At 60.9% G+C, this 54,616-nt stretch carries 65 protein-coding genes and 4 pseudogenes (1 of these 69 cut by a window edge); 26 read left to right on the top strand and 43 right to left on the bottom strand.

Annotated elements, in window-relative coordinates:
• The 20 genes and pseudogenes from BSQ44_RS25625 to BSQ44_RS25535 all read right to left on the bottom strand — a co-directional run.
• Positions 1-3,230: the 5' portion of a strawberry notch-like NTP hydrolase domain-containing protein gene (locus BSQ44_RS25625; RefSeq protein WP_072608338.1), read on the bottom strand. Its footprint begins 1,255 nt before the window's first position; 3,230 of the gene's 4,485 nt are visible here — the first part of the coding sequence; it begins with the start codon at positions 3,228-3,230; its stop codon lies beyond the left edge, outside the window.
• 279 nt (positions 3,231-3,509) lie between these two features.
• Positions 3,510-3,791 (bottom strand): hypothetical protein, encoded by a 282-nt coding sequence (locus BSQ44_RS25620; RefSeq protein ID WP_072608337.1) that lies wholly within the window; start codon positions 3,789-3,791, stop codon positions 3,510-3,512.
• On the bottom strand, positions 3,788-4,000 hold the full coding sequence (locus BSQ44_RS25615) for a hypothetical protein (protein ID WP_072608336.1): 213 nt from the start codon (positions 3,998-4,000) through the stop codon (positions 3,788-3,790). The genes BSQ44_RS25620 and BSQ44_RS25615 overlap by 4 nt, the downstream gene beginning before the upstream one ends.
• A complete protein-coding gene (locus BSQ44_RS25610; protein WP_072608335.1) occupies positions 4,000-4,200 on the bottom strand; it encodes a hypothetical protein in 201 nt (66 codons plus the stop codon). The genes BSQ44_RS25615 and BSQ44_RS25610 overlap by 1 nt, the downstream gene beginning before the upstream one ends.
• Positions 4,200-4,814, bottom strand: a complete 615-nt coding sequence (locus tag BSQ44_RS25605; RefSeq protein ID WP_072608334.1) for a hypothetical protein — start codon at positions 4,812-4,814, stop codon at positions 4,200-4,202. Before BSQ44_RS25605 ends, BSQ44_RS25610 begins: the two co-directional genes overlap by 1 nt.
• Complete coding sequence (locus tag BSQ44_RS27105; protein ID WP_157894702.1) at positions 4,811-4,984, bottom strand: hypothetical protein; 174 nt, start codon at positions 4,982-4,984, stop codon at positions 4,811-4,813. The genes BSQ44_RS25605 and BSQ44_RS27105 overlap by 4 nt, the downstream gene beginning before the upstream one ends.
• A gap of 207 nt (positions 4,985-5,191) precedes the next feature.
• Entirely contained in the window at positions 5,192-5,623 is a 432-nt protein-coding gene (locus tag BSQ44_RS25600) for a hypothetical protein (RefSeq protein WP_072608333.1), read from the bottom strand.
• A 124-nt stretch (positions 5,624-5,747) separates the two neighbouring features.
• Positions 5,748-6,056: a DUF4326 domain-containing protein gene (locus BSQ44_RS25595; protein ID WP_072608332.1), complete on the bottom strand. Its 309-nt coding sequence runs from the start codon at positions 6,054-6,056 to the stop codon at positions 5,748-5,750.
• Between the two features lie 29 nt (positions 6,057-6,085).
• On the bottom strand, positions 6,086-6,580 hold the full coding sequence (locus BSQ44_RS25590; RefSeq protein ID WP_072608331.1) for a DUF5983 family protein: 495 nt from the start codon (positions 6,578-6,580) through the stop codon (positions 6,086-6,088).
• 198 nt (positions 6,581-6,778) lie between these two features.
• On the bottom strand, positions 6,779-7,237 hold the full coding sequence (locus BSQ44_RS25585) for a hypothetical protein (RefSeq protein ID WP_072608330.1): 459 nt from the start codon (positions 7,235-7,237) through the stop codon (positions 6,779-6,781).
• The gene (locus BSQ44_RS25580; protein ID WP_072608329.1) at positions 7,209-7,742 is read right to left on the bottom strand and encodes a DUF4262 domain-containing protein; all 534 of its coding nucleotides are present in this window, start codon (positions 7,740-7,742) and stop codon (positions 7,209-7,211) included. The genes BSQ44_RS25585 and BSQ44_RS25580 overlap by 29 nt, the downstream gene beginning before the upstream one ends.
• 76 nt (positions 7,743-7,818) lie before the next feature.
• Positions 7,819-8,256: a hypothetical protein gene (locus BSQ44_RS25575; protein ID WP_072608328.1), complete on the bottom strand. Its 438-nt coding sequence runs from the start codon at positions 8,254-8,256 to the stop codon at positions 7,819-7,821.
• Positions 8,240-8,869 (bottom strand): DUF1419 domain-containing protein, encoded by a 630-nt coding sequence (locus BSQ44_RS25570; RefSeq protein WP_072608327.1) that lies wholly within the window; start codon positions 8,867-8,869, stop codon positions 8,240-8,242. Before BSQ44_RS25570 ends, BSQ44_RS25575 begins: the two co-directional genes overlap by 17 nt.
• Positions 8,870-8,977: 108 nt before the next feature.
• Positions 8,978-9,859 carry a hypothetical protein gene (locus BSQ44_RS25565; protein WP_235633473.1) on the bottom strand — a complete coding sequence of 294 codons (882 nt, stop codon included), beginning with the start codon at positions 9,857-9,859 and terminating at the stop codon, positions 8,978-8,980.
• Between the two features lie 301 nt (positions 9,860-10,160).
• Positions 10,161-10,490, bottom strand: a pseudogene (locus BSQ44_RS25560) (antitoxin of toxin-antitoxin stability system); the annotation flags it as partial.
• Between the two features lie 41 nt (positions 10,491-10,531).
• Entirely contained in the window at positions 10,532-10,957 is a 426-nt protein-coding gene (locus BSQ44_RS25555) for a hypothetical protein (RefSeq protein WP_157894701.1), read from the bottom strand.
• 88 nt (positions 10,958-11,045) lie between these two features.
• Positions 11,046-11,438 carry a hypothetical protein gene (locus BSQ44_RS25550; RefSeq protein WP_072608325.1) on the bottom strand — a complete coding sequence of 131 codons (393 nt, stop codon included), beginning with the start codon at positions 11,436-11,438 and terminating at the stop codon, positions 11,046-11,048.
• Between the two features lie 72 nt (positions 11,439-11,510).
• Entirely contained in the window at positions 11,511-11,693 is a 183-nt protein-coding gene (locus tag BSQ44_RS25545; protein ID WP_157894700.1) for a hypothetical protein, read from the bottom strand.
• Positions 11,690-12,316 (bottom strand): hypothetical protein, encoded by a 627-nt coding sequence (locus BSQ44_RS25540; RefSeq protein WP_157894699.1) that lies wholly within the window; start codon positions 12,314-12,316, stop codon positions 11,690-11,692. The genes BSQ44_RS25545 and BSQ44_RS25540 overlap by 4 nt, the downstream gene beginning before the upstream one ends.
• 38 nt (positions 12,317-12,354) lie before the next feature.
• Positions 12,355-14,469, bottom strand: a complete 2,115-nt coding sequence (locus BSQ44_RS25535) for a ParB/RepB/Spo0J family partition protein (protein ID WP_072608423.1) — start codon at positions 14,467-14,469, stop codon at positions 12,355-12,357.
• A 181-nt stretch (positions 14,470-14,650) separates the two neighbouring features.
• Here BSQ44_RS25535 and BSQ44_RS25530 point away from each other — a divergent pair, with 181 nt between their 5' ends.
• Positions 14,651-15,271, top strand: coding sequence for a DUF433 domain-containing protein (locus BSQ44_RS25530; RefSeq protein WP_072608323.1), 621 nt, complete (start codon positions 14,651-14,653; stop codon positions 15,269-15,271).
• Positions 15,268-15,654 carry a DUF5615 family PIN-like protein gene (locus BSQ44_RS25525; RefSeq protein ID WP_072608322.1) on the top strand — a complete coding sequence of 129 codons (387 nt, stop codon included), beginning with the start codon at positions 15,268-15,270 and terminating at the stop codon, positions 15,652-15,654. Before BSQ44_RS25530 ends, BSQ44_RS25525 begins: the two co-directional genes overlap by 4 nt.
• Positions 15,655-15,658: 4 nt before the next feature.
• Here the strand turns inward: BSQ44_RS25525 and BSQ44_RS25520 are convergent, their stop codons facing one another.
• From BSQ44_RS25520 to BSQ44_RS25490, 7 genes are all read right to left on the bottom strand, one after another.
• On the bottom strand, positions 15,659-15,862 hold the full coding sequence (locus BSQ44_RS25520; RefSeq protein ID WP_072608321.1) for a hypothetical protein: 204 nt from the start codon (positions 15,860-15,862) through the stop codon (positions 15,659-15,661).
• Positions 15,859-16,263, bottom strand: a complete 405-nt coding sequence (locus BSQ44_RS25515) for a hypothetical protein (protein ID WP_072608422.1) — start codon at positions 16,261-16,263, stop codon at positions 15,859-15,861. The genes BSQ44_RS25520 and BSQ44_RS25515 overlap by 4 nt, the downstream gene beginning before the upstream one ends.
• 128 nt (positions 16,264-16,391) lie before the next feature.
• Positions 16,392-16,733, bottom strand: a complete 342-nt coding sequence (locus BSQ44_RS25510; protein WP_072608320.1) for a hypothetical protein — start codon at positions 16,731-16,733, stop codon at positions 16,392-16,394.
• Positions 16,730-17,293: a hypothetical protein gene (locus BSQ44_RS25505; protein ID WP_072608319.1), complete on the bottom strand. Its 564-nt coding sequence runs from the start codon at positions 17,291-17,293 to the stop codon at positions 16,730-16,732. Before BSQ44_RS25505 ends, BSQ44_RS25510 begins: the two co-directional genes overlap by 4 nt.
• Positions 17,290-18,066 (bottom strand): hypothetical protein, encoded by a 777-nt coding sequence (locus BSQ44_RS25500; RefSeq protein ID WP_072608318.1) that lies wholly within the window; start codon positions 18,064-18,066, stop codon positions 17,290-17,292. Before BSQ44_RS25500 ends, BSQ44_RS25505 begins: the two co-directional genes overlap by 4 nt.
• A complete protein-coding gene (locus tag BSQ44_RS25495) occupies positions 18,066-18,467 on the bottom strand; it encodes a DUF2958 domain-containing protein (protein WP_072608317.1) in 402 nt (133 codons plus the stop codon). Before BSQ44_RS25495 ends, BSQ44_RS25500 begins: the two co-directional genes overlap by 1 nt.
• A gap of 151 nt (positions 18,468-18,618) precedes the next feature.
• Positions 18,619-19,815, bottom strand: coding sequence for a DUF932 domain-containing protein (locus BSQ44_RS25490; protein WP_072608316.1), 1,197 nt, complete (start codon positions 19,813-19,815; stop codon positions 18,619-18,621).
• Between the two features lie 367 nt (positions 19,816-20,182).
• Here BSQ44_RS25490 and BSQ44_RS25485 point away from each other — a divergent pair, with 367 nt between their 5' ends.
• The 8 genes from BSQ44_RS25485 to BSQ44_RS25445 all read left to right on the top strand — a co-directional run bounded on the left by BSQ44_RS25485 (position 20,183) and on the right by BSQ44_RS25445 (position 25,823).
• Positions 20,183-21,394 carry a DUF1173 domain-containing protein gene (locus tag BSQ44_RS25485; protein WP_072608421.1) on the top strand — a complete coding sequence of 404 codons (1,212 nt, stop codon included), beginning with the start codon at positions 20,183-20,185 and terminating at the stop codon, positions 21,392-21,394.
• A gap of 126 nt (positions 21,395-21,520) precedes the next feature.
• Positions 21,521-21,988 carry a hypothetical protein gene (locus tag BSQ44_RS25480; protein WP_072608315.1) on the top strand — a complete coding sequence of 156 codons (468 nt, stop codon included), beginning with the start codon at positions 21,521-21,523 and terminating at the stop codon, positions 21,986-21,988.
• Positions 21,989-22,055: 67 nt separating this feature from the next.
• A complete protein-coding gene (locus tag BSQ44_RS25475) occupies positions 22,056-22,577 on the top strand; it encodes a copper chaperone PCu(A)C (RefSeq protein WP_235633472.1) in 522 nt (173 codons plus the stop codon).
• A complete protein-coding gene (locus BSQ44_RS25470) occupies positions 22,577-23,188 on the top strand; it encodes an SCO family protein (protein WP_072608313.1) in 612 nt (203 codons plus the stop codon). The genes BSQ44_RS25475 and BSQ44_RS25470 overlap by 1 nt, the downstream gene beginning before the upstream one ends.
• Positions 23,189-23,329: 141 nt before the next feature.
• Positions 23,330-23,692 (top strand): copper homeostasis periplasmic binding protein CopC, encoded by a 363-nt coding sequence (gene copC, locus BSQ44_RS25465; protein WP_072608312.1) that lies wholly within the window; start codon positions 23,330-23,332, stop codon positions 23,690-23,692.
• Complete coding sequence (locus BSQ44_RS25460; RefSeq protein WP_072608311.1) at positions 23,692-24,060, top strand: hypothetical protein; 369 nt, start codon at positions 23,692-23,694, stop codon at positions 24,058-24,060. Before copC ends, BSQ44_RS25460 begins: the two co-directional genes overlap by 1 nt.
• A gap of 51 nt (positions 24,061-24,111) precedes the next feature.
• Positions 24,112-25,301 (top strand): IS3 family transposase gene (locus tag BSQ44_RS25450; RefSeq protein WP_114580115.1). Its coding sequence is split into 2 segments (ribosomal slippage): positions 24,112-24,364 and positions 24,364-25,301, totalling 1,191 coding nucleotides; the frame shifts between segments, so codons are not numbered across the junction.
• Positions 25,302-25,421: 120 nt separating this feature from the next.
• Positions 25,422-25,823 (top strand): CopD family protein, encoded by a 402-nt coding sequence (locus tag BSQ44_RS25445; protein WP_157894698.1) that lies wholly within the window; start codon positions 25,422-25,424, stop codon positions 25,821-25,823.
• 400 nt (positions 25,824-26,223) lie between these two features.
• On the opposite strand, the gene BSQ44_RS25440 is transcribed toward BSQ44_RS25445, so the two are convergent.
• The 13 genes and pseudogenes from BSQ44_RS25440 to BSQ44_RS25375 form a co-directional block, all read right to left on the bottom strand.
• Positions 26,224-26,958 (bottom strand): heparan-alpha-glucosaminide N-acetyltransferase, encoded by a 735-nt coding sequence (locus tag BSQ44_RS25440; RefSeq protein ID WP_072608308.1) that lies wholly within the window; start codon positions 26,956-26,958, stop codon positions 26,224-26,226.
• 95 nt (positions 26,959-27,053) lie between these two features.
• The gene (locus BSQ44_RS25435; RefSeq protein WP_072608307.1) at positions 27,054-27,713 is read right to left on the bottom strand and encodes a DsbA family protein; all 660 of its coding nucleotides are present in this window, start codon (positions 27,711-27,713) and stop codon (positions 27,054-27,056) included.
• On the bottom strand, positions 27,710-28,159 hold the full coding sequence (locus BSQ44_RS25430) for a disulfide bond formation protein B (protein WP_072608306.1): 450 nt from the start codon (positions 28,157-28,159) through the stop codon (positions 27,710-27,712). The genes BSQ44_RS25435 and BSQ44_RS25430 overlap by 4 nt, the downstream gene beginning before the upstream one ends.
• Before the next feature lie 3 nt (positions 28,160-28,162).
• On the bottom strand, positions 28,163-28,783 hold the full coding sequence (locus BSQ44_RS25425) for an SCO family protein (protein ID WP_072608305.1): 621 nt from the start codon (positions 28,781-28,783) through the stop codon (positions 28,163-28,165).
• Positions 28,780-29,286, bottom strand: a complete 507-nt coding sequence (locus BSQ44_RS25420) for a copper chaperone PCu(A)C (RefSeq protein ID WP_223479546.1) — start codon at positions 29,284-29,286, stop codon at positions 28,780-28,782. The genes BSQ44_RS25425 and BSQ44_RS25420 overlap by 4 nt, the downstream gene beginning before the upstream one ends.
• 89 nt (positions 29,287-29,375) lie before the next feature.
• The gene (locus tag BSQ44_RS25415; protein ID WP_072608304.1) at positions 29,376-32,153 is read right to left on the bottom strand and encodes a heavy metal translocating P-type ATPase; all 2,778 of its coding nucleotides are present in this window, start codon (positions 32,151-32,153) and stop codon (positions 29,376-29,378) included.
• An 81-nt stretch (positions 32,154-32,234) separates the two neighbouring features.
• Positions 32,235-33,929, bottom strand: a complete 1,695-nt coding sequence (locus BSQ44_RS25410) for a peptidylprolyl isomerase (RefSeq protein ID WP_235633471.1) — start codon at positions 33,927-33,929, stop codon at positions 32,235-32,237.
• A gap of 490 nt (positions 33,930-34,419) precedes the next feature.
• On the bottom strand, positions 34,420-35,547 hold the full coding sequence (gene hflK / locus BSQ44_RS25405) for an FtsH protease activity modulator HflK (RefSeq protein WP_072608303.1): 1,128 nt from the start codon (positions 35,545-35,547) through the stop codon (positions 34,420-34,422).
• On the bottom strand, positions 35,544-36,494 hold the full coding sequence (hflC, locus tag BSQ44_RS25400) for a protease modulator HflC (protein ID WP_072608302.1): 951 nt from the start codon (positions 36,492-36,494) through the stop codon (positions 35,544-35,546). The genes hflK (BSQ44_RS25405) and hflC overlap by 4 nt, the downstream gene beginning before the upstream one ends.
• Positions 36,495-36,517: 23 nt before the next feature.
• Positions 36,518-38,065 (bottom strand): FtsH protease activity modulator HflK, encoded by a 1,548-nt coding sequence (hflK, locus tag BSQ44_RS25395; protein ID WP_072608301.1) that lies wholly within the window; start codon positions 38,063-38,065, stop codon positions 36,518-36,520.
• A gap of 340 nt (positions 38,066-38,405) precedes the next feature.
• Positions 38,406-39,514, bottom strand: a pseudogene (locus BSQ44_RS25390) (IS3 family transposase).
• A 97-nt stretch (positions 39,515-39,611) separates the two neighbouring features.
• The gene (locus tag BSQ44_RS25380; protein WP_072608298.1) at positions 39,612-41,048 is read right to left on the bottom strand and encodes an ATP-binding protein; all 1,437 of its coding nucleotides are present in this window, start codon (positions 41,046-41,048) and stop codon (positions 39,612-39,614) included.
• Entirely contained in the window at positions 41,045-41,767 is a 723-nt protein-coding gene (locus BSQ44_RS25375; protein WP_072608419.1) for a response regulator, read from the bottom strand. Before BSQ44_RS25375 ends, BSQ44_RS25380 begins: the two co-directional genes overlap by 4 nt.
• A 226-nt stretch (positions 41,768-41,993) precedes the next feature.
• Between BSQ44_RS25375 and BSQ44_RS27650 the strand changes: the two genes are divergently transcribed.
• The 3 genes from BSQ44_RS27650 (at position 41,994) to BSQ44_RS25365 (ending at position 43,541) form a co-directional block, all read left to right on the top strand.
• Positions 41,994-42,296: a hypothetical protein gene (locus BSQ44_RS27650; RefSeq protein ID WP_235633470.1), complete on the top strand. Its 303-nt coding sequence runs from the start codon at positions 41,994-41,996 to the stop codon at positions 42,294-42,296.
• Positions 42,297-42,301: 5 nt separating this feature from the next.
• On the top strand, positions 42,302-42,973 hold the full coding sequence (locus BSQ44_RS25370) for an endonuclease/exonuclease/phosphatase family protein (protein ID WP_235633480.1): 672 nt from the start codon (positions 42,302-42,304) through the stop codon (positions 42,971-42,973).
• A 70-nt stretch (positions 42,974-43,043) separates the two neighbouring features.
• Entirely contained in the window at positions 43,044-43,541 is a 498-nt protein-coding gene (locus BSQ44_RS25365; protein WP_072608297.1) for a hypothetical protein, read from the top strand.
• Positions 43,542-43,552: 11 nt separating this feature from the next.
• On the opposite strand, the gene BSQ44_RS25360 is transcribed toward BSQ44_RS25365, so the two are convergent.
• Positions 43,553-44,899, bottom strand: coding sequence for an Nramp family divalent metal transporter (locus tag BSQ44_RS25360; RefSeq protein WP_072608296.1), 1,347 nt, complete (start codon positions 44,897-44,899; stop codon positions 43,553-43,555).
• A 152-nt stretch (positions 44,900-45,051) separates the two neighbouring features.
• Complete coding sequence (locus BSQ44_RS25355) at positions 45,052-45,465, bottom strand: MerR family transcriptional regulator (RefSeq protein WP_072608295.1); 414 nt, start codon at positions 45,463-45,465, stop codon at positions 45,052-45,054.
• Positions 45,466-45,627: 162 nt separating this feature from the next.
• Between BSQ44_RS25355 and BSQ44_RS25350 the strand changes: the two genes are divergently transcribed.
• The 8 genes and pseudogenes from BSQ44_RS25350 to BSQ44_RS25320 all read left to right on the top strand — a co-directional run bounded on the left by BSQ44_RS25350 (position 45,628) and on the right by BSQ44_RS25320 (position 51,808).
• Positions 45,628-46,125 (top strand): copper chaperone PCu(A)C, encoded by a 498-nt coding sequence (locus BSQ44_RS25350; RefSeq protein WP_235633469.1) that lies wholly within the window; start codon positions 45,628-45,630, stop codon positions 46,123-46,125.
• A 147-nt stretch (positions 46,126-46,272) separates the two neighbouring features.
• Positions 46,273-46,929, top strand: coding sequence for a transglutaminase-like cysteine peptidase (locus BSQ44_RS25345; protein ID WP_072608294.1), 657 nt, complete (start codon positions 46,273-46,275; stop codon positions 46,927-46,929).
• A 620-nt stretch (positions 46,930-47,549) separates the two neighbouring features.
• Positions 47,550-48,200 carry a cytochrome c oxidase assembly protein gene (locus tag BSQ44_RS25340; protein ID WP_072608293.1) on the top strand — a complete coding sequence of 217 codons (651 nt, stop codon included), beginning with the start codon at positions 47,550-47,552 and terminating at the stop codon, positions 48,198-48,200.
• A 49-nt stretch (positions 48,201-48,249) separates the two neighbouring features.
• Positions 48,250-48,717, top strand: coding sequence for a copper chaperone PCu(A)C (locus BSQ44_RS25335; RefSeq protein WP_072608292.1), 468 nt, complete (start codon positions 48,250-48,252; stop codon positions 48,715-48,717).
• Positions 48,718-48,934: 217 nt separating this feature from the next.
• Positions 48,935-49,941, top strand: a pseudogene (locus BSQ44_RS25330) (L,D-transpeptidase family protein).
• Between the two features lie 455 nt (positions 49,942-50,396).
• Positions 50,397-51,113: a L,D-transpeptidase gene (locus BSQ44_RS25325; protein ID WP_235633468.1), complete on the top strand. Its 717-nt coding sequence runs from the start codon at positions 50,397-50,399 to the stop codon at positions 51,111-51,113.
• Positions 51,114-51,179: 66 nt separating this feature from the next.
• Positions 51,180-51,383 carry a hypothetical protein gene (locus tag BSQ44_RS27100; protein ID WP_157894697.1) on the top strand — a complete coding sequence of 68 codons (204 nt, stop codon included), beginning with the start codon at positions 51,180-51,182 and terminating at the stop codon, positions 51,381-51,383.
• 2 nt (positions 51,384-51,385) lie between these two features.
• Positions 51,386-51,808, top strand: a complete 423-nt coding sequence (locus tag BSQ44_RS25320; RefSeq protein ID WP_157894696.1) for a thioredoxin domain-containing protein — start codon at positions 51,386-51,388, stop codon at positions 51,806-51,808.
• Between the two features lie 8 nt (positions 51,809-51,816).
• On the opposite strand, the gene BSQ44_RS27645 is transcribed toward BSQ44_RS25320, so the two are convergent.
• Positions 51,817-52,269, bottom strand: coding sequence for a hypothetical protein (locus tag BSQ44_RS27645; protein WP_235633467.1), 453 nt, complete (start codon positions 52,267-52,269; stop codon positions 51,817-51,819).
• An 89-nt stretch (positions 52,270-52,358) separates the two neighbouring features.
• Here BSQ44_RS27645 and BSQ44_RS27640 point away from each other — a divergent pair, with 89 nt between their 5' ends.
• The 5 genes and pseudogenes from BSQ44_RS27640 to BSQ44_RS25305 all read left to right on the top strand — a co-directional run bounded on the left by BSQ44_RS27640 (position 52,359) and on the right by BSQ44_RS25305 (position 54,179).
• Positions 52,359-52,691, top strand: coding sequence for a peptidylprolyl isomerase (locus tag BSQ44_RS27640; RefSeq protein WP_235633466.1), 333 nt, complete (start codon positions 52,359-52,361; stop codon positions 52,689-52,691).
• Positions 52,675-53,139, top strand: a complete 465-nt coding sequence (locus BSQ44_RS27965; RefSeq protein WP_418202151.1) for a L,D-transpeptidase — start codon at positions 52,675-52,677, stop codon at positions 53,137-53,139. Before BSQ44_RS27640 ends, BSQ44_RS27965 begins: the two co-directional genes overlap by 17 nt.
• Entirely contained in the window at positions 53,084-53,287 is a 204-nt protein-coding gene (locus BSQ44_RS27960; RefSeq protein ID WP_418202150.1) for a L,D-transpeptidase, read from the top strand. Before BSQ44_RS27965 ends, BSQ44_RS27960 begins: the two co-directional genes overlap by 56 nt.
• Positions 53,287-53,370, top strand: a pseudogene (locus BSQ44_RS27955) (hypothetical protein); the annotation flags it as partial. The gene BSQ44_RS27960 and the pseudogene BSQ44_RS27955, both read left to right, overlap by 1 nt.
• Before the next feature lie 41 nt (positions 53,371-53,411).
• Complete coding sequence (locus BSQ44_RS25305; RefSeq protein WP_235633465.1) at positions 53,412-54,179, top strand: NAD(P)-binding domain-containing protein; 768 nt, start codon at positions 53,412-53,414, stop codon at positions 54,177-54,179.
• Positions 54,180-54,616: the final 437 nt, after the last annotated feature.

The following is a 54,616-nucleotide window of genomic DNA, read 5'->3' as shown; positions in this document are numbered from 1 at the left end:
GTCGCGATCATGCGGAACCATGGCGGTTGTTTCTGATTGGTGCGATGGGAGCGGCCGAGACCCTGGATGGCGACATAGGCGCGGAAACCTGCCTCCAGCAGATTGTGCCGCCGGCGGCGCTGATTCCTGGCACCAAGATCGGCATGGTAGGAGCGCCCCGTACCGCCGGCATCGCTGAAGACAAGAATGCCCTTCTCGTCGTCCTGGAAGGCGCGCGCCTCGTCGAGATTGGAGCTTCCAGGCCGGTTCTCGACAGCGAAGCGGGCGATCGACCCGCTGTCGGCTCGCCGGACGATACGGCGTGACCGTCCGGTGATCTCGGCAACGCGGTCGGTGCCAAATGTCTGGACGATCTGGTCCAGGGCCGTGGGGACGGCTGGCAGGCTGCCGAGCCTTTCCACCAGGTCGTCGCGCCGCCGCTCCGCATCGCGGCAGATGACCGGATTGCCGGCGTCATCGTAGACAGGCCGCGAGAAGACGTCGCCTTTCTCGTCGGAATATTCCTCGAAAAGCTGCACCGGAAACGAGTGCATCAAATAGTCGATGACATATTCGCGCGGCGTCACGTCGACCTGGATGTCGGCCCATTCCTCGGTCGGGATCTGGGCGAGCCGGCGTTCGGTCAGCGCCGCCCCGGTGGACACGATCTGGATGACGGAGGCCAGGCCTTCGTCCAGATCGCGATTGGTCGCTGCGATCAGGGCCGGCGTCTTCATGGAGGTCAGCAGGTGATTGAAGAAGCGCTGCTTGGAGCTTTCGAAGGCCGAGCGCGCTGCCGCCTTGGCCTGCTTGTTGCGCGTCCCGTCCTTGCTGGTGATCCCGGCCGCTTCGAGCGCGGCGTCGAGATGGGTATGGATCACCTGGAAGGCCTCGGCGTAGGAATCGTAGATGCGGATCTGGTCCGGCGTCAGCTCGTGTTCGAGAATGTCGTATTCGACGCCTTCGAACGAAAGGGATCGCGCCGCGTAGAGGCCCATCGCCTTGAGGTCGCGGGCGAGCACCTCCATGGCGGCGACGCCGCCATCCTCGACTGCGGAGATAAACTCCGATCGCGTCACGAAGGGGAGATCGGTGCTTCCCCACAGGCCGAGCCGCTCGGCATAGCCGAGGGATTCCACATCTGCTGCGCCGGTGGCGGAATCATAGACGATGCGGGCATCGGGAAGGGCGCGCTGGAGCCGAAGACCCGCCCTGCCCTGCTGCGAGGGCGCCTTTGCGCCATGATCGGATTTGCCGCCGACTGCATTAGCCAGCGCGTGGCCCTCGTCGAAGACGATCACGCCATCGAAGATGTGCGGTTCGTCGGTCGGATAAAGGTCCGGTTCATCGGCGCCGGTGAGCCAGTCGACGATCTGCTGGACGCGCGACCGTTTGCCCTCGCGCTCGTCGGTCCGCAAGGTCGCGAAGGTGGTGAAGAGGATGCCTTCCTTCAGCTTGATCGGCTTGCCCTGCCGGAACCGGGAGAGCGGCGTGATCAGCAGCTTCTCCTGGCCGAGCGCGCTCCAGTCACGCTGGGCGTCCTCGATCAGCTTGTCGGATTTGGAGATCCAGACATGGCGGCGGCGTCCCTTCAGCCAGTTGTCGAGCAGAATGCCGGCGATCTGGCGGCCCTTGCCGACGCCGGTGCCGTCGCCGAGGAACCAGCCGCGCCGGAACCGGACCGCGCCTTCGGCATCGGGGGCGACAGTCTTGAGATTGTCGAAGGTCGCGTCGGTACTCCAGTGGCCGGCGAGATGGCCGGAGTGTGCTTCGCCGGCATAGATGACGCTTTCGAGCTGGGCGTCGGACAGGTCGCCATTGGCGACGATGCGCTTGGGCAGATGCGGGCGATAGCTGGGCTTCGGCGGCGCGACCGAGGCCATGGCGACAGACTCGACCAGCTTGTCGGGATGGGGTTTTGCGCCGGGGATGTGGATCGACTGAACCCGGTATGGCTCGTAGATACCGTCGGCCGCGGCGATGGGATCGACTGCGGGCGCATCGCGCAATTCGTAGAAGAGTTCGACGATGTCATCTTCGGAGGGGGCAGGAGCTGCGCGGGGCGCGAGGGGGCGCGGCTTGCTGGCGTGCTCAGTTCGCCGGCTGGACGGAGTGGTGACCGCTGCCGGTCGCCGCGCGTCGGCCGCCTTGCGGGCGGCCATCTTCGCCGCAACGCCGCGCAGGACACCGTTCGCCAGCGCACCGATCGACGTCGGTGACGTCGACGGGGAGCGCGGTGGGAGATCGCCGATCCAGCTGAGCAGGGTCGGCAGGTCCGGCGCGGTGCCCCTCGAGGCGGCCAGCGTCTTCGGATCGCCGGCGGCGATCTTGTCGATGACGGTGAGCCGTGTCTCGACAGTCGTGCCGTGCCGTGCATAGACACTGCCGTCGATCGCCGCGCTGAACAGAACCGTGCCCTGTTCCTGCAGGCGCTCGAAGGCGGTGCGCCATCTGGGATTGTCGGAAGACAGGCCCGAGCCGGTGATGGCGACCAGGCGGCCGCCGGGCGCAAGACGCGCGAAGGCAGAGGTGAGATGGCGCCATGCGGCGTCGGCCACGACGCCCTCGACATGGATGCCCGCCGAGAACGGTGGGTTCATCAGCACGACGGTCGGACGGACCCTCCGATCGAGATAGTCATCGATATGGGCGGCATCGTGCCGCGTCACCGTCGCGCGGGCGAACAGGTCCGCGAGAAGCGCGCGGCGAACCGGCGCATATTCGTTGAGGGAAAGACTTGCGCGGGCGAGTTCGGCCCATATTGCCAAAAGCCCGGTGCCGGCGGAGGGTTCGAACACGACATCGTCGGCTATGATGCCGGCGGCGCGGGACGCGACGAAGGCAAGCGGCATCGGGGTCGACAGCTGCTGGAGCGCCTGGCTTTCCTCGGAACGGCGCGTGTGGGTCGGCACATGCCCGGCGACCTTCGTCAGCATGGCGAGCGCCGCCTGCCGGGTTTGTGCCTGTGCGGTGATGGCGGCGCCGAACTTGCGAAGGAACAGGACCTGAGCCACCTCTGTCGCCTCATAGGCGTCCTTCCAGCTCCAGTGGCCCTGGGCGTCGGTGCCGCCGAGGGCTTCGGTCATCGTGCTGCGCAGGGTGGCGGCTCCGATCGGCTGGCCACGCTCCAGATAGTAAACGAGACGGCCTGCGGCCGCGAGAATCGCGGCGGCGCGCTGCGCCGGGTCATGGTTGGGCGTAGCGAGAGGGCCGGCCGCGGCGGCGGCCGATGTGGTCGTGACGATGTTCATGGGAGATCCTTGTCGTGAGGGGGAAGCTCCGGCGGCGCTCTCTCCGCGCCCCGGGCCACCCGCCTCCCGGCCCCCCTCTCCCTCTCGCACCGCCGAACCGCCGATTGCGGTTCCAGCGCGGGCGACGCTGGCGACATATCGGCCTGACGACCTTGCGGCCGTCAGCGAACCGACGCCATGACGGTCAGCATCTTTCTGCCAATCCCGGCTCCGAAGACCGCTTCCCAGGACATCGGCGGGGCTTCGGAGACTTCATTGATCGTTCACCAGGCGATTTCCCTAATCGTCGCCCGTCCGCGCCCCGTTGTCTTGCTCGATCAGCTCCCCGGCATCGTCCGGCAGCCAGCCCATGCACTCGGGAAAGCTACCGTCGTTCCCCAGCGCCTTGGCTTCTGCCACGATCTTGTCTGGCGGTACGGTCTCTTCGGAAAGCGTGCCTATTCGCCCCAGCCAGTCGCCCTCATCGATCTGATAGCCCATCTCGCCGAGGGACTTGTGGTCGAGGGGTTCATCTTCGGGGTGCATGATTGTCACACTGATTACCGTCTTCATGATCTTCATGATCCAATTACCCCCTGAAGCTCGCAGCGCGTCACACAATATTCAGCGCTGGCATTGGGAGTGTCGTCTTGCTCCCACACCAGATCGAGGTCCGTGCGGGACCGCTCATGGGCCAGCATGATCGCAGTTGCTCGGTTCTCCGTTTCGATCAGCATCGTGCAGCTTTCGGTGATGTTGCGAGTGACAATCACGTCAAAGACTTTCGCCATTACGCGTCCTCCATTCTGGCGATGACTGCTCGTGCCCGAGGGCCATCGGGAATGCGCTGCCAGTAGACCACGTCATGCACGTCGTTCACGCAGCGGGTGATCTCGACATAGACCTTGTGCCCGCCGATCCCGTCCGGCCGGGTGCGGTACACCTTGCTGCTGTCCGTAACGCGCTTGAAACCTTCCATTTTGCGCAACATCAGGCTTCCTCCACGCGAATATGGAAGGACGTGTCGTCATCCAGTGACAGCTCGATCAGATGACCGGCGCCGGTGCCGGAAGTCCTGATGCTCTGGATCCAGGCGGCGGTCTTGTGGACTTCGCTGATGACATGCGCCGGGCAGTCGTCGGGGTGGGGGAATGCCTCATCGCACTTGAGCATATGTGTCTCAATCAACTCCGACAGCATGGCCGCTATCGTCGCGGCCGAGGTTTTCGGCGAGCCTGGCACCAGCTGGTCGCCATCGGGGCTGAACCGGCGGGCGGCCTCATCCAGGCGGCCGGCGGCTTCTATTGCCTGGACAACGGTGGCGGCGTCGAAGCTTTCGAGATGGTCGCCGTCGTCGAGGTGGAGGCCGATCAGCCAGCGATCGGGGTGGGCGGCGTCGATGACATAGCTGTCTCCCAGACGATGATCGGTTCCCGTGCTGTCGGTGACCAGGATGTGGTATCCGTCGACGGCAGCGCGTCGCCATGCGGTGCAACCGCCACCGGTATGATGAAGGTCGAAGCCCGCCGCCTTGAACAGCCTGCCTTCGTCGGTGCTTTCGGCGGCGGTTGTGAGCTTATCGAACCATTCGAATGACTGGCTCATAGTCGTGTCCTTTCGCCCGGAATGCGATTGAAATGCTCGGCTGCCTGATCGAAGGTGGCGTAGCGGCTGCCGTGGATCGCACCATCGATTTCGCAGCGGACGGCGAAACAGCCATTGTCCCAGCGCAGCATGGAACCGGCGATGGCCCAGCCCGCGGTGACTGCGACCAAGCGGACGGTTGTCCGGCCCCAGCCCAGTTTCGTGTCCAGGACCGTTTCGGCCGGTCTCCGTTCGTCGGCGGATATGTCTCCATACTCGGCCAGTAGCACCTCCCCGGCGGGATGGCGCGGTCGAGGACATGCACGTCGGGAACGTTGTTCTTCATAGCGGTTTCTCCTTTGATGGTGAGTGTGACCCGGCAGAGCGCGCCGGCATCGTCATGACGACGCCAGCACGTTGTCGGCGGCGGGTTGATCCGGATCGCGTTGCTCGTGGATAATGGCGCGCGCCTTCTCGACCGCCGCCGTCGCTTTCGGCAGCCAACGGTCGAATTCCGCGGCGGGCAGACCGGTCGGCTGGGCGATATGGGCGAGCTGTGCGAGAAGCTCGTGAAAGTGGCTGATCATGCGGTGTGCCGTTTCGTCGAAATGCGACGGCACGTCGACTTCCTCGCCTTCATAGGCGGCGTCCCGGCCTTTCCAGATGCCGGTGACATAGGTGGGGCCGGCGCATTCGTAGTCAGGCAATTCGCCAGACCAGTCTTCATCCTCGATGGCGAGACGGCAGGCCTGCTCGGGCGTCGCGGCTTCGTAGGTGCCCTGTCGGTAGTACGGCATGCGGTAGGTCGTCTCGATGGTGAAGGTGGGCATGGGTTTTCTCCTGTTTTGAACCGACAAAGCCCGGCGCAAGCGCCGGCCGGGAGTGGACATCAGTGCTGTTGTCTATGGGAGCGGCCATGTGCGGACGGCTCACTCCTCGTCCAACGATCGTCGGCTACGCGCTCCACTTGATCCCGCGCCACCAGGCGATGCGGTCTGCGCGGGTCGCATTGGCCAGCCGGTGGAGCAGGTGGCCGTGACAGGGTTTTGGTGCGCAGAAGCAGACAAGGTCGCGGCCGCGCAACTCGTCCAGCGCGCGCAACAGGTCATGCTGATCGGCGAGCCAGCGCTCGTATCTGGCGATGACCGTCGCCCGGTCGCCGTCGCGGCCGATGATGAAGCGATTGCCCCATTTCGATCCGCGGCCGATATATTCGGCACCGGTCGGAATCACGTCGACATGCTTGTTGAGAACTTTGCACATCGGCTCGGTTCCTGTGCTTTCCGACACGATCACCAGTCGTAGATCGGAAGGTCTTGGATCAGCGGAGCGGTGCTGTCGAATTTGATCCACAGGCAAACGCGCGAGAGTGCGTAGTCGAGCAGGGTTGCGAGCGGACCACGGTGCTCCGTCCTGGCGTAAACGATCCAGCCGTGCTCGAACGGGATGACAATGCCCTTGCCGGAGTCGAGAAAGCTGCGGGCTTGCTCGTCGAGATGGGCAGTGCTCATGACCAGCATTGGCTCAATGTGCTCGCGATCGGGGAACAGCCGCGAAACGCTGTTCGGTTCGTCCGGAAGGTCGAGCCATCCTTCCGGCAGCTCGATTTCCTTCGGCCAGGCGTCATCGGGAAACTTCTGTTCGGGCACATAGGCCCAGTCGAAAAGGACCGGGTCGGTATCGTCATGAATACCGCTGGCGGTCAGAAGACAGTTCAGGCCATCGCAGGCCTCGGCCCATGATCCGGCGCGGATGACAAGATCGACAGTGGCGATGTGGGCTTTCATGACAGGCTCCGTCGTTGATGGTCGGGGTCGACGGTGTCGGACTCCCTTTCCGGCCCCCGACACCAGCCCCATCCGGCCCGCCTCTGCCTCTCTGGCCGCGGCCTTCGCGCCGAGCCGCAGCACAGGCGGGCGCGACATCAATCGCCTCACGTCGTGTGGCCGCCCCGATCGGTGCGGTGGCGGAGCCTGCCACGATGGTCATTTTTCGATCTCTCGGGCCGACCGGATCATGTACATGAAGGTGTGGTACGCTCCGAAAAGCCGCTCCTCATCGAGATCGGCGATGAATTCGTCGAGATCGCCCGTGGTCTCTTCCTCTGGAAGCGACATGGCTGACATTTGCCGGACGAACGCCTGCATGGCAGCGAAGCGCTTTTTATCGGCACGTCGCAGGGCCTGGCCTTCGCGTTCCGTGTCGACGGTGATGTCGGTTCTGGAGATGCGCAGGTTCACCGGCTCCTCGTGCTCGGGATCGTATGCGTGGACGACAAGATTGCCGTCCTGGATTTCGAGCCAGAGCTGACGTTCGGTCCTGTCGGGACAGGTCGCCTCGATACGGTAGCTTGTCGCCGTCGCCTCCTTCACCAGGACGTCCCACGGTCTTGCGTCGATGTCGGATGATATCTCTTCATGCAATCGCCAGTCGTGCATGATCATCGTAATTCTCCTGATTGGATGCGGTTGGGGGTCGCTCGCGCGGGCCCGGAAAAAGCGAAAGCCCGGCAGGCCGGGCTTCGATTCGTCGTTCTGGAAGGTGGCGGGTCTGACGTAGAGTCAGATTCGCTGAAGGTTGGAAGACTGGTTGATCATGTCGTCGAGCCAGTCGGCAGCGGCGCGCGCGGTCTCCGCGAATGGTGTAGCGCGAGCGCGCGAGCGGACCGGCCTGACGGACTTTTACGGGAATCGACCAACCGATATCGACAAGGCCTGTGGCGAGCGGCTTGCCGTCTTCCCGCATCTTGGCGCCGAGCTCGTTGAGCAGTCCCGCGGCGATATGGGACGGGAAGTCGCCGATCAGCAGAAGCTCCGGGAGACCACGATCGGCATTGCCGATCGTGTAGATAAAGCCGGGATCGGATCCATCGCCGAACACCTGGGACAGGTGTTGTCCGTAGGACTCGATGTTCTGCTTCACTTCGCGTGTGCGGCCTGGAATGGTCATGGGGTTCTCCTTCAGTTGGGATGGTTCCGACATTTTGTCGAGATAAGATGTCCGCTCATCTTCCGATCGGCGGCGGCTAGGTGATCAGGATGCTCCTGGGGCGCACGGCATCAGCCGGGCGAATGCGACCGACGACGGAGACCTCGTCGGCATTGGCCTCGAAGAGCATCAGGATGCGGTCCCCGACGGCGACACATTCGTTGATCCAATGCCGGTCGCTATCGCGGTATCTTCGAGCGCGATCGGCCGGCATGTAGACTATGGTGAAGTGCGACAGCGTTTCGCCGGTCGGCGCCTTGTAGAAATATTCCGTCACCTCGATCACGACGCCTCCGGTGCGGTAGGAGGTCGCGATCGTGTCTCCGGGGCGCACGAGGTCGGCGACAGTCGGCGCGCCGGGCAACGTGCGCCGGTATTGGAGGCGATCGGGGACGCCGAGATTGGCCGTATAGGTCGAGCGCGCTTCGTAGCCGTGTGCGGTCGCGGCCGTTTGCTTCCTACGAGGGGTCCGCATTGTTGCTGCCTCCCCTTCTGGTGCGCCGGGCAAGGACGGCCGGCATCCTGGCATCGATTTCCTCGTCGGTCAGGTGGTCGAGCAGTTTGAAGACGGCAGCACCGCGATCACCGATGACGATCTTGCGCTTGCCGTAGCAGTCTTCGGGCCACGCGTTCGAATCGGTGTCACCGGCGATCCCGCGGAAGTCCGGATGGGTGGCGTTCCAGATTGCTTCGAGCTTCTCCTCGCGCGTCATGCTGTCGGCCGCGCCCGTCTCGTGGGCGATGATGGCCGCCCGCATCGCGTCCGGACTGTGCCTGTCGGTCAGATTGCAGAATCCGTGGAACCAGCGTTCGCGGCCGCGAATCGTGATCGAGAAAAAGACGCTGGTGACGTTGCCGGCTCGGTATTCGGACATGCCGAACATGCCGGTCCTCTGGAACAGCGGTGGGAGGAGCGCGAGCATCAAGTGGTAGCCGGCGGCCTCTATCTCGAACCATTCGCCTGCATAGGGCTTGCCGGAGAGTGGGTCGAAGTGGGGGTCGTCCTTGTGATGGTCGAACAGTCGGAACATCTGCTCGCGCGAGGCGATGCCGTCGAGGACCTTGCGGAAAGGTGGATGTGCATTCATCGAGGTTACTCCTGGGCGCGGTTCAACCGCGCGCGGCGTGAACCGCGTCGTTGCAACCGCGTGGCTTTGTTGAGGATGTTGGCCCGAAGGCAGACGAAGGTTGGCTATTCAGGGCAAGGAACGCGTGTCGCGCGCGTTGCCGTCCCCTCTCAGGCGATCGGCCATGATCAGAAAACGGGCGCGATCGGCCTCGCTGCGTTTGACGCGGAAGTTGTCGTCGACGACGCCATTGACGCGCGCCCACTGGTTCCAGGCAAAGCTTCGGCCGAGCCCGACGGTGGTGTTCGAACTGGGGAACCTGTCGGCGTTGCGGACCAGTTCGTCCCACGGGCCGCCAAACTGGAATTCGTCGAAACGGCTGTGCCGGCCGGTGAGCGCATTGCGCTCCAGAAAGAGGGCGCGCTCGAGCAGGTCCGGCTGGTGAGCCGCGAGCCAGAACAACTCCCATAGCTTCGTGGCCGGACAGAAGAAACATGCCGATTTGACCGGCACATGGTCGGGGCCGAGCACTTCGGTGATGATGTCGACGCAGTCCTTGCGTGCCAAACCGAGGATCTGCAGGGGGTACTCGTAGTCGAAGTCGGCATCGGCTTCGGGCAGGTTGCGCGACCGGCGAATGTCCGCGGGGCTGCAATCGTACCCGATCAACTTGACGATGCGCTGGCCGGTCCGCTGGGCTTCGAGCCAGATCGGATGGGGCGCGCCAGCATTGGGGCCGGACCTGGCGCCCTTGATGCCGGTATCCTGCGGCTTCTGCTTCCATTTGATGCTGCAGGATTTCATGCCGAAAGCGAGGCTCGGAAGCGTCTCGTTCGCGATGCAGTTTCCGTAGAGGTCGTCATAGCCCGTGCCGGGAAGTGTCTTCTTTCGGCACAGGATGATCGACGGCCAATCCCATCGCGCGAGGACGCGCGTCATCTGGTCGAGGTGATCGAGGGTCAGCTGCTTTTCCGCGTTGAGATCGGCGAACGTGATGATGTGGGGACGCAAGCCAGCAAGTTTCAGGGCAACCAGCATGGCGGTTGAATCGACCCCGCGCCGTAGCAGACGGCGAGAAGCCGGCCGGTGAGCCTAGCGCGCAACTGGTGACGACGTCGGTGGGTGAGCGGCATTGAAGGCTCCGTCGCTGAACATGGGAACGACGATGCCGCATGCTTACGCACTCCGGCATCGACCCCCGCCTTTGCCTCCGGGGCGCGCGCAAGCGCGACGGCCGCTGTCGACGGTCAGGGCAGAAAGCTGGGGAGGTTGATGGGGGAAGAGATCGGTGAAAATCGATCTGGCAATCTAATCAGCCAAAACGACGGCCGGTCTCGGTGAAGGTGTAGTTGTTGGCGCGGATCGCGTCGTCGACCGACTCGTCCGAGGTCAGATAGTCGTACTCGTGCTCCAGCTGCCGATAGAGCCAACGGGCAAGATCGCGCAACGCCTCTGCCAGCGTTTCCTCGGCGTCGGTCGTCATATCCTGCCATGTCGGACTGTCGCGTTCGACGGAGATCGTCATGCAATATTCATGGTAGTAGCGATCGCGGTGCGTGATCGTGGCCTTGAGCTGGTAGAAGTTGGGGCGCTGGACGGCTGCCAGCACATCTGCGATCCGATGCAATTCGGCATGACGGGGCTCGCGAACGAGCGGCTTGTCGAAGGAAACGGGATTGAGACTCATAGCGTCAGTCCTTTTGCCAAGCGAACGGCGTGGCCCTCGCCGACATCGTCGATGTCGACGGCGCCATAGGTGTCGAGCAGCGCGAGGGCAGCTGCGACGCGCGACCGGTCGATCGACAGATATTCGGCGAGATCGGACACCGCTGCACCCTGAGGCGATAGTGGCGTCAGCACCTCCAGGATCCTCCCGGCATCGGCGAATGCTGGTTCGCGAATGAAGGCCCGCACAGCCCTCATTCCGACGGGAATGCTTTGCTCCGACCGGACAACGCCTTTCAGCGATTGCAACATCGCCGGCGCCAGGGCGAACAGTCGAGCGCTCGCCTCGCGTTCTGGATCGGCAAAAGGCAGGTTTGGATCTGGCGAGCCCATGGCGCGACGGGCGTCTTCAAGTGAGGATGGGCCGCTTTTGTGATTGGCCATGATGATTTCCTTTCATGTCGGCGATCTGGTGGATGGTTTTGATCAAGGTCGCCGCACCGGTGCGCCCGGCGCAGTGTTGGACAGCGGTTCAGGCGGCGCGAACGCTGGGCTCGGACTGGCCGACCTGGCCGACGCCGGTGATGGCGTGGACAGCGGCGGCGAGCGCGGGGATATCGTCGAGCTTGTCCAGGTCGAGGAAATGGTTGCGGCCGCCGGTATAGTCGCGGCGACCCTTGCAGCTGCGGATCAGGATTCCGTGATGCGAGGTCAGGGCGAACTGGCCCACCTGGATATAGGCGCCGTCGTGATGCAGGGTGACTTCACCGCTGACAGCGATGCCCGCCCTGTTCGATCGGATGTCGTAGGATCCGGTTGGGAGATGGAGTTCAGCCGCCAGCTTCTTCAGGCGAGAACGGGCAGTGGCGTGGAACCGGCGCTTCTGCGCATCGTCATATGAACAGGATTTGTTCCAGTCGAACATTTGCATGCTCCTCAAAATGCCGGCGGCCAGAACGCCTTGTGGCAACGGACCGCGCGGTTGAAGGGATGCGGCTCAATCGCCGCTTGGGAGGTCGAAGTTCTCTTCTTCGGCAGCGAGACCGCCGAGATGGGCGATCAGGCCGTCGGAGAGGTTGTTCGCGTCGAGCCAGCGGCTGATCAGGAGGAGCCGCGTAAAACTGTCCCAGCCCGCATTGCCGGCGATAGTCTCGATTTCGGAATGGGTCTGATTGATCATCGCGACCATCCGCCTTCGACCGACACCGCGGCAATCTCATCGGCTGTGACGGGATCGAAGATCGCGGTTGGGACGGGGTGTCGAGCGAGCCATGCGACCGCCGCGCCCTCATCTTCACCGAGATGCAGCAGCTCGGCATTGTCTCCATCCCGGGCGAGGATGCGAACCGAGCCCACCGGTGGGAATTCGAGGACTTCGAAGTGCATGGCTGCAGTGGATGGTTCGCCAAGCGCGTAGGTGAACCCGACCGCGCCGCGCTCGCCGAAATCGGCGGTTCGGATCGTGATGCTCGCAGGGTGCGCGAGAGGCGAGCAATGCGGCGGCGGATCTTTTCTGGCAAGCCGTCCGATACCGTTGAAGAGCCGCCAAACGGCAAGGTCGCCCTGCCGATCGGCAGGCGGCTCGGGAATGTGGTCGCTGAACCGGATCAGGGTTCCGATCGGGAGGTCGTAAACGAGGCTCCCAGAGATCGTCCGGACCGTGCCGGTAAGCCATGCGCGGGTTTCGCAGCCATCGTCGGCGCCATCCAGGAGCAGCGCGGTGTTTGAGGGTCTTGGGATCATGAAATTGTCCTTGGTTGCACGCCTCGGGCGGCGTTGGTGGCAACTGGAAAGGCCCGGCATGACTGCCGGGCCTTGTGTATCAATGGGAGACAGCCGGCCTATTCGGCGGCGGCGAGGGATTCAGGCTGGTCGTCGACGCTCTCGGCGAGGAAGGCCGGTAGTTCGGCGCTGTCGCCGGCGAGAGCCGCTTCGTCCGACATGTCGCCGGAGCTGGCGTCCACCGCTTCGGCCGCGATGTCGTCCACCTCCAGTCGGAGCGGTTCGGGAAGCCAGCCCGAGTCCACGAGAAGGCGGGCGGCCTCGCGGGCCATGATGTCCTTCTTCATGTGTTCGATCAGCTGCGCGGAGTCTTCGCCGCGCGCCTCGCGCACCGCCTGGACGATCCTGGCCTTGGTGACGCGGCCGAGATAGTTGTCCACCGTGGGCGACCAGCCGGCCTCGACCATGTCGAATCCGAGCGTGGCGGCAAGCGCATCGGCATGGGCAAGCGCGCCCGGACGCTTGTTCCACGGCTCGACGACCGCGTTGAGAGAAAGCGACGCGCAGTGCGCGAACAGCGCCTTCCGGCTCGCTTCGTCAAGACCGAGCAGGAAGTTCCAGAGGTCGGGACTGTCCGGCATATCCCTGTCCCAGGCTTCGTGACGCTCGGCGATCTCCTTCGCCCAGGGCGTTTCGGCGAGACCCTGTACCTGGCCGAAGTTGTTGCTCACCAGAGTGAGTTCGAGGCAGCTGTCCTTGGCGAAGCGATAGAACACCTGCAGCACGAGGGCGTGCAGAACCGCGACGAAGGCGATATCCACGTCACCCGCGAGCACGTTGCGAAGCGCGAGGGTCTTCTGTGCCGTGAGGTCGAAGACGAGGCGCTCGGGCAGCGGCTTGATACCCTCATCCTCGGCCTCTTCGGCGGTTTCGGAAGCGCCGTTGACGGGCCGGCCGTTCACGACGACGGAGCCCGCGTCGTCATCGTCTTCATGCCGCTCGTCGATTTCCTCGCCGTCGGCATCTTCCGCATTGTCCGACTCGACCTGCGGTTCGTCTTCAGGACGGACGAAGCCGGCGTCAACCTGGAGCTTGCCGTTGGCGGCGAGCGTGATGAACGCTCCGGCGATGGCCTTCAGCGCCGGAGGATAGACGCTGGGTCGATCGTCGAACACACTCAGTTCGGCACTCAGCTGCTCGAGCTTGTCTTCGATGGCCTCGTCGGCGTCTTCCATTTCGGCATATTCGGCGTCAAGCGCGTCGTACTCGGCCTTCACCGCGTCGTAGCGCGCAATCTCCTCGTCGGTCATCTCCGCCGGCTCGGCATAGACCCGCCGCATGCCGGAGGTGTGGCCATAGGAGAAGCTGAGGGCTGCCTCGACCCACTTCCATCCGTCGGCGCGAACGGCCTCGGCATCGACCTTCAGCTTGTCGAAGACCAGCTGTTCGAGAAGCGCTGCATCCTGGAACCAGCTGCCGTGATCAGGCTCGACCAGGTCGCGCAGAACGACACCGCCGGCCGCTTCGTAGGCCTCGGCGCCGACATAGACGGCACGGCGGTCGTCGGATCGAACCGTGGTCTCCGTCAGAAGGCGCCTGATATAGTAGGCGTCCTCCATGTTCGTGCCGGCGACACGCTTCCACACCTGCTCCTGACGCTTGTGATCGGGAGAAATGGCGAAGACATTGAGCTGTTCGAGCTTTATCTCGCCCTTTTCATAGAGGGCGAGCAGCTCCGGAGAGACCTCCGTGAGCTTCAGCCGGTGGTTGACCGTGTTCACCGATACCAGATACCGGGCGGCGATCTCCTCGACGCCGAGGCCCTGGTCCCTGAGCGCCTTGAAGGCCCGGAACTGGTCGAGCGGATGCAGGTTCTCCCGATGCACGTTCTCGGCGAGCGAGTCGTCCTCCATGCTGGTCACGGCGGAGCGGTTGACGATGCAGGGCGTGGACGCCGTCTTCGCCATTTCCTTGCGCTTGACCAGAAGCTGGAGCGCGCTGAAACGGCGGCCGCCGGCTGGGACTTCGTAGCGGCCGGTCTCCTCGCCATCCTTCAGCTCGGGCCGGACGTTTAGGCTCTGAAGCAGCCCGCGGCGCGCGATGTCATCGGCGAGGTCTTCGACGGAGACGCCGTTCTTGATCCGCCGGACGTTCCTCTGCGAGAGGAATAGCTTGTCGAAGGGTATGTTCTCCGCCTGATTGAGGGTGATCTTCTGAATGGCGCTCTTGGCCATGGTCAGGTTCTCCATGACGGGCGGCCCGGAGCCTCTCTCCGGACCTCCAAACCCGTCAGGAAACCTCCCGCCCCCTCCCCCTCTCGCGGCCGCGCACCGCCCGCTCCGGCCGCGACAGGGTGCTGGACTGTGCTGCGAGGGATCGCTATATATCTTCCACAACCGTGGAAGGATTATTGTCATGGCAGGCATCAGCACGCAGGTGCTAACCGCCAACGAGGCGGCGTCGGTGACGCGCGTGCCGCTCAAGCAGGTGCACCGCATCATCGACGCCGGCTTGCTGCGAGGCCGTGTCGAGATGCGTCGCGGCAGCCGCGTCATCGTCGGGACGGGGCTGGTCGGACTGCGCCTGGCCTGGTTGACGGCCGACACGCTGACGCCAACGGCAAGGCGGCGCATCGTCGAGCGCGCGATTGCAACCGACGCTGCATCGGTGGTTGCTGCGGACCCCTTGAAGGTCGACCTCAAGCCGATCGCGGCCGAGGTGAAGATCGGTCTTGCCCGCCTTCGCAAGGCAAAGGCGATGGTGACGTGTGATGCCGACGTTCTCGGCGGCCAGCCGGTCTTTGCTGGAACGCGTGTGCCGGTTCATGACGTCGCCGACATGCTTGCCAATGACGATACGGTCGAGGCGATCCACTCCGCCTATCCGCAGCTGACCCTCGATCAGATCGGCCTCGCGGCTGACTACGCGCTGTCCTATCCCCGGCGGGGGCGACCGCCGACCAAACAAGGCTGGCGGACGGCGCCAGCGAAGTCGTCGCGAGCAGTCGCCCTCGACGATCTGCCTGCTGCTTCGTGAAGTTCCTGGTCGACGAATGTCTGAGCCCGGATCTTGCGAAGCTCGCGCGGGACAGCGGATATCCGGAATCCAGCCATGTGCGCTGGCTCGGACTTGCCGGCGCGAAGGATCATATGGTGACCAGACGCGCCGTCGATGATGGCTATGTTCTGGTCACCCACAACACGACGGACTTTTGTGGGCTTTATAGCCGCGAGGACCTCCATGTCGGTCTGGTTGCGTTCAATACGGCGCCGGGATTGATGAGTCTTGATCTTCAAATACGCCTCTTTCGTCTCGCCCTTTCGGAACTGGATGGCGAGGAGGCATGGAATGAAGTGCTCGAGATCACCGTCGACGCGGAGCGGTTCGTGAGGATCGAGCGGTTCGATCTTCCAGAATAACGCGCTATCCGTCCGGTTCGGCAATGTCGACGCGACCGGCTTTGCGCAGCGCCTCCAGCATACGGGAATGATCCATGAGGATGTGGATCAGCGCCTGCCGTTCCACGGTGACCGTCTTGCTGGTGCTGCGTGTCCGATCGTGCCGCTCGTGCATGGTCTCGAACTCGGCAAGAGTCGTGTAGAGATGGAGGAGAGGTCGGCCGCTCATGACCCGATACTCGGTTCGCGAGAGATAGGCATCGGCTCGACGCCGGGGATGTTCCAGATTTCGGCGCCGGCCGCTCCGTAACGCGCGGCAACCACGTGCAACGGCGCATAGGATAGGCCATGCCATGGGGCGGGCTCGGGCTCACGGCCAACTGCGACCAGTGGTCCGCCGAGCGTGAGCTGTACGACGACATCGAACGCCACGTAGCGGCTGTCGATGACAGGGAGCCCGGCCGCGATGCAGTCGGCCTTGATCGCCTCGCAATCATAGCCGGAGAGCATCGCTCCATTGCTATAGTGAAGCGTGAAGCCGCCGCGGCCGACGGAGAGATGGCCTCCCTCGGTCGCAAGCGCGCATTCTATGTCGGCAGAATAGTCGGTGGAACAGGCTGGCTTCAGCATGATGGTTTTCTCCGTGACGGCCGCGGGAGAGGTCCCGACCGGAAAAGCCGTCACGACGAAAGCCACCCCCTCGGACAAAGGGATGGCCGAAAATATGCGTGGCGTCGCCGCTGTGGTGGAGCGGTCGTCTACAGCGGCGTGTAGGCCGGGCGCTCCGTATTGATGCGGTATTTTCGACGCAACGCCTCGATCGCCGCGTCCTGACGTGCAACCTTGCGGCGCAATCGATCGAGGTCCGCCGCGGCATTGTCGATCAGCCGGCCGAGGAACCGGAGATAGGCTTCCTCATCCAGCCCGGTCCAGTTGGACATGCGCCGGTTGTAGCGGCGCGCTTTCGGCCGGGACTCGATCGCTGCCGCTTCCGCCTTCTCCCGCAGCGACCTTTCGAGTTCGTGGAGATTGTGCCGTGTCTCGCGCAGGCGGGCTTCCATGCAGGCGAGCGTCTGGCGCGCTTCATGATGGCTCATCATGGCGCATCACCCCTTCGATCCCCGGTCATGAGCAGCCATCGGCGCAGATCCTGCCGCATGCGGCCGATCGGGCCGTTGATGGTGGTCACCGAGGCGTCGTCGACCACGCACCCCATGCGTTGGAACCCGGCCAGCATGGCGCGCATCACGTCGAGGTAGAGGCTGCCGCCGACAAGTGCGACATCATGGAAGGGTTCACGGCCATAGCGCGCCATCGACGCGATCTCGGTGCCGGGATGCATGCCGGCATTGTCGGGACCGTTGCGACGGCGGGGCCGCGGCCAGCGTGTGATCATGCCGCCGGCGATCATGCGCTCGGCCAGATCTGGCGTCAGCCGCGCATCGTAATATGCGATCGGGGTTTCGGCATCTCGGAATCCGTAATGCGCCGACAGGAACGCGACATTGGCATGGGTGCCATGCGGATCAACCGATCGAAGGGTGCGCCAGAGCGGGCCGTCGTAGCGGAGGCGGGCCGGCATGTAGCCCGGGTCTCGCCGCTTTGTCGCCGAGCATGCGAGAACGAGAAGGCGGCGATTGGCGACCAGGGACGTGGTCATGGCGCTGCCTCCCCGTGCGTGGGTGTCATGGTATCGACGCGACGTACGACGACGGGGCGTGTGTCGGCGTCCTGTGCGAGACGGCGGATCAGTTCAAGTTCGGAATCCGAGCAGTCGCCACGCACTTCGAGATCGATCCAGTGACCGGCGCGGCCGACATGGGAGTCCCGCAGCCGGTGGCTGGATGAAGTGTAATAGCTCTCATGCGGGTCGTTGAGGCGCACGCGGGTGCGCAGGAACAGGATGCCTGAACCGAGATTGCCGCAGAACAGGAACTCGTCCGCGGGCGTGGCCTTCGGGCCCCCGCCGATTTTTCGATGGCCGATCTGCCGGAACGCTTCGTCGAATGTTTCGGGATTCGGCGTGGTCCTGGCGGACAATTTGCCGTCGAAGACCCAGGGCGGCCGATGTGGATCGACGCGGCCGACCTTAATCTGGTGAAGGAGATCGAGCAGATAGGTGGGATCCGCCGGATAGGGGCAAATTCGCCAGAGGTTTCGGATCGTGCTGCGAAGTTCAGCGGGCAATGCGAAAAGCCGGCTACGGGCTTCGCGCCACCGGCCGGCGCGCAGGGCACGTTGCTCGCGTTCACGCTCGTCCGACCAGATGTGGCGGCGGGCCATTTCTTCGTCGACGCTGTGCTGGCCGGCAGCGATCATCTCCGAAAAGAGCAGCAGCGCCTCGCGTTCGAGGCGCTGTTTGCGCTTGAAGGCCGCGCGCTTGCGCGATGTATCACGATAGGGTTCGGGCTTCGGCCAGGGACGGAAGCGCATCACGCACACTCCCCTCGCGCGGCCCCTGCGGCATTGGCAAGGACGCGGATTGCCCCGTTGATGCTGCCTGTCTGCCGGGCGGCTTCGGCATAGGTCGAGATAGGGAATGCGCCGCTGAAGAAGAGGTCGCGCTCAATATGCATGCCGAACCGCAGCACCAGCGTGGCAAGTTCCGCCAAGCTGAAGGATCCGAGTTCAGGCGCGTCGTTGAGCTGCGCCAATCCATATAGGGTGTCGCCGTTCCCATCGAGCTCGGTCGCAAGCCATGTGCCTATGCCAACCGGGTTGAAGAATTTTACGACCGGGACATGATCGCGACCGCGCTGGCGACCATTGGCAAGAAGCTGTTCGTGCTGACCGGACGTCAGCAGGGATGTTGGATTCTGCGCAATTTGCGCCATGGGTCGTGCTCCGCGACGGGCGGACGAAAGCCCACCTTCCGACCTGTTGACCCGTCACGATGCAAGGCGCCGTCCTCGTATGGGGACGGCGCCTTGAAGCGATGGTTATGGAAAGCCGCCAGCGCGAGATGGGCCCGCCTGTGGGAACGGATCAGTGGGCAAGATCGAGGAGCTTCTTGGCCTTGCCTTCCATATCGAGCCGGTCATCCTGGTGCTGCTTGTCGCGCGCGACCCGGGTGATCCCCTGGACGAAATCGAAGACCGACGCCGGAGGATGCCCTTCGTCGGCAAGCACGGCGTCGATGATCTTCCCGGTCTCGCCCTTCGAGAAGCCGCGCTTTCGAAGGAATGTAGTGCGATCGTCATCGTCACGCGCGACGATCTGCTCGCGTGCCGCCTTGATGCCGTTAATGAACGGCATCGGCGAGGATTCCGCGAACTGGATCAGTGCCGGTTCGGCTTCGAGGGCGAAACGTGAGGCGGCGTATTTTGAGTGGCGAATGGTGATTTCCTGGAAATCCTCCACGCCCCATAGATTGCGATTTTGGCACACGGCCCGCAGGTAAAAGCTTGCAATTCCTAGCGTTTTCGAGCCGACCTCGCTGTTCCACGCATAGAATCCGCGGAAGTATAGATCCGGCTCGCCATTCGGCAGCCGTCCCGCTTCGATAGGGTTGCGATCGTCGACCAGGAAGACGAAGATGTCGCGGTCGGAGGCATAGAGCGTGGTCGTGTCCTTCGAGATATCGACATTGGGATTGTAGATGCTGGTCGACCAGTCGAGCACGCCCGGCACTTTCCAGCGCGTGTCGCCGGTGCCGTTGCCCGCGATCTTCTGCACCGCGTCGACCAACTCGTGATCGAAGATCCTGCCGTAGTCCGGGCCCGTCACCGCCCGGAGCTCAAGGCGGCCGTTCTCGATTTCGAGTGTCTTCACCTGTTCCGCGCGGTGTGTGGAAAGCCCATACTGCAGGTTAATACCGGCGAGCGCTGCCGGAAGTTGACGCAGATAGGTCGCCGGCGCACCGACCAGGCTGGCGAGTTGGCCGAAACTCCAGTGTGTCGGCGCGACGGGCGCGGGCGCGTCTGGCAGCATCAACGTCAGCCGCTCGGGATTGTCTCGAGAGGCTTCCACACGGATCGCCTCACTTTCGACGATCCGTGTCTTGCTGCGTTCGGACCGCCGCTTCACCGCATCGTTGAGGTCCGTGAGGGACAGGTAGCGTTCGTCATCCGGCCGGTTGAACCATTCCGAGGACACGCGGCCGATGCGCTGGCCGCGGCTGGCGTCGACCTTGTAGCCATTGCGCGCGTTGCGCACAGGCGCCTGAATTTCCATCTGGGTCATGCTCTTGCTCCGCGACGGGCGCCGGGAGCCTCTCTCCGGACCTTTACCCGCCGCCCGCCACCCGCCTCCTCTCTCCCTCTGCCGGCAGCGCCTTACGCCAAAAAAGTGGCGCCGCTGCAGCCAGCCGCAGCGCCATCGAGAAGTTGCCAAGGGCGGCAAGGGCGCACGGTCAATTGCTTAGTGGGAACGACCTCGGAGCTTCAGGTCCGCGCCGCATTCTTCGGGTGGGTTCTTCATTCCGGCACGGCATCCAGGAAGGGCGAGGTCTGTTCGATGCTTTAGGGATGAAGCCATCCCGTTGCGTCATCGAGAAAACCGTGAATCAATGACAAGCGGGGATGCCATGGCATCCGGAGCGATGGAGGCGATGCGACGTTTCAGACTGGCTGACCGCGAAATCGAGGAAACCTCACCGGATCTGCAGGGTGTGCTGGCCGATTCGTATCGTCGCCGCATTCGTCCCCTTTGCCTTTGCAAGGAAGCTGGTCTTGCCATGTACATTGCGCAGATCGGAGATCGGTACATCGTCAAGCGAATGCCGTTGTCAGGTAGCGCGCACGATGTGACTTGCTCATCTTACGATCCCCCTGATGAGTTTTCCGGCCTCGGCGTACTATTGGGAAACGCCATACAGATTGATCCCGAGACCGGGCTGTCGGCGTTAAAGGTCGGGTTCAGCTTGACCAAACTCGGATCCCGGACAGCTCCAGTTGCTGGTGTGGGCACCGTGGAGAGCGTCATAAGTGATGCGCGAAAACTCTCATTGCGCAGTCTGCTGCACTATCTCTGGCACCAGGCGGAGCTGACAACCTGGACCTCGCGCTGGTCGGGAAAGCGGCATTGGTTCAACATCAGATGGCATCTGATCGAAGCGGCCCGGCAGATGACGGTAAGGGGTGGAATGCTGAGCGATGTGCTATTCGTGCCCGAGCCGTTTCGCGCCACGGACAAGGCTGCGATTGAGCAGCGTCGGGCCGCTGCTCTGGCACTTGCATTGCAACCGAGGAGCGGTCCGCGGAAATTGATGATCCTTGTGGGCGAGGTGAAGGATGTCACGCCGGCGCGTAACGGGCATCGTCTGGTTATCAAGCATATGCCGGACTTTCCGTTAATGCTCGACGAAATCCTTCATCGCCGACTCGTGGCTCACTTCGAAAATGAGCTTGCCTTGTGGGATGCGGACGAACAATCGCATCTCATGACCATCGCCACGTTCGGCATTGCCCCATCGGGGCTCGCCGTGGTCGAGGAGATCGCCTTGATGGTGGTCGCTGAGAATTGGGTGCCTTACGATTCGATTTATGAGAAGCGGCTGATCGATGCGCTCGCGAAGCTCAGGGCTCGTAGCGTGAAGGGGTTGCGTTACAACCTGCCGGCGGGAAAGCCGAGCGCCGTGGCGATGCTCCAGACAGGACATAGACCGGTCGGCCTGTACATCGTTCCGTTAGCGGCAGCGGATGGCTACGAGGACGCGTTGCGCGAGATGATCTCCTCGCGGCCTGATGTCGACGCATGGATCTGGAGGATCGCTGACGGTGAGATGCCGCGATTGCCGCTCTATGCTCATGGGAATTCGTGACCGGATCTTTTAGCTAGGAGAGCTGGTTCTGCAGGAAAAAAGCCGTGTGATGAGCGATCCCCTCATCTACTGCGCTATTCATCCAGGCTGTCCCGGTCAACTCGAAGGTAGGTTCGGGATGATCGCATGGTGCGGGACTTGGGACGGATTTGTCGCAGTGACAACACCGCCGTGCAGGCTCATGATTCTGCCATGCGCAGTCTTGGGATATCGCGGGCCAGAGGGGTTGCGGGCTTTGCCCTGACACTTCTGCTCGCCTATCTCTTTCTGCTGCAAGGACTGGCGGTCGCTTACGCCAAGACGCTAATGGCTACCGATCAGTTCGGTCCGAGCTTCGTTATCTGCGCACCTTCCGGCAAGACCGAACAACCTCTCGACGATCCGCTTGAGCATATGGCCGGAGAGTGTTGCAAGGCTCTTTGCGAGGCTGTTAGCGCTGTCGGACCCATCATCGAGCCATCGCCGAGCCTATCCCCTCTTGCCTTTCCGCTTGTGATCAGGGCGAAGGAATTCAAGCCGGGGGCGCAGCGGGCACCGCCGGGAGAACCCGGCACGATTCCGGAAGCACGCGGACCTCCACATTTCTCCATATGACATAGCATCCCGGAAGGGCAGGCGCTTGTGCGTGCCCTTCGCAATATACATGTATGGAGAGATTACAGTGTTCACATTTATTCGTGCCGCGGCCGCGGCGAGCCTGATCGTCACTTGCGCGCCTGCTCTGGCTCGAGATGCAAGCATCGGCGACATCGAGATCAGCGATCCCTGGACCAGGGCGACGCCGCCAGCCGCCAAGGTCGGTGGCGGCTATCTGACATTGACAAATAAAGGTGCACAACCGGACCGGTTGCTCGACGGCTCCTCCGAAATCGCCTCACGCGTGGAGGTCCACAAGATGGAGATGACGGACGGGATTATGAAGATGCGACCCGTACCGGAAGGTGTCGAAGTGCCTGCCGGCGTAACCGTCAAACTTGCCCCGGGCGGTTATCATTTGATGCTGCTGGACCTCAAGAAGCCGATCTCCGAGGGCGAGACGATCCCCGTAAAGCTCCGTTTCGAACGAGCGGGTGCGGTCGATGTCGAGTTTGTAGCCGGGCCGTTCGGCTACACCCCGGCAGGCGATCACGGTGGCCAGGACAAGGCCGGCGCGCAGTCGGGTAAGGACGGAGGAGGTCACTGATGCGCGGTCGCACTATGGGCCTTCTGGCAGCCGCTGTTCTTGCCGTCGTGCTGACCATTGTAGGCTTCACCATCGTCACCGGTTCAAACAGGTTCGGACCAGGACAGTCGCGCAGTACCGGGGTCGCTACCGTTGGCGGGCCGTTCACGTTGACAGGTACCGACGGGAAGACGGTGACGGAGAAGGATCTGCTCGGCAAGCCGAGCGCGATCTTCTTCGGCTTCACCTTTTGCCCGGAGGTCTGTCCGACAACGCTCTTCGAGTTGACCACGCTCGCCGAGCAACTCGGATCCGAAGCCGACAAGTTGAACTTCGTGTTCGTTTCTGTGGATGCCGAGCGCGATGGTCCGGAAGAGATGAAGCAGTACCTGACCGCCTTTGACAGCCGTATCATCGGCCTTACCGGAACCCCCCAGCAGATCGACGCCGCAGCCAAGGCTTTCAAGATCTATTACACCAAGGTTCCTCTCGAGAACGGTGACTATACCATGGACCATACAGCATCGGTGTTGCTGATGGATGCCCAAGGTAAGTTCTTCGGGACAATGGCTTATGAAGAGGCAAAGGACGTGATGCTGGCCAAACTGAAGCGTCTCGCCAACGACAGTTAGTGTTCAACGCCTAGCGACATTGTTGACGGTAATGCGGCCTGAACGGTGGGAAGCTGCCTGCTGGACAGATGTCAATCGTCGAATTCTGTGCCGATGTAGTCTCTGCCGGATACATTACAAACATTTACGAAAGATATCGCTATGAACAAGTTCATATCCCTCCTTGCTGCCTCGTTTGTTGCGACAGCAATCTCGACAGGCGCTGCGACGGCGCACTCCGAGCTCAAGAGCTCGATTCCGGCGGCAGGTTCAAGCGTGGAGTCGCCAAAGTCGCTCGAACTGACCTTTTCCGACAGCGTCAATCTACGCTTCAGCAATGTGACCCTGACCAATTCCGGCGCCGTTGAAGGAAAGATTGGTGAACCCGCTATCTCCGAAGACGGGCATACGCTTGTTATACCTGTTTCGGGGCCTCTTTCTGCTGGCAAGTACGTCGTCAACTGGAACGCACTCTCACAGGATGGACATAAGGTGAAGGGCGAATTCAGCTTCGCCGTTGAGTGATGAGCGAAGCCGTGCTCGATCCGCAGAGCGCGCTGATCCTCTGTCGAAGCGCAATATTCGGGTCGTCCCTGATGATCTGGGGAGCGTCGGTGTTCCGCTGGCGCCTCCTGCCCGGAGCGTCGAGGATGCGTTTCGAGCCCTGGATGGTCGTCACATTGATCATCGCCGTCGGCTTGCTTCTGCCGGTACAGGTGGCGCGGATCGCCGGCGACTGGGAAGATGCGGGAGACCCCGACCTTGTCTGGGACGTGGTGATGTTCACGTCTCCCGGCAACGCATGGGCGCTTCAGGCAGTCGCTGCCATGTCGGTTGTGCTCTCCTTTATCCTGGGGTGGACGAGAGCCGCGCTCGTCTTGACCTGCCACTGAGTTTTTCCTCCACTTGGAGTTAGAGTCCGGCCTCGATTGAAGGACGGACAGATGAAGCGGAAGCGGTTTACGGAAGAGCAGATCATCGCGGTTCTGCGCGAGCACGAGGCGGGTGCGAAGGCGGGCGATCTGGCCCGCAAGCACGGTGTCAGCGAGGCAACGCTGTATAACTGGAAGGCGAAGTATGGCGGGATGGACGTGTCCGACGCCAAGCGCCTGAAGGCTCTGGAAGACGAGAACGCGAAGCTGAAGAAGCTGCTCGCCGACCAGATGCTTGAAGCCTCGGCCCTTCGCGAGCTTCTGTCAAAAAAATGGTAGGGCCCGCCGCCAAGCGCGAAGCCGTCGCGCATCTGCAGGCCGTCATGGGCCTTTCGGAGCGTCGGGCCTGTTCCTTCGTCGGTGCTGATCGCAAGATGATCCGCTACCGGTCGAGCCGTCCGCCGGAGACCGAACTTCGCGGCCGGCTACGGGATCTTGCTAATGAACGCCGTCGCTTCGGCTATCGGCGGTTGTTCATCCTGCTACGGCGGGAGGGCGAGCCGTCCGGGATCAACCGCATCTATCGGCTCTACCGGGAGGAAGGCCTCACGGTTCGCAAGCGCCGGGCACGGCGACGGGCGGTGGGCACACGAGCGCCCATCCTGGTCGAGGCAAGACCGAACGCGCGCTGGTCCCTCGACTTCGTGCACGACCAGTTCGCCTGCGGGCGGCGCTTTCGGGTGCTGAACATCGTCGATGACGTCACGCGCGAGTGCCTGGCCGCCATCCCGGACACATCGATCTCCGGCCGCCGGGTAGCACGTGAACTGACCGACCTGATCAGCCGTCGCGGCAAGCCGGACATGATCGTTTCGGACCACGGCACCGAGTTCACCTCGAACGCCATCCTCGCCTGGTCGAAGGATCACCGTGTCGAGTGGCACTACATCGCGCCCGGAAAGCCGATGCAGAACGGTTATGTCGAATCCTTTAACGGCCGGATGCGCGATGAGCTGCTGAACGAAAGCCTGTTCTTCGGCATCGACCATGCGCGCAGCGCCATCGCCGAATGGAGGGAAGATTTCAACACCGCGAGGCCGCATTCCTCGCTCGGCTACCAGACCCCGGCGGCCTTCGCTGAGATCCTCACCGCAACCGGCTCCGACGCTTCGCTCGACATGGGCTACGCGTCTCCGCCGGTTGCTCAACCCGCGCCCTACGGCGTAACAGAAACGGCCGAGGCTCTAATCGCAGCTGGATGAAAGTTCAGTGGCAGGTCAGTCTCTGCATTCTTCGTCTTTGTTGGTCAGTCTATGTCTGGCCATGCCGCAGCATCCGAGGGAGTTGCGGGCTTGCTAAGGCAGACGAACGACGTAGCCCACATGATGGCCGCGGGCGCTTGGCTCGGCGCATTGCCTTTTGTCATAGGACTTCTCTCTCGTCTTGAGAGGCTCGAAACCAGAGCTGTTCTCATGCGCTATTCAGGCGAAGGACACGTCTGGGTCGCTGCAGTTCTCGTTACCGGCCTCACCGCGACGCTCTGGATTTTCGACGGCATTCCGCTCGACTGGTCGGTGCGCTATCAGTCTCTTTGGGCTCTCAAGGTTTTCGTGACCCTATTGATGGTGGGCTTGGCCATACGAAACCGCTATTTTCTTGTGCCTCGCCTTGGAGCCGGACCCGAAACACTACGGGCGATCGCGAAGGCTACGAAAGCTGAGGTGGGGCTGGGACTTGTAGCGGTCACATTGGTCGCATGGTTCGGTACTCTTGAACCTCGATAAGATCCTCAGGTCACGTCTGAAGGTTCGCTACTCGTAGAATGCTCAAGGTGCTTGCTGTATCATTTGAGAAGCTTTCGCGTGCCCAAATAATCGGACTAGTCTCGAAAAGCCTTCACGTTATGGAAGGGAGCCCTTGGCATTGCCAGCTTATCGTCCACCCCGAGTTTCCTTTTCCTGAAATTTCGTGACAATCGAGCTATCTGCGGCGATGCCAATCATGACGGCCGTCGCCGGAGCAGGCGTTACAGTCGCCATCGGCGGTCGGGAATCGGCGGCGGTCGGTATCACGAGAAGCATCTACGCCGTCAACGAGCACTCCGACGTTGATCTTAAGTATATGGAATGATCGCAATGAGTACTGCTTTCTGGTCGTCGACCTGCATCTGTGTACGCGGTGATATCAATTCTCCGCGACGAGAAACCAGGACAGCGGAATGATGATGCTGAGCAGGATTGGCTGGTGCACGAGATAGATCAGCAGGCTGCGGTTCCCCATCCAGACTATCGTCCTTACAGGCCAGGTCCGAGTCCCCGGTCGGGATTGGATGGCCCGATCACGGTTGGACAGAAAGAGCTTCGCACTGGCCATGCCAAGGAAGGTGACGCCGACCCAAGGGAAAATCGGGACAAAATCGTTGCTGGGCGGAGGACGCTCTGCAAATCCCGTCCAGGCTAGCCACCGCGTGTCAAATGTCGAAAAATCGAAGAGGAAAGGCAGGATCAGCATAATCGCGCCGACGGTGAAATTAGCCAAAGCGCCGGCGCGCAGAAAAAGGGCGCCAACAAGCGTTGCCGCCGTGATCGCGTGGAGAATCCCGAAAAAGATGAAGCTCTCGGGGAAAGCGAACCAGCTGACCAGCGTGATGACCAGCGCGTAAGCGGTGATGGTGAAAAGACGGCGGTTAAAGGCTCTCACGTGAACGGTTTCGCGATGTGCGAGCACCAGACTCACACCCACAAGAAACATGAATGTTCCGGCAAGGCTTCGTCCGAAAGCAAGCCAGACGGGATGTCCTGCTACACCGCTGATGATCCCGGTGAATTCCAGATCCCACACAATATGAAACAGGACGACGCCTGCGATCGCCAGTCCTCGTGCGACGTCAATCGCTACAACGCGCTGGCCGTGGGCCAATGTCTTTGCCTCTCCTGTGCGCCGTGGATTCGCAGATCTTCGCACGCGGCGCTCCGGCCCTGGCTAACGGGTGGGCATCGGTCCACGCGTGCGGCTCATTGAGTCCCTTGAGCGAGCTTGACTTCACTCTCGACAAGATCGACGAGCTGTTGCGGCCCGAAGGTTTGCATGCTCTTGCCGTTGACGAAGAACGTTGGGGTCTGGTCAACGCGCCACGTATCGATGTCCTTCGATTCCTGATCGAGCACCGCGGTGACCTCGTTCGAAGAGGCGTCTTGCCGCGCGCGCTCAAGGTCCAACCCGGCGGCGGCTGCGGCCTGCCATGCCTTGTCAATGACCGGCCCGCTATGGGGGGCCCATTCCGGCTGTGCGGCCAGGAGAGCTTCCAAGACTGGTTCGAAGAGATTCTGCTTTCGTGCGGCTTCAAGGATTCCTACTGCCTGGTCCGAACCGTCGTGGAATGCGGCGTATCGTAGGACGAGTCGGACATCCTGAGGATATTGTGCAAGGATGTTCTTTACGATGGGATAGAAGGCACGGCAGGCTTCGCATGACGGATCGAAGAACTCCACGATCGTTACCGGGGCGGTTGTCGGTCCGATCACTGGCGAGTGCTCTCTGATGAGACTGTTGCTGTCCTCCGCGACCACCGGGGTACCGCTACCACCGCCGCGATTGTAGTAGAGTGCTGAACCTCCAAAGATGACGGCAGAGGCGATAGCGGCGGAGACGACTATCAATTGTCGACGATTCATCGGTAAACTCCTGGGCGACACAGGGAGAGGAGCCCGCCTATTGCCGCAAAGGCAATCAGCGAGGCCAGCGGTAAGGGGACGCTGCCGAGAATGGTCATAGCTTCCCCAGCGCAAGATGTCCCGGAGCGCGTGCATGGGACTATCGCCTCTTCGACGAGGCCGAAATAGATCAACGTGTGGAAAAACGCGATCGCCGCGCCTAATCCAACGAGTGGCAATGCATAGAATTTGATGCTGGAATCAGACCGAAATGCCGCGATTCCCAAGATAATCGCGAGAGGAAACATAAATATCCTCTGGAACCAGCAGAGATTGCATGGTGTCTGCCCAACGATCTCTCCAATGAACAAGGCGGTGAGCGTTGCTGCTACCGCGATCATCCAAGCGAACAATAGCCATAAGCCATTGCGCTCCTCCACCACGTCGTTGGACAATTTGTTCAACATCCATCAAGAACCCGTGACTTGATCTCTTGCTATGCGACGAAGCTTTTCCAACCGCGTCTCGCGTGGCTCGTGCATATCCATCATACCGCCAAAGCTGCCATCAGATTTCATGAGGAACACACCGGCAGTGTGATCCATCGTGTACTCGCCAGCCTCCAAAGGGACCTTTTTCGCGTAGGCGGAAAAAGCCTTGAGCGCGGCATCTGTCTCGGCAGCCGTACCGCGAAGCGCCAGGATCCGGCTGTCGAACGATGTCATGTAACTTGCCAGGGCTTCTTGGGTATCGCGCTCCGGATCGACCGTGATGAATAGAACCTCGAAATCGTCAGCTACAGGTCCCAGCTCCGTCATCAGGTCCGTTAGCTCGAACAGCGTCGTCGGACAAATGTCGGGACAGTAGGTGAATCCGAAGAAGACCAGATAGGGTCGACCGGCCAGCGACTGATTGTCGACGCGTTCGCCGGTATGCGACACCAAGGAGAAAGGCCCACCGACTTTCGCGGTGCCACTTGAAGTCTCGACCGTCGGACTGCCACCGGATAGTTGCGTCGACACGATCACGAACATGCCGAGCAACACGATGGCGGCCCACACTATGAGCCGGAAGGCCCGCAGTCCGCTCACGGCGTATGACCGCCGTGCTCATTGCCGCTGCCCGTTTCAACCGTGGGGTTTCTCTGCACGACAAACTCGATCTCTACGGTCCCGGCCCGGGCGAACTCCAACGTCGCCTTGAAGCTGCTCCCTTCGATCAGCTGCTGGTTGGGTTTGATGAGCATAAGGTGGATGCCGCCTGGCGCCAACTCGACCGAGGCTCCTGCAGCGATCTCGACTCCATCGGGAAGTGGACGCATGCGGGCTATGCCGTCATCCATGGTCATCTGATGGACTTCGATCCGATCAGCTATCGGAGTCGAACCGCCGGTCAGTCTGTCGGGCTGTGACCCTGAATTTGTCACCGTCAGATAGGCTCCGGCGACCGGGGCAGCGGACGGCGTGACCCGTGACCACGGATGGCCAATCTTGATATCACCTTGCGAGAATTGGTGTGCAAAAGCTGATGTAGAAAGCAGCATCGCGGCCAACATGCAAATGAGCTTCACTGTCAGCTTGAACCCGGAAGACAATGGGTTTCCTCCAACTATTGTTCCTTCGCGGCTTTCTCGCCCTTTCGTGTCATAGGGACCACTACGCACTTCGCCGCATAGGCCTGCCATCATGTTTCACGAAGCCCCTTCCAGGCGAGCAGGCGCATGGCATTGGCGGTGACCAATACCGTCGCGCCGGTATCGGCAAGAATGGCGGGCCACAGCCCGGTCACGCCGAGAACCGTGGTTACGAGGAACACAGCCTTTAGGCCAAGCGAGAGGGTGATATTCTGGAGGATGTTACGCATGGTGAGGCGCGACAACACCACCATATTGGCGACGTCCTTGACACGGCCATGCAAGACGGCCGCATCGGCTGTTTCCAGAGCAACGTCCGTGCCGCTGCCCATGGCGATGCCGATGTCAGCAGCTGCGAGCGCCGGAGCGTCGTTGATGCCGTCACCGACCTTGGCCACGAACTTGCCCTTCGCGCGCATCTCGCCGACGATCTTCTGTTTGTCCTGCGGCATCAGTTCTGCGCGTGCTTCCATGCCGAGAGATGAGGCTATGGCTTTCGCCGTCCGTTCATTGTCGCCCGTCAGCATAACGGTTTCGGCTCCAAGATCGTGTAGTGCGGCTATACCGGTCTTGGCGTCCTCTCGCGGTTCGTCGCGTATTGCGAAGAGGCCTGCCACCTCCGTTCCGGCAAGCAGCACCGAAACGGTCTTGCCTTCGTCGTTCAGCGCAGCGATTTGCGATAGCAGCCCCTGGTCCAATTTGACCTTTTCGGCCGCGGCGCGCGGTGAAGCCAGAAAGAGCTTCACCGCATCCACTGTCCCTACCACACCCTTGCCGCCAACGGCGCCGGCATCGGTGGCGGCGACGACAGGAACCTTGTCAGCCTCCGCCCTTGCCAGGATGGCAACAGCCAGCGGATGGCTCGATCCGGCCTCAAGGGCCGCTGCGAGCCTCAATACCTCGCGCTCGTCGCGTGCCACACCGATGATGTCGGTGACCTTCGGCTTGCCTTCGGTAAGCGTCCCCGTTTTGTCGAGCGCGACGTAGTTGACTTTGCCCAGATTCTCCAGCACCGCTCCGCCCTTCATCAGGAGACCACGGCGCGCGCCGGCGGATAGCGCCGCGGCGATCGCCGCAGGCGTGGAGATGACCAGCGCGCAGGGGCATCCGATCAGGAGAACTGCGAGTCCACGATAGATCCAGGTGTTCCATTCCGCGCCGGCCAGCAGCGGCGGCAAAATCGCTATCAGTGCAGCCACCACCATTACGCCCGGGGTATAATATTTCGAGAAGCGATCGATAAAACGTTCGGTCGGCGCCTTGGACTCCTGGGCCTCCTCGACCAATGCGATGATGCGGGAAATGGTGTTGTCGGCCGCTGCTGCCGTTACACGCACCCTGAGCACGCCTTCCTGGTTCACAGTGCCGGCGAAGACATTGTCGCCCTGCTCCTTGCGCTTCGGTACCGACTCGCCGGTCACCGGCGCCTCGTCGACCGCGCTTTCGCCGGAGAGCACGACGCCGTCGGCGGGCACACGGTCGCCGGGCCGAACGAGCACCACAGCATCTACCGTCAGGCTTTCAGCGGGAACCGTCTGCGTGGCACCGTCGCGCTCGAGGAGCGCAGTCTTGGGCATCAGTGTTGCGAGCGCCCGTATCGACGCGCGAGCCCGGCCTGTCGCTATCCCTTCAAGGAGTTCACCGACAAGAAACAGGAAGACGACGACGGCGGCCTCTTCGGCCGCATTGATGATGACGGCTCCCACTGCCGCGACCGTCATCAACGTCTCGATTGTGAACGGGCTACCGTTTGCAGCACCGAGCAAGGCGCGTCGCGCAATTGGTATGAGCCCGACGGCCATTGCAACGATGAAGCCCCACGGCTGGGTCTGCGGAAGAACCTGCGAAAGCCCAAAGGCGACGGCCAGCGCGATGCCGCAGATGATCGTCAATTGCGCTTTAGATGTTTTCCACCAGGGTCCGTCCTGCGGCCCGTGATCGTGGCCGTGCATGCCTTCCAGGGCATCAGGCGCCTCGGCAGCGATCCCGCTTCCTGTCAGTGTCTGGTCATGCCTACCATCCGGCCCATGGACATGGTTTGCGGGGGCGGTCGCCGGCTTTTGTCCCGCAGGGGCCATCGGCGCGGCTTTGTAGCCAAGGCTGGTGACCTTGCGGGCAAGTTCGTCGAGGTCAGCCTTGCTCCCGTGCGTGACGGTCATGGTGCCAGCAACAACTGATACCTTCACATCAGTGACATCCGGCATACGGCGCACTGCCGTGTCGATTTTTGCCGCACAGCTCGCGCAATCCATGCCGGCGACGCGAAAGCGGGTCTGTTGCGCGCCAGCCGGCGCAGCCTGCTCGATGTGACCAGCCGCAGGGCGATCTTGTCCTGAATGACCGTGCTCCGCGTGATCGCGATCAGCATGATCGTGCTTGCAATCGGGTCCATGAACATGCCCGGCATGGTCATGATCGGAATGGTCGTGACCGGCGTGATCGTGGTCATGCCCGGCATGATCGTGCTTGCAGCCTGGCCCGTGCGCATGGCCGGCATGATCATGATCCGAATGGTCGTGATCGGCGTGATCGTGGCCATGGTCCGAATGGTCGGACTTTCGGTCTTGACCGGGGGCCGGCTCAGCGGCCGTCGACTTCTTCACCGCACCAAGGCGTGTGGTCTTGTAGCCTAGCCGATTGACCTTTTGGGCCAGTGTGTCGAGATCGAGCTTGTCTCCGTGCTCAACGCTCATGGTGCCAGCAACAACAGACACGTTCACATCTGTGACATCCGGTATTCGTCGGACCGCTTTGTCGATCTTGGCGGCGCAACTTGCGCAATCCATGCCTTCAACCCGAAAGCGGGTGCGGCGTGCTGCAGCGGTCATCTCGATGTCTCCTGTCTCGCAGGGACTAATCCATAGGACCTATAGCAGCTAGAGGGTCAAGGGGCTTTGAGAGATTCTTCGCTACGGCGATGTCGGTTGGTCGCGCGAGGCCGTGCGGGTGAGATATTCCTCCAGAACCTGCGGATACAATTGCACCTTGGCTTCTTCCAGTTGCCGCCTCTGCAATTCTTCGGCCATAGAGCGATGCTGCTGGTTGGTCAGGTACTCCTCGATAAAGGGTTTTGCCTCGTCAAGTGCTAACTGCTGAGGTGAAGTTCGTTCCGTCACTTCCACGATGTAGATGCTGCCTCCCAACTCGAAAGGTTTGCCAACTTTTCCCGGTTCCATGCCTTGTATCGCTTCATGGAATGGGTGGCTCATCAGTTCGCTTAGCGGCTCCCCGCTTTCGCCGATCCAATCAGGGAACTCGCCGCCCTTTGAAGCCGTCTCGACATCCTCGGAATACTCTTGCGCCACCGAGGCAAAGTCCGACGCCGGGACAGCTCCAGTCAGCTTCCGATAGGCTTCTTCTGCACGTTCGCGTGCGCGGTTCGCGTCGGCCTCGCTCGAGCCAAGACCGATACGAACATAACGGATTCTGGACTTCGGAGGACTCACTAGGCGATCGCGATTGTCGGAGTAGAATGCTTGAACTTGCTCGTCGCTGACTTCGATCCGGTCGTCCACCTCCTCTTGCTCCATCATTTGCCGCAGCAGACGAAGTCGCGTTTCGTCGGCAAGGGGTTTGTTTTCGACGTCGAGCAACCTGTCATAAGTGTCCGATACCAGGAGCATGCGATCAATTAGAGCGTTTGCCAAACGTTTGAGGCCCTCTGCTCCTTCGAATTGGTCGCGAAGCGACGCTTCCTCGTATTCCTTGTAGAAATCGCGAAGGCTGTAGCGCTGTCCCTTGATCGTGAAGAGCGTCTTTTCGCCGTTATCCGCGAACCATCGCTGTTCCTTTTGCGCGCTTAACGCTGTCATGATAGTCGGACTCACTTCCGCGAAGCTCTTTGCGCCTGCGGGCATAACTTCCTGAAGGCGGACGACGTAATACGATCCGCCTGCCTGAAACACGCTCGCCAGCTCCCCGGTGACCAGTGCGAAGACGTTTCTGTCCCAATCGGGGCTTTTGCTGCCTTCGGGCACCTCCGCCCGGGATGAAAAACGCACCTTAGGGAATCGCTCTGATGTCGCCTGGAATGTTGCACCGCCTTGGATGCCCAGCAAGGCACTGGCCGCCTCCTGTTGGGCCTTCGGGCCGAATTCTGATACGCTAAACTCCAGTTCATCAACGATGGCGCGGCGTGGCAATCTGAACTGGTCGATGTTCTGTCGGTAGTAGGTCTCAAGCTCCTCCTGGCTCGGAGCAGGTACATCCAGGAGATCGAAACTGCGAGTGATCGATGCGCTCGTTCGCAGCTTCTCTAAATAGTCTTCGACAAAAGCGGGTTCCTGCTCGGCAACCAGGGTCCGCCGTATCTCATCGCGCACCTCGGTAAAGCTGCGTCCTTCATAGCGTGCTTTGTTCTTATCGTAGTATTCACGCATGCTGCTCTCAGAGATTGAGATGCGCTCGGTATGAAGCTGGTCCGCGAAGGATTCGAGATTGAGATTTTCATTTATGTGTTTGATAGCATGTTGGAAGCTCTCGTCGGCTTCCGGCTTGCGATTAGCTGCCCATCGGAGAATTAGTTGATCGGATACGAGGTCTTCGACCGTCTCCAGAAGCATTTCTTGCGACATGGAACCAGGGCTGCTGCCAGTGGGCGACAAGAGCATCTTCAGGTGAGCTTCGATGTCTTCAAGGGTTATCTGTCCCCCTCGAATGTCGCGACTACGTTGGGAGCTGGCGGAGATGGGAGCGCCATGTCGGCGAAATAGTCCGACGAGAAGAAGACGAGCGCGGCGGGGATGGTCGTGATCGCGAAAATGCTCGCCACATACTGGCTCAATGTCGGTCGCCGTGCTGTCGCCGGCTGAGCCTGATCTGAGTCAGCCGTCGGTTCTGTCTCCGACGGTGCGCTTTCCGTGAACTGGCGGGTGAGCTGCTCCGAGCCATCGGGATTCGAATTCGCTGCAGCCGACTCGGAGGCAGGAGGTTCTGGAGAGGCAGTGGCAATTGGTGGACCGGGTGCGATGGTAGCAGCCCGGCTGTCAGCCGACTCTGGAGTTTCGACCGTGCGATCGCTGTCCGGATTCGATGGCTTTCCTCTGAGGCTATCGCGAAAATCGGACCAGATCTGACGCCAACCATCCGCCATGGCTAGCGCGCTGCCTCACCGTTTGTTGGTGCGCCATTCTGAGCGCCATAAAGTCTCAGGTTGAAGCTGCCGCCTCTTGCGGTATCCAGAGCATAAACCTGCACTCTAGGCATGATCTTCTCGATGGTCTCAAGATACATCCGATATCGCGTCACATCTTCGCCGTAGGCTTCCGCGTTCTTTCGGTACTCGTCCCAAAGAAGATCGAACGCGCGTGCCGTTCCGCTTGCGCGCGCCAGAATGGCAGATCGGTAAGCGGCAGCCTGCGCCTTCAGCTGCTGTGCCTGACCCCTGGCTTCCGGGACGAGGCTGTTCGCATATCCTCGTGCCTCATTGATCAGACGGGCCTTTTCCTCGCGCGCGGTATTGACGGCTGTGAAGGCATCCGCGACGTTGGCAGGAGGGAACGCTTTCTGCAGGTCAACGCCGACGATAACGAGGCCGGTCCGATACTGATCCAGACGCGATTGCGTCTCCTCGCGAATGGCTTGTTGCAAGGATTGCCGTCCGCTGGTTAGCAATGCATCAACCGGCAGACGTGTTACCAGCCTGGTGACCGATGCCCGGAGTGCGTCTCGGACGATGCGATATGGAGCGTATTCGACGTTCAGTATGTAGTTGGCTGGCTCGCGCACCTGATACTGCACGATAACTTCTACATCGACAACGTTGGTATCGCCGGAGAGCGCCTGAAGTTTCGCCGGAGGTTCAGGATGTATGTGCTCTTCCTCGGGAGCGCTTATGCCTACTTGCTCACGTCGCACATTGGTAACATCGACGATATCCACGCGATCGATCGGCCAAGGTAGCCGATAGTGGAGTCCTGGTTCAACACTGGGTTGCACAATCGCGCCAAAGCGGCGCACGACCGCGGCTTCTCCAGGTGCAACCGAATAGATACCGGTCAAAGCATAGCCGATAGCGATCAGGATCACCGCACCCACAAGCAAAGGGACGGGCCTTAGGTGGCCGAGAGCGACCTTAAAGTCTGCAAATGCGAACCGCCCGCCCTCCACAATGGCGCGAACTAGGAGCTTCGATTTGATTGCAACATCGCGGGCAATTTTTCCGCTGCCATCGTCCGCCGTCGACGGCGATCTTGATGTTTCTGCCACATCCTCGTCCATCATCTATCGCGCTCCGAATCCACGGTTACGTTTGGCGATCCGGCAGTCGCGGTCGATGATGGAGGAAGTTTCAGAGCGTTTCGTGGATCTAGATACTGAAGAAGTTCGGAATCGGCGGGCAAAATCAACGTCGTGCCTTCATCGATGAACTTGTCGTAGGCCTCAAGCGTTCTGGTGAAGCGGTAAAAATCCTTGTCCCTGCCGAAGGAGCCCGCGTAGATCGCAATCGCCTCCGCATCGGCCGTCCCGCGGATCTCGGCGGATTCGCGGCTCGCGGTTGCGAGAATCTTCGCCTTCTCTGTATCGGCTTCCGCTCGTATGCGGGCTGCTTCTTCCGCGCCTTCCGAGCGAAACTGGCGCGCGATCGCCTCGCGCTCCGAGCGCATGCGCTGGAAGACGCTTGTGAGGTTGGCTTCCGGGAACGTGAGCTCTTTGAGCTGGACATCTGTAACCGTGAAGCCATAGGCGCCCGTGCGCGCTGCAGCCCTCTCCTTCACGGCGTTCAAGGTGTCTAGAAGGCTCGCCTGTGAGGTATCGACTGTGACGAGATTTCCGAGCTCAACCTGTCCTAATGCCGCTCCGAGCTCAGCTTTGATAATGTCGTTGAGCTGTGTGCTGGCGCCGCGTAGGTTGTTGACGTTCTTCAGAAACGCCAGCGCGTCCGTTACTTGCCAGGTGGCATAGGCCTCCACCATAATGTTCTTCTTGTCGCTACTCAGAAATTCCGTTTTTGGTAGGTTGTAGACTTGAATCTGCCGGCTGATTTTTAGAACGCTTTGGATGGGGTCGGGCGCTTTGATATAGAGACCAGGGTCACTGAGCACGCGGACGGGACGCCCAAACTGCGTCACGATCGCGTACTCTGTGGTGTCGACCTGATAGAGGGTCAATGTTGCTGCCAGGAAGCCAAGGCCCAAGACGCCAAGAGCGGCAATTCGAACTGGTTTCATTTCGTAATCGTCCTCGCCCGACCCTATTGCATTGGGGGCAGCAGTTGAGGCTTGCCCGGTTGTGTTATCCAAAGATCCGTCGATTGCGGGATGATCGTCGGGTCCATCACGAATTTCTTGGCGCCCGCCAGCGATTTCTCCACGGCCTCGAGGTAGAGGCGCTGGCGGGTGATATCCGGTGCCGCCGCGTAGGCTTGTCGCCGCGATTCGAAATTCGCGGCATCTCCCGCGGATGTGGCGAGCTTTTCAGCTGCATAGGCTCGCGCAGCCTGCCGCGCGGTGTCGGCGTCGCCGCGCGCGGTCGGCAGAACCTCGTTGCGGTAGGCGAGCGCCTCGTTGACGAAGGTGTTGCGATCTTCCCGCGCGCTCGCGACGTCGCGAAATGCATCAGCCACTTCGGGGGGCGGCGCGCTCTCGAGCAATTGCACGCCGACGACCCGGATCCCCGCAGCATTCCGGTCGAGCGATGCCTGGGTAGCCTTCACGGCTTTTTCCTGTATGGCGGTCTTGTCGACCGTGAGGACAGCGTCAACCGCGTCCTCACCAACGCTCTGGCGCAGGGCTCCCACGCCGGCTTGCAGGACGAGGTCGTCCGGCGCGGATACATTGAGAACGAATGCCGAAGCGTCGCCGACTGAGAACTGAACGCTCGCCCGGACAGAGATGAGGTTCTCGTCGCCCGTCAGCATCTGGAGAGGGCCGGTCTCGATTCGTCTCACCAGATCGAGCGCAACCACGTCGACGGTCTCGATCGGGCTTGGCCAGCGATAGTGCATTCCAGGCCCGGCCTCTTCGATCACCTTTCCAAAGCGCCTCACCACCGCCACTTCCCCAGGCTGGACCGTGTAGATGCCGGTCAAGAAATAGAGAGCTATCAAGGCGAGTGATGCGATAGGAGCATAAATGCGCAACCAGCCGCGGCTATGGAGGTGACCGTGTGCGTCCTCGGCTTCCACGTGCAGCTGCTCACGACGCCGCAGCGCAGTGATCGCAGCAGCGGCGATCTCGAATCCAGAGAGAAAAATCATGACGACGACGATGGCCGCTGCCGCCGTGTCTAGGTTCTCCAGGCCGAGAGCGGCGCCTCCCAAGCCTGCGACAACGACAATCGACGCATATATGTCGACTTGAGAGTGGTAGCCGCTGGCAATCAATGCCGGGGAATCTGTCTGGCGGCCCACATAGAGCTTGTAGCGGGCAATAACGTAGGCAACCACGACGGTAACGAGAGAGGCCAGGGTGATAGGCCCAAGGTTCCTCAAATCGGGAGGGTCGCCTGCAAGGACCTCCCCGACAATGTCCAGCCCGACATAGAAGATCGCCACCGAAACAAGGAGCGCCACCCAATTTTCCACGGCGCGAGCCCCGTGTTGCGCGGCTGCCGCCAGATTCGAACGGCTCAGGAACAGACCTATCAGAACGAACACGCCGATCGCGAGATCCGCGAGGGAATGAATGGCGCTGGACCGGAGCGCCAGGCTTCCGGAAGCTGCTGATAACCAGAACTTGAAAAGGATCAGGAGTCCGTTGATGAGGATCGTAACGAATACGGTGCGCTCTTTACGATCCATCGTCGGTCGACTCTCGCGAAATGGTAACAGGTTCGGCGGCCGCGACCACTCCTTCGGGAGAAACGGCGAGACAAAGGGGGCTGGGTCAACGGCGTCGGAGAACGGCTGATGACATCTCCCCCTGTTCACAACCGAACGGAGAACCACAGTGCTGCGCCGCACATACACGACAGAATTTACAGGAGTTCGTCGCAACCTCGCCCGGTCATGACGGAATTTGTCAGGACAGGACTCTGACACATTCTGCAACACTTTCTGAAGCACCGCCCGTCGGTTGACGCGGAAGCGATCATTCCGGTCCGTTGGTCACCAGCTGACGTTGCCCCCGATCAGCCCTCGTTCATAACTGGACTCTGTTCTCCTTGTGGTCCGATCTGGACCGGGTTGCAAACTCGTTCGGTGTGAGGCCACGCAGGCTCGTGTGCGGCCGATGCTCGTTGTAGTCGATCCTCCATTCTTCGATGGTGCGACGTGCTGCTGCCATGCCACGGAACAGGTGCTCGTTGAGGCATTCGTCGCGGAAGCGGCCGTTCAGGCTCTCGACAAAGCCGTTCTGGGTAGGCTTGCCGGGCGCGATGTAGTGCCACTCGACGCGGTTGTCCTCCTGCCACTGCAGGATCGCGCGCGACGTCAGATCGGTGCCGTTGTCGGACACGATCATCAGCGGCCTGCCGCGCGCCTCGGCAATCGCGTCTAGTTCCCGCGCCACCCGCATGCCCGACAGCGACGTGTCGACCACGAGCGCCAGGCACTCGCGGGTGAAGTTGTCGACCACCACCAGGACGCGGAAGCGCCTGCCATCGGCCAGCATGTCGGAGACGAAGTCCAGGCTCCACCGCTGGTTCGGCCCCTGCGGCAGCATCATCGGCGCCCGCGTGCCCAGCGCCCGCTTGCGGCCGCCGCGCTTCTTCACCGTCAGCCGCTCCTCGCGATAGAGCCGGAACAGCTTCTTGTGGTTCAGCTCGATCCCTTCCCGCCGCAGCAGGATGTGCAGCCGACGATATCCAAACCGCCGCCGCTCAAGCGCCAATTCCTTCAGCCGCACCCGAACGGCAGTGTCGTCCGCACGCCGCGACGCATAGCGGAAGGTCTTCGGATCAAGCCCGACCAGACCGCAGGCGCGCCGCTGCGAGTAGCACTTCTCTTCGATCGCCCAGGTCACGAAGCGCTTCCTTGTCCTGGGCGTCAGAACTTTCCCAGCGCTTCCTTCAGCGTCGCGACATCCAGCATCGATTCCGCCAGCAGCTTCTTCAGCCTGCGGTTCTCGTCCTCAAGGCTCTTCAGCCGTCGCGCGTCCGAGACCTCCATCCCGCCATAGCGGCTACGCCAGTTGTAGAACGTCGCGTCCGATATCCCGTGCTTGCGGCACAACTCCGCCGTCGGGATCCCCGCCTGGTGCTCCTTCAGCACGCCAATGATCTGGTCTTCCGTGAACCGGCTTCTCTTCATCTCCGTCTCCTTTCGACGGAGTCCAGTTCAAACCGAGGGCACGCTAGGGGGCAACGTCACAGCGCATTGAAGCCGGCTACTTGCGTGGCTGGCGAGATCAATGCCTTGGGGCGGCCCCGCGATTGGCGACGTTTGTCCCTACTGGCATCAGGACCCGTACGCAAAGACCGCCGGCTTCGCCGCGGTTTTCCAGTTGGATAGATCCGCCGTGCATGTCCAGAGCCATCTGGGCGATGGCCAGTCCGAGGCCCGCGCCACCGGTGTTGCGGTTCCTTGAGCTTTCAATGCGGTAGAACGGTTGGAATATGCGCTCCAACTCTTCATCCGGGACTCCGGGACCTTGATCGGTGATGCTGATGTCGATCATCCCTTCCCGGACCTTGGCAACCACCTGAGCGCGCTCCCCATATTTGACCGCGTTGTCGATGAGATTGGACAACGCTCGCTTCAAAGCCAGTGGGCGGCATGCAGCGACGATTGTGCCGCAAGGCACAAAGCTGACGTCGTGCCCGATGTCCGACAAATCGCTGCAGATCGCCTCCAACAGGGATCCGATATCCGTTGCCTGCAGTTCCTCCTGCGCGGTGCCCTCCCTGGCAAAAGCCAGCGTGGAGGCAAGCATCGCGTCCATCTCCTCGATAGCCGCGAGGATGCGATGCCGGACCTCGGAATCGTCCAAACTCTCCGCCCGAAGACGAATTGTCGTTAGAGGTGTACGCAAATCGTGGGAGATTGCCCCCAGCATTTGGGCACGCCCTTCGATCGTCTGCAGGACCCGCTTCTGCATGTTGTTGAACGCCCGGGCGGCTTCCCGGACTTCACTCGGACCTGTCTCGGGCAAGGACGGAGCATAGACATTCCGAGCGAACGTGGTGGCGGCGTGCGCAAACAAAGCAAGTGGGCTCGACATCTTCCTGATGGCCCACAGCGAAAGCGCCAACACGATGATCAAAAAGGCCCCGGTGACCGCCAGCTGTCGCTCCCATCCAGGCGCCGAAGCGAGCGGCATCGATGTCGAGAAATTGAGCCTTTGGCCCTCTGACAGCGGAACCGACACCAGGACAGCCTGGTCGCGGTCGTGCCCATAGGCGAGACGACTGAGCCGCGAACCCAGCCACCGGCGCCAGCTATCTGGCGCAAGCGGCGTATTGCCGGGGTTAGCGTCACTTATGTCCACTGATATCGGTTCGTCCGTGCCCGGTCGAACCTGTCGCAACAACAGATCGGCCAGTGTGCTGCTGCTTCTGCCAATAGGTTGAAGCGTGCTGTTGGTGCCGTCCTCAGTTATTCTGACGTTGAACAGGTGGCCATCAGAGGAACGAACAATCCGATCCCTCCACTCGCTTGGAACGTCTGAAACAATATTCGCAATGGACGCAATATGCTGGGCGATGTGTTGCTCTTCAGTGCGCGTCAACGATTCAACTCTATCTTCTGACAGCACGAGGAGGGTGACGATATGCGTCGCGATAAGGCCCGTCACGAGAATGACAACTGTCCGGCCGCTCAGGCTTTTCGGGAGCAAACCGATCATCCACGCGATACCTCGGCTGCAAAAACATAGCCGTCGCCCCACACGGTCTTGAGGATTTGTGGGTCTTGGGGATCCTCCTCGATCTTCCGCCGCAACCTGCTGATCCGGGTGTCGATGCTGCGATCAATGAATTCGGACTCACGGCCCCGGGTCAAATCGAGGAGTTGATCTCGCGTGAGCACGATCTGCGGCCGCTCAACGAATACTTTCAGCAGGTTAAACTCGGCGGTGCTCAAGGAAAGCAGCGCGTCGTTTGTCGATTTGAGAGAGCGCGTCGCCGTATCGAATGTCCAGCGATCGAACCGCCACACGCACGCGGTTTGACCTCGAGCTCCTGCGGGAACGGATCGTGTCCTTCTGAGGACCGCGCGGATCCTGGCCACGAGTTCCCTGCCGCCAAAAGGCTTTGTCAGATAGTCGTCAGCACCCATCTCGAGACCGAGGACGCGATCAAATTCTTCACCTTTCGCGGTTAGCATGACAACCGGAATGTTAGTCGTGGCTCTGAGATCGCGACAAAGGGTGAGCCCGTCCTCTCCTGGCAACATGAGATCGAGAACGACAAGGTCGACACTGCTTTCGATGAGCTGCCGACGCATTTGTCGTCCATCCGCGGCAGCGCTAACACGGTATCCTTCTTTGGCAAGCAGCCCGGCGACCAGGTCTCGAATGTCCTGATGGTCGTCAACCACCAGGATATGACCGTTCAAAACGTCCACTGACACTCAGGTCACTCTCCGATCGCTGTTGAGCACAGGGTGAGCGACGTGTCCGGGTTTCTTGTCCCAGCCGGTCGATAGGTCTCGCTCCAGCTCAGCATACAATCTCAAGGTGCTAGAGGTTCAAGCGCGATCTGGCGTAGGACACCGCGTTAGTTTGACTCACTGGCAAGAGCGAGGAAGAGGAACTATTCCTTCATCGTCCCGACCGTCTTGCGGCTGCAGAATGCTAGATACGCTTTCAAAAAGTAAGCTTCATACGGCGGGTATCGTCGCGATGGCAGTCCTGTGCACGGGGTTTTCCGCAGCATCGTTGGTATCGATGGCTCTCGCGACAACCATGTGGATTGCTGATCTGGCAAACTTCCTGCGCCCGCATCTACTGTTCCTCGCGACCTGCCTGTTTGTTCTTAGCCTAGCCTTCCGCCACGTCGTCGCGGCACTTTTCGGGACACTAGCGCTGCTAAGCGGTTTGTTCCCATTCTTTTTTTGCCACCGCCTGCTAGTGCACAAATCGGTGCGCCGTTGACCGTAGTGACCGCCAATGTCTATGTCGATAACCCCGATCCGGCGGACTTTCTCTCACTCCCATTAGTCTCGGCCGCCGACATCCTGGTGCTTCAGGAGATGACGCCGCGATGGCAGGACGCGTTGGCGGCCAGCGGCGTCTGGCCATTCGAAAGCAGTCGCGACCTGCACGCCAACACGGACATGAAGCTATTCAGCCGATTTCCGATCCTGACCGAGAGAACCGTTTCTCCTGAGAGTGCCGACACGGGCGGTAGGTTTGCCGTCCGCTATGAACTGCTTGTGGGAGGCCGGACCCTCATCGTCTATGCGGTTCATCCGCAGACGCCGAGAAGTCCACGCATGTGGCGCGAGCGGTCGGCCTATCTGCGTGATCTTGCACAGGCGCTCAGGTCGGAACGGCACGACACCCCCGTTGTCGTCGCGGGAGACTGGAACACCGCCTCGTGGTCTCCCTTCTTCAAAAACCTGTTGTCCTCCACGGGTTACAGGACGACTGAATCCCGATGGTGGCCCCTGCCGACCCGATTCAGCATAAGGTTCGGATCGTGGACGCAGCTCGGGACACCAATCGATCGCATCGTGCTGTCGCCGGCGGTGGGATTGGACAGCTTGGCGATGGGGCCAAAATTTGGCTCAAATCACCTTCCAGTCATTGCGAGGCTCACACTTCCATAGGACAGGCCATCGATCCCAACTTCAGGTACGGTGAGCGGATGCATCAAGACGCGCGGATCGGAAGGCGAGCATGCGGCTAAGGCAGACAATCGCCGTTTTGCTTGCGGCATCGCTTGCCGGCGTTTTACCGGCTTTGGCAAAGGCGCCGACGGGAGTGTTCCTGTGGTTTCCAGAGCAAGGAGCAGTACCTTCCTCCGCGGACTGTGATGCGCTCGTGCGGCGCATCAGGCCGTCCCGTGAGAAGGCCGACGCATTGCTTTGGGGCCGAGTGCCGTTCGGTTCGGACATGGAATACTATCTGTTCCTGGATCAAAGGAGGATGGAGACGACCTATGCCGCGGAGGGCGACTACGATACAGGGACGGTCCGTTTCGGCCAGACCCGCGGGGACGAGACAGCCTTCGAGCTCATCCCGGATGACCATCCGACGGTGACGATTGCCGGGAATATAGTCGCGCCCGCGAGCAGCTCGGTCGTCAAGGTCATTCTGCGTAACGTTCCTTCATCCAACGGCGCCGCCGATCGGGTGACCTACTTCTGCCGGTTCGAGGACGACACAGAGGCGTGAGGGCGCCGGGATCAGGCCGTGGACGCAAGAAAGTCAAAGAGCAGTTTGACGTTCAGGGCAGCGATGGCAAAGGCGATGAAGAAGGCGACGGCGACCAGCGCACGGGGCGCCACCAGTTCACCCATCTTTTTCCGGTCGGCCGTGAACATCACCAATGGAAAGACGGCGAATGACAGCTGAAGGCTGAGGATCACCTGAGTCAAGATCAGGAGCTGGGCGGTGCCGCTCTCTCCGTACCAGATTGTGATCGCCGCGGCCGGGATGATGGCGATCGCCCGCGTGATGAGCCGGCGAAGCCAGGGTGGCAGCTTGATATCGAGGAATCCTTCCATGACGATCTGTCCCGCCAGGGTCGCCGTCACCGTCGAGTTTATGCCACAGCACAGGAGCGCGATTCCGAACAAGGTCGGCGCGATGGCCGCACCGAGCATCGGTGCCAGCAAGCTGTGGGCCTGGCCCAATTCGGCGATTTCCGTCCTCCCGGTCGTGTTGAACGTGGCGGCGGCAAGGATGAGGATCGACGCATTCACGCAGAGCGCAAACATCAGTGCGACCGTGGAGTCGATCGTGGCGAACTTCAGCGCTTCGCGCTTTTCCGGCAGGCTGTCGCCATAATTCCTCGTCTGGACGATCCCGCAGTGGAGATAGAGGTTATGCGGCATCACCGTCGCGCCGAGGATGCCGAGAGCGAGGTAGAGCAATTCAGGATTGGTGACGATCTCGGTGGTCGGGGCGAACCCGCGGATGACGTCGCCCCAGTTTGGATCCGCCAGAAGAATCTGAAGCACGAAGCAGACGGCAATTACGGCAAGCAGCGCGATCACCAGAGCTTCGACCCAGCGGAAGCCAAGCCTTTGCAGATAGAGAATGAGGAAAACGTCAAGCGCGGTGATCACGACGCCAATTTCCAGCGGGATGCCAAAGAGCAGGTTCAAGCCGATGGCCGTTCCGATGACCTCGGCGATGTCGGTCGCGATGATCGCGATCTCGGCCAGCACCCACAGGGTACGCGACACGAACTTTGGATACGCATCCTTGCAAGCCTGCGCCAGGTCCCTACCGGACGCGATGGCGAGCCGCGCGCAAAGGGATTGGAGGATGATCGCCATGATGTTTGAGATCAGGGCCACCACGAGCAGGGTGTATCCGAAGCGCGATCCGCCTGCGATCGACGTCGCCCAGTTGCCGGGGTCCATGTAGCCGACGGCGACGAGATAGCCTGGACCGATGAAGGCTGCGGCCCGGCGCCAGGACGAGTGCATGCCCTGCACGGGCACAGACCGGTGCACATCGGACATCGAAGGGGCACTCGACCTGCCCTTCCAGCCGTTGGCGACGTCCGACGTCGGATCGGCCATATTGATCTCATGTTTTGCAGTTGCGACTTATTTGCATTTAAAGTTAGGAAAGCGCTTTTTGCAAGAGGCGCTGGCTGACGTCGCGCCGCAATTCAGAAAACTTTCTGGGATCGTGCGAGAAGCCGACGTTTGGATTTTCGCAGAGGTCGCTACTAGTGTTCGCTCACGCACATGTCGTGGTTGGCGAGAGACCGCAGGACGTAGCAGTGTTTGATCTGGTCGTCGTGGTTGCGGGACGTCATGCGATCAAGCTCCTTCTCGAGAAGACGGAGCTTGGCGATCTTGTTGCGAACGGCCTGAAGCTGCCGGACGGCGATTTCATCGGCATCCACGCAAGGACGGTCGGGATGGGCGCTTAGTTTCAGGAGCTCCCTGATGGCCTCGATTGTGAACCCCAGATCCCGAGCATGCTTGATAAACGACAGGCGCTCTCGATCATGTGATTCATATCGCCGCTGGTTGCCTCCGGAGCGTTCGGCAGCAGCCATCAATCCCATCTGTTCATAGTACCGTATCGTAGGAATTTTGACGCCGGTTGCCCGCGACAGTTCTCCAATCGTCAGCATATGTTCCTCCAGTATCTATAGTTATTATGGCTTAGGATTTCTCCCTGCAAACGCGTTCAATTGCCGCATTGTCCGGCAGCATTGATCACAGGTTTGCCCAGATTGTGCTCAACCAAGGGGCAGGCACTGGATAGGGGACAATTGCTTGTGAATAGAGCACTTTTGACGGCGGCGCTGGCAATCTTCGTCGTGGCCACGCAGGTGGAGGCTTCCGACGGTGTACAAGATCATGGCAAGCCACCGCCGATTTTGACGGTCGAGCACGCGGAGATCCTGGTGGCAGAGAACGAGGACGACGGCGCTGAAGGCTATCTCACAATCTGGAATGGCACCAACCAGCAGATCAGCCTAGAGGCGATCCGAAGCGATGCATTCGGCAAGATCTCCATCTTGCGAACCGAAATGAGTTCGGGCCGGACCAGCACCGGGCCAGTGGAAGGAATTGTTCCTGTGCCGGGACACGCCGAATTGACGATGCGCCCTAGCGGCATTCGCTTGCTCCTGGAGGATCCCCTGCCCCGAACTGACAGGTTGGCTGACAGCCGCTTTACACTGGTATTCGAAGGCGGCCGGGAACTAGAGGTTACCGCCAATGTCGTCCAATCTCGCGATCAGTTGACGCTACATCATCACGGCCAGGGAGACGTCGCCACTGACTGATCGCGTATGCGTTCCCCATCGGTGAATCAAACATTGAAGCGGCGCATAAAATTTTCAGATAGTTCTCCCTTAATTTAACCCACTGATTTTCCATCGTTTTGAGGCTTATCCTGTATCTGTTTCCCAACACTACGGGGAGACGGTTCAATGATGCGCTTTGTTGTTTGCGCCCTGGCGCTTGGGATGTCATGCGTCATGGCGTCAGCCAATGCCTTTCACTTCAATCCGACACAGCCCACCCGAGCCAGCAATATGATTACATTCGGGACGACCACCATGCCGGTCGGATACTACGAGTATTGCAGGCGCTACCGGAGCGAGTGTGCCCGGTCACCGGAAGGCTCGATGATCAAGCTTACGAAGCCGAGATGGCGGGAGATCGTCTCGATCAACGCGGATGTGAACACTGCGGTCGCTCCGCTTACCGACATGGAGATCTTCGGCGTCGAAGAGCGATGGGAATACCCGACAACCGTGGGGGATTGCGAGGACTATGCCCTTGAGAAACGCAAACGCCTGAACGAGATGGGCTATCCTTTGGGAGCTCTCTTGTTGACGGTCGCCCGTGATGCCAAGGGCGGAGGACACGCGGTCCTGACGGTGGTCACGGATCTCGGTGACTTTATCCTGGACAATCTGGAGCAGAAGGTCCTCCTGTGGAAGGACACGGAAATCTATTATCTTAAGCGCCAGTCTGGAGAAGACCTGAATCGCTGGGTCAGCCTGGTGAATGAGGACGAGCTTCTGATTTCCTCAGGCAGGAAGTACGCGCCTTCCGCGGCGGCCGCCAGCGTAAACAGATAGACCGCAGTGCCGCCGTATAGCATCTCAAGATTGTTATGACCGAGCCCGACGCACACCAGTCGGAACACCGAGGACAGTACCAAGTAGGCGATCGGTACGATTAACGTAAAGCAGGCCAAGCGAAAAATCATCGAGAAATGGACCGAATTGAACGCTAAGTCGGTCCACCTTCTCACCGATAGGGGCTGTCGGCCACTCAAGCGTGGGTGATTGGACCGTTACCCAGTTCGGAGGATGATTGAGTTTCGTTCGTCTCAGTCCGAACGTGACTGAAACTTATCCAGTACACGGCAACGACGAACGTCACCAACAGCACGCACAGCACCCAGTTCATACGCCGTCTTTTGCGCGCAAGGAGCAGGGACTCCTGGGGAGGAAGGCATTCCAGTGCTTCCGGCATGGCTATGTCTGCTTCTCTTTGTATCCGAAGTGAGTTTCCTCCACGCCAGAACGTTATTCAACAGCCCCACGAGCTTCAGCCGGTGCGGTTCTTTGACGCTTGCCGATACCAGAATGATAGGAGGCAGCGCATCGAGCGCCCGCGCCTTGATGTCACGTTGTCAGATCGTTGATCATAAAACAACCTGCTCGGTCAAGAGGATCAGAGGAGGTCGTGACCCATGGAGCATCGCTCGCGCAAACGCTGGCCCGTGATGGCCAGCGCCGGAATATTGGTCGCCATGACAGGTCTCGTCGCATATTCACCTACCCTCTACCGAATGTTTTGCGACCTGACAGGTTATGGCGGGACGGTCCAACGATCGGTCGATGGATCGATGCCGACCGCGACAAGCAACGAGACGGTCAAAGTGTTTTTCGATGCAAATGTCGCGCCGGACCTTCCCTGGGAGTTTCGCCCTGAGCAACGAAGCACAGAGACAAAATTCGGTGTACCCACCAAGGTCTATTACTACGCAAAAAATGTTTCTGATGAAACGGTCGTCGCACGGGCCACATTCAACGTCACGCCGTATCAGACGGCTCCGTTCTTCTTCAAAATCGAGTGCTTCTGTTTCACGGAAGAGAAGCTGGGGCCGGGTCAGAGTGCGCGGATGCCTCTGGTTTTGTATCTCGACGAGCAAATGCTGAAGGATAAGGATGCCCGGAATTTCCGTGAAGTGACGCTGTCTTATACCTTCTTTCGGCAGAAGAACCTGTCACCGCAGGAGATCGAAGCAGCACGGAATCTTTCGAAGGGGTCCGACGAGACGGACGAACGCCTGACGACCTCCTCAACTCAGGAGTTTGATAATGACGCACCGAGAAGATAGTCCGACGCAAGCGCGGCCATCTCAGCGCCGGGAACGGGGTTGGCCAAACGTGGCATCGGCGTTCGAGCCTTGGCCGCGGATCGGCAGATCGCTGGCTTCGGGGGCCATTCTGGCGGTTTTCGCCGCAAGTGGCGCGGCCGCCCACAGCTATAAGCTGGGCCAGATTTCGATCGGCCACGTCTGGTCGCCACCGCCGGCGGAAGGAGACGACGGCGTACCGGTATATGGCGCCATTCTCAATGAAGGGAGGATGGAAGCACAGTTGACAGGGGCGGAAACATCCGTCGCCGAGATCGTCAGGTTCCGTGTCGATGCGGATGGCGTGGAACGTTGGCCCACCCGCATAACGCTGAGCCCGGGTAAGCCGCTGGGTCTTGCCCCATGGCGCGAGCATATCTGGATTTCCGGACTGAAGAAGCCGCTAAGACCCGGCGACACGTTTCAATTGAAACTCGAGTTTGGAGAAAAGGGAAAAATCGATACAATGGTTATTGTCGAGGACGAGGCTGGCCACTAAACTGATTGACAAACAGGATATCGCCAGCTCGCAGACTTATTACCGTCTGTAGTATATCGCCACATTCACCGATGCATTGTCTCTCGCGGGCAACCTCTCATCCCTGTGATTCTTTGCCGCGCGGAAATTCGTTGGCGGAAACGTCATTTTAACTATGATGGCCGGACTCTGCGAAGCGCTGCCGGAAATCAGTACGTGCAGATGAATATGGTTATCGATGACGATCACAGCCGTCAGAACAGGGGGGATTGCGCTGCTTGCGCTCTTTTTGAGCGCATGCGTTTCGACCGTTCTCGACGTTGACGGCAAGGCAACCCAGGCAATCCCGGCGGCACTCGTGGCGGAAATGTCGCGCAAATCCATGTCGGCTTCCGCGCCGATCCTCGTACGGATTTTCAAGCAGGAGAGCGAACTTGAGATATGGAAACGGGATCGCAGCGGCAGATACGCCCTTCTCAAGGTTTACCCGATGTGTCGCTGGTCCGGAAAGCTCGGCCCGAAAAAGCGGGATGGGGACCGTCAGGCTCCTGAAGGATTCTATCATGTGTCCGCGGAATGCTGAATCCGAACTCCCAATACTATCTGTCTTTCAATCTTGGTTATCCGAACAAGCTGGAAGCAGCGCTCGGCTATACGGGGGAGGCGCTCATGGTCCATGGCGCCTGCTCGTCGTCCGGGTGTTTCGCACTGACGGACGAAGGCGTTGGCGAGATCTATACCGTCGCGCGCGAGGCCCTGAAAGGTGGCCAAGGGACGTTCCAGGTCCAGGCGTTTCCGTTTCGGATGACGCCACAGAACATGGCTAAATACAGGAACGATCCGAACTTTTCGTTTTGGTCGGACTTGAAGCTGGGCTACGACATTTTCGAGGTCACACGGCGGCAACCGAAGGTTTCCTATTGCGAACGACGCTACTTCTTCGACAGAGAGTTCGAAGGTGGAGAGCCACGGGATCCTTTGACGGCATGTCCGCCAGCACTGAATGCTGCTGATCCGTTGGTCGCCGGACGGCAGCAATCCGATCGCGTCGCTATGGACGATCTTCTTTCGACCGGCAGCGTGCTTTCGGCACATGCCTATGCCGATGGAGGCATGCATCCGAGCTTCCGCAAGCTGCTGGAACGGGGCGGGCAGTCCGCTCTCGCCAAGCGGACCTCGCTGACATCGGTGCCGATCAGCCGTCCCGAAGCCGCACTGGCCGACCCTCACTCGCCAAATGAGTGACGCGATGGGACGGACACTGCTCGCTCTCCTGATGCTATGTTTCGTCAGTCTCCACGCTGCGCTGCCGACGGCTGCGGCGGGCGAGGAGGAGTCGTTCAGGCAGGGCTCAGTCCTGATATATATCGAGACTGACACCGACGACGATGGCGCTCCCGCTTCACTTGGGGCTGCCGCGAAGTGTCATGATGGCTGCAACTGGCTTGCCGCATGGCACGCACCTGCTTTTTGCGAGATACATGCTTCTCCTCTGGAGACGCCTGCCGGCGCTGGCCCTCCGGGGATTGTTGCCCTGGTCGTCCCACCTCCCCGATAGCCTCACGAAGAGGCGAAAACGATCGCCGTCGCACCATCCGGCAGTTCCGTCGACGTGGTGTGCTCGATGGGTCGTTGCTTCATATGAGCAGCGTCTGCACCGCAGGCGCTCGACCCTGATGATACTATTGCGAGCATAACAAGTGACCCAGACACAAGTACGCGTACGATTTTCCCGACGGCAGATTCTCAGGCTCGGCGCGGCGGCAGCCGGTGGGTTCGTCCTGCCTGCCTGCTCGACCACCGGCAACGAACCGGCAGAGCCGGTGCAGATCAAACCTGCGGAAGATCGATCCTACCTTTCCATCTATCGCGCCATGCCGGAAGAAGATTTCCCGATCCCGGCCGTTGACCTGTCCAAGGTCAACAAGCGCTTCTACAGGCAGCTGGTCGACGACCCCACCGGTGAGCGCCCCGGCACGATCGTCGTGGATACGAGAAATTTCTTTCTCTATCTCGTCCGGCCGGGTGGCAAGGCGATGCGCTATGGCGTTGGTCTCGGCCGTCAGGGGTTCGAATGGTCGGGTGACGGCGTGATCCAGTGGAAGCAGCGGTGGCCGAAATGGACGCCTCCCGCCGAGATGATTGCACGCCAGCCGGAACTGGGGAAGTGGAGCGCGGAAAACGGCGGCCAACCGCCTGGCCTCAACAATCCGCTTGGCGCGCGAGCGCTGTACATATTCCAGAATGGCGAAGACACACTTTACCGTCTTCACGGAACACCCGAATTCTGGACCATCGGCAAGGCGGTTTCGAGCGGCTGCGTCCGGTTGATGAACCAGGACATCATCGACTTGTACGACCGCGTCGCAACGCCAACCCCCATCATTGTCCGGGCCGGCACAGGCGCACTTTTCTAGCGAGAGGCCCCTTGCCTCTCAAGGGGCTAGAGCTTGCATAACGCCGTCCTCACGAAAGGACCCAAGATGAAACGTCGCAATTTGATTTTCGGCATGGCTGCCGTCGGTATGTCTGCCACATATCCAGCCCTGCTTGCCGCCCAGCCAACGAGGGAAGCCCTGCTGGCACCGGGACCGCTGCCGGAGAAGAGTTTCGGGCCGGACGACGCGTCCGTTACCATCATCGAATACGCGTCTCTGACCTGCCCCATTGCCGCACCTTTCATGTAAATGTGTGGCCCGAGCTCAAGAAAAAGTATGTCGATACGCGTCAGGTCCGCTTCATCATGCGGGAGTTTCCCTTTGATCCGCGGGCCTCGGCAGGCTTCATGCTTGCGCGGTGCGTCAGCGACGACAAATGGTACCCCACCATCGACCTGCTCTATCGGACTCAGGACAATTGGGCGCGGGTGTCAGACGGCACAGCCGCGCTCAAATCCGTCATGGGCATGACCGGAATGGGCACCGCCGACTTCGAGAAATGCCTTCAAGACCAGGCTGCTCGAGAAAGTCACAGCCGTTGCCGAAGGGGGCCGATCCTTCGGCGTCGATTCACGCCCACTTTCTTCATCAACGGCCAGATGCAAAAGGGCGCGCTCAGCATCGAGCGCTTCAGCGAGATCATCGATCCGCTGGTAGCCGCCGCCAGGCAATAGGGAGGTTCTCATGATCGGCTGGACCAAAACAGGAACCGGAAAAGCGGCATTTTGATCGGCACGACAATCGTTTCGTTGTCGCTTTTGCTCGGCTCGGTCGCCGAGGCGCAAGACTCGAGCGTCGTCGGCCGCGTCAACGGCCAGGACATCACTGCAGACGATCTTGCCATTGCCGAGCAGATGTATTCCAGCAGCTCGGACAGATGCCCGATGATGCGAAACGCTCGATGCTGGTGGACGCTCTGATCGAGCTCAGATTGGTCGCGGAGGCCGCGCGTAAGGCCAACGTCGCCGACCAAGAAGCATACAAGCGGCAACTGGCCTTCTTCGAGGCGCAAACTTTGCGCTCGCTTTTCCTCGAGCAGCGCGTCGCCGCGGCGGTGACAGATGAAGCGGTGAAGGCGGCCTATGACGAACAGGTAGGGAAGATCCCACCTGTTCCGGAGCGCCGACTTCGCCACATATTGCTTCGCAGCCAGAGCGATGCCGTCGAGGTCATTGAGGCACTAAAGGGGGCAAGGCCTTCGCGGAGTTGGCGCAGGAGCGCTCTGTGGACGAGGTCTCCAAGATCAAGGGCGGAGACCTCGGCTTTGTGGCGGAAGGCCAGGTCGTGCCGGAGATCGACGCGGCGGCGGCGAAACTGCAGCCCGGCGAATTCACGCAGTCACCCGTTGCGAGCGCCTTCGGCTTCCACGTCGTTCTGGTTGAGGAGACACGCAATCGGCCTGCCCCAGCTTTCGAGGCCGTCGCACCGCAGGTTCGGCAAGCACTCGAAGCCACGGAGGAAAGACGAATCATTTCCGAGCTTCGGGCGGCCGCGAAGGTGGAGAAGCTTGTTCCGGATGTCGCGCCGCCAGAAGGAGACGATGGCCATGAGCATTAGTTCCGAGGAAATCGGGGATGTTCGGTCGCCTCTCGGGATTGGTCGACGGACTTTTTTCCTTGGCATGTTCACCTTGCTGGCGGCACCCGGGCAGGCTTTGGCGAACGGGGCGCAACGCAAGTTCGTGCTCGAGGAGCGCTTCCTTCCGCAAGTCGTAAGGACACCCTATGACTATCTGGCCGGAACGATCGTCGTGGTTCCGCGCGAGAGATTTCTCTATCTGGTCGACGGTGCGGGCTTTGCGCGTCGCTATGGCATTGGTGTCGGCAAGGCAGGCCTGGCGTTTTCGGGTTCGGCGATCATCGGCAGGAAGGCAAAATGGCCGTCATGGCGTCCAACCGACAATATGATCCGCCGCGATCCCAAGAAATATATGCCGCTATGCTGGCGGCGTGCCAGGGGGGCCGAACAACCCATTGGGGTCACGGGCTCTCTACCTTTATCGTAACGGCCGCGACACGCTCCCGTATTCACGGAACGACCGAGCCTTGGACCATCGGCAAGGCTGTTCCAACGGCTGCATCAGGATGGTGAACGAGCATGTTGAGGATCTTTACGAGCGTGTGCCCGTAGGAGCCCAAGTCGTCGTTGTCTGATGGAAAGACCTGTCTTAGTGATCGGAGCCGGACAGGCGGGGCTCGCAGCCGGGTATCACCTGAAGAATGCCCGCGTGCCGTTTGTCATCATCGACAGTCATCGTCGGGTGGGAGACAACTGGCGGTGCGCTACGACTCGCTCACTCTGTTCACGCCACGCCAGTTCAGCGCCCTACCGGACTGGACCTGGCGGGCAACCGGGAACTTTATGCGAGCCGCGACGAGTTCGCCGACTATTGAAGCATATGCGACACGTTTCCGACTGCCGATCCAGCTTGGTCGACGTCTGATCCGCCTCTCGAAGGCTGGAGACGGTGGATTTGAAGCTGCGTTGGACGATGGATCGCGTATCAGTGCCAGCGAGGTGGTCGTCGCGACCGGAGCGTTCCAGGTCGCGCTTGTGCCGAAGGTCGCGGCGCAGTTCGGACACGAGGTGCTCCAGCTGACCACCGAAACCTACCGCAATCCGAATCAGCTGCCCGACGGTCCGGTCCTGGTGGTCGGAGATGGAGCAAGCGGACGGGATATCGCTGTGGAAGTGCGACAAAGGCAGCCCGCCATGCTGGCGACGGGCAAGCCTCGCAAGCTCTTTCCCGAGCGAGTGCTTGGCAAGTCGATCTGGTGGTGGCTCAACCTGTTTGGCGTACTGAGAGCCCCGCGGAGTCGCGGATTGGCAGAAAGCTTAGACAATCCGATGCGTTTCCTGACCGTGACCGGAGCATCGAGAGCCTGGCGAAGCGCGGCATCCGGGTGCTGCCACGCCTCATTGAAGCAAGCGGCGAAGCGGCCCGGTTTGCCGACGGCGCGGCGGCGGACGTCCGGACTGTTATATGGGCTGTCGGCTATCGGACGACACAACCTGGCTCGATATCGAAGATGCGAAGGGGCCTGACGGAGCTTTCCTGCACGAAGCCGGTATCTCGCCGGTGAAAGGCATCTACTTTGTCAGCCGGCCATGGCAACGCAATCGAGCATCGGCGTTGATCATGGGAGCCGGGTCGGACGGAGAAATTATTGTCCAACGATTGCTGTCGGACAGGGCAAAGCCATCATCAAGCGTCGAAACACCGCTTTCAAGGTGCTTCGACGCTTTTCTTCCTAGAGATGGGAGCTTGCAAGTCGTCTCCGGATGGTCGCCTGCTGCCAGCCACAGTTGCTTGGCGCAATCCGGCATGGATCAAGCCGCAGGGACGTCGGCAAGCAGCTCGTCAAACAGCTTTTTGCTTTTGGCGGATGCTTGACTGCCCTGGCTTCATCCAGGTTGCTTGGCGCCCCGACGGCGATAAGCATCACCATCCCCATTCCGTAGTGCGGCACACATTTTACGCC

The organism is Aquibium oceanicum (assembly GCF_001889605.1).
Classification (GTDB): Bacteria; Pseudomonadota; Alphaproteobacteria; order Rhizobiales; family Rhizobiaceae; genus Aquibium; species Aquibium oceanicum.
The sequence above is the reverse complement of the archived record's forward strand: the minus strand, read 5'-3'. Positions and strand labels throughout refer to the sequence as shown.

Excerpts from the sequence above, each read along its gene's own strand:
- BSQ44_RS25620 (WP_072608337.1), bottom strand. The coding sequence starts at position 3,791 with ATGAAGATCATGAAGACGGTAATCAGTGTGACAATCATGCACCCCGAA.
- BSQ44_RS25615 (WP_072608336.1), bottom strand. The coding sequence starts at position 4,000 with ATGGCGAAAGTCTTTGACGTGATTGTCACTCGCAACATCACCGAAAGC.
- BSQ44_RS25610 (WP_072608335.1), bottom strand. The coding sequence starts at position 4,200 with ATGTTGCGCAAAATGGAAGGTTTCAAGCGCGTTACGGACAGCAGCAAG.
- BSQ44_RS25605 (WP_072608334.1), bottom strand. The coding sequence starts at position 4,814 with ATGAGCCAGTCATTCGAATGGTTCGATAAGCTCACAACCGCCGCCGAA.
- BSQ44_RS25600 (WP_072608333.1), bottom strand. The coding sequence starts at position 5,623 with ATGCCCACCTTCACCATCGAGACGACCTACCGCATGCCGTACTACCGA.
- BSQ44_RS25595 (WP_072608332.1), bottom strand. The coding sequence starts at position 6,056 with ATGTGCAAAGTTCTCAACAAGCATGTCGACGTGATTCCGACCGGTGCC.
- BSQ44_RS25590 (WP_072608331.1), bottom strand. The coding sequence starts at position 6,580 with ATGAAAGCCCACATCGCCACTGTCGATCTTGTCATCCGCGCCGGATCA.
- BSQ44_RS25585 (WP_072608330.1), bottom strand. The coding sequence starts at position 7,237 with ATGATCATGCACGACTGGCGATTGCATGAAGAGATATCATCCGACATC.
- BSQ44_RS25580 (WP_072608329.1), bottom strand. The coding sequence starts at position 7,742 with ATGACCATTCCAGGCCGCACACGCGAAGTGAAGCAGAACATCGAGTCC.
- BSQ44_RS25575 (WP_072608328.1), bottom strand. The coding sequence starts at position 8,256 with ATGCGGACCCCTCGTAGGAAGCAAACGGCCGCGACCGCACACGGCTAC.
- BSQ44_RS25570 (WP_072608327.1), bottom strand. The coding sequence starts at position 8,869 with ATGAATGCACATCCACCTTTCCGCAAGGTCCTCGACGGCATCGCCTCG.
- BSQ44_RS25555 (WP_157894701.1), bottom strand. The coding sequence starts at position 10,957 with ATGGCCAATCACAAAAGCGGCCCATCCTCACTTGAAGACGCCCGTCGC.
- BSQ44_RS25550 (WP_072608325.1), bottom strand. The coding sequence starts at position 11,438 with ATGTTCGACTGGAACAAATCCTGTTCATATGACGATGCGCAGAAGCGC.
- BSQ44_RS25545 (WP_157894700.1), bottom strand. The coding sequence starts at position 11,693 with ATGATCAATCAGACCCATTCCGAAATCGAGACTATCGCCGGCAATGCG.
- BSQ44_RS25540 (WP_157894699.1), bottom strand. The coding sequence starts at position 12,316 with ATGCCGGGCCTTTCCAGTTGCCACCAACGCCGCCCGAGGCGTGCAACC.
- BSQ44_RS25535 (WP_072608423.1), bottom strand. The coding sequence starts at position 14,469 with ATGGCCAAGAGCGCCATTCAGAAGATCACCCTCAATCAGGCGGAGAAC.
- BSQ44_RS25530 (WP_072608323.1), top strand. The coding sequence starts at position 14,651 with ATGGCAGGCATCAGCACGCAGGTGCTAACCGCCAACGAGGCGGCGTCG.
- BSQ44_RS25520 (WP_072608321.1), bottom strand. The coding sequence starts at position 15,862 with ATGAGCGGCCGACCTCTCCTCCATCTCTACACGACTCTTGCCGAGTTC.
- BSQ44_RS25515 (WP_072608422.1), bottom strand. The coding sequence starts at position 16,263 with ATGCTGAAGCCAGCCTGTTCCACCGACTATTCTGCCGACATAGAATGC.
- BSQ44_RS25510 (WP_072608320.1), bottom strand. The coding sequence starts at position 16,733 with ATGATGAGCCATCATGAAGCGCGCCAGACGCTCGCCTGCATGGAAGCC.
- BSQ44_RS25505 (WP_072608319.1), bottom strand. The coding sequence starts at position 17,293 with ATGACCACGTCCCTGGTCGCCAATCGCCGCCTTCTCGTTCTCGCATGC.
- BSQ44_RS25500 (WP_072608318.1), bottom strand. The coding sequence starts at position 18,066 with ATGCGCTTCCGTCCCTGGCCGAAGCCCGAACCCTATCGTGATACATCG.
- BSQ44_RS25495 (WP_072608317.1), bottom strand. The coding sequence starts at position 18,467 with ATGGCGCAAATTGCGCAGAATCCAACATCCCTGCTGACGTCCGGTCAG.
- BSQ44_RS25490 (WP_072608316.1), bottom strand. The coding sequence starts at position 19,815 with ATGACCCAGATGGAAATTCAGGCGCCTGTGCGCAACGCGCGCAATGGC.
- BSQ44_RS25485 (WP_072608421.1), top strand. The coding sequence starts at position 20,183 with ATGCGACGTTTCAGACTGGCTGACCGCGAAATCGAGGAAACCTCACCG.
- BSQ44_RS25480 (WP_072608315.1), top strand. The coding sequence starts at position 21,521 with ATGGTGCGGGACTTGGGACGGATTTGTCGCAGTGACAACACCGCCGTG.
- BSQ44_RS25470 (WP_072608313.1), top strand. The coding sequence starts at position 22,577 with ATGCGCGGTCGCACTATGGGCCTTCTGGCAGCCGCTGTTCTTGCCGTC.
- copC (WP_072608312.1), top strand. The coding sequence starts at position 23,330 with ATGAACAAGTTCATATCCCTCCTTGCTGCCTCGTTTGTTGCGACAGCA.
- BSQ44_RS25460 (WP_072608311.1), top strand. The coding sequence starts at position 23,692 with ATGAGCGAAGCCGTGCTCGATCCGCAGAGCGCGCTGATCCTCTGTCGA.
- BSQ44_RS25445 (WP_157894698.1), top strand. The coding sequence starts at position 25,422 with ATGATGGCCGCGGGCGCTTGGCTCGGCGCATTGCCTTTTGTCATAGGA.
- BSQ44_RS25435 (WP_072608307.1), bottom strand. The coding sequence starts at position 27,713 with ATGAATCGTCGACAATTGATAGTCGTCTCCGCCGCTATCGCCTCTGCC.
- BSQ44_RS25430 (WP_072608306.1), bottom strand. The coding sequence starts at position 28,159 with ATGTTGAACAAATTGTCCAACGACGTGGTGGAGGAGCGCAATGGCTTA.
- BSQ44_RS25415 (WP_072608304.1), bottom strand. The coding sequence starts at position 32,153 with ATGACCGCTGCAGCACGCCGCACCCGCTTTCGGGTTGAAGGCATGGAT.
- hflK (WP_072608303.1), bottom strand. The coding sequence starts at position 35,547 with ATGATGGACGAGGATGTGGCAGAAACATCAAGATCGCCGTCGACGGCG.
- hflC (WP_072608302.1), bottom strand. The coding sequence starts at position 36,494 with ATGAAACCAGTTCGAATTGCCGCTCTTGGCGTCTTGGGCCTTGGCTTC.
- hflK (WP_072608301.1), bottom strand. The coding sequence starts at position 38,065 with ATGGATCGTAAAGAGCGCACCGTATTCGTTACGATCCTCATCAACGGA.
- BSQ44_RS25380 (WP_072608298.1), bottom strand. The coding sequence starts at position 41,048 with ATGATCGGTTTGCTCCCGAAAAGCCTGAGCGGCCGGACAGTTGTCATT.
- BSQ44_RS27650 (WP_235633470.1), top strand. The coding sequence starts at position 41,994 with ATGCTAGATACGCTTTCAAAAAGTAAGCTTCATACGGCGGGTATCGTC.
- BSQ44_RS25365 (WP_072608297.1), top strand. The coding sequence starts at position 43,044 with ATGCGGCTAAGGCAGACAATCGCCGTTTTGCTTGCGGCATCGCTTGCC.
- BSQ44_RS25360 (WP_072608296.1), bottom strand. The coding sequence starts at position 44,899 with ATGGCCGATCCGACGTCGGACGTCGCCAACGGCTGGAAGGGCAGGTCG.
- BSQ44_RS25355 (WP_072608295.1), bottom strand. The coding sequence starts at position 45,465 with ATGCTGACGATTGGAGAACTGTCGCGGGCAACCGGCGTCAAAATTCCT.
- BSQ44_RS25345 (WP_072608294.1), top strand. The coding sequence starts at position 46,273 with ATGATGCGCTTTGTTGTTTGCGCCCTGGCGCTTGGGATGTCATGCGTC.
- BSQ44_RS25340 (WP_072608293.1), top strand. The coding sequence starts at position 47,550 with ATGGAGCATCGCTCGCGCAAACGCTGGCCCGTGATGGCCAGCGCCGGA.
- BSQ44_RS27100 (WP_157894697.1), top strand. The coding sequence starts at position 51,180 with ATGAAACGTCGCAATTTGATTTTCGGCATGGCTGCCGTCGGTATGTCT.
- BSQ44_RS27965 (WP_418202151.1), top strand. The coding sequence starts at position 52,675 with ATGGCCATGAGCATTAGTTCCGAGGAAATCGGGGATGTTCGGTCGCCT.